Source organism: Actinoallomurus sp. NBC_01490, assembly GCF_036227085.1.
GTDB lineage: Bacteria > Actinomycetota > Actinomycetes > Streptosporangiales > Streptosporangiaceae > Actinoallomurus > Actinoallomurus oryzae.
Window position 1 is genome coordinate 6,921,414 of sequence record NZ_CP109433.1, and the last position, 57,323, is coordinate 6,978,736.

General features: G+C 71.5%; 52 protein-coding genes (2 of these 52 cut by a window edge). 29 read left to right on the forward strand and 23 right to left on the reverse strand.

Annotated features, from left to right (window positions below; all coding sequences use genetic code 11):
• The 14 genes from OG417_RS32280 to OG417_RS32345 form a co-directional block, all read left to right on the forward strand.
• Positions 1-889, forward strand: partial view of an FAD-dependent monooxygenase gene (locus OG417_RS32280; protein ID WP_329236544.1) — the 3' portion only. Its footprint begins 641 nt before the window's first position; the window shows 889 of its 1,530 coding nt (coding positions 642-1,530); the start codon falls outside the window, past its left edge; its stop codon occupies positions 887-889.
• A gap of 35 nt (positions 890-924) precedes the next feature.
• Entirely contained in the window at positions 925-1,797 is an 873-nt protein-coding gene (locus OG417_RS32285; RefSeq protein WP_329236546.1) for a phytanoyl-CoA dioxygenase family protein, read from the forward strand.
• 77 nt (positions 1,798-1,874) lie between these two features.
• Positions 1,875-2,924, forward strand: a complete 1,050-nt coding sequence (locus OG417_RS32290; protein ID WP_329236548.1) for a ketoacyl-ACP synthase III family protein — start codon at positions 1,875-1,877, stop codon at positions 2,922-2,924.
• Between the two features lie 87 nt (positions 2,925-3,011).
• Positions 3,012-4,073 (forward strand): ketoacyl-ACP synthase III family protein, encoded by a 1,062-nt coding sequence (locus tag OG417_RS32295; RefSeq protein ID WP_329236550.1) that lies wholly within the window; start codon positions 3,012-3,014, stop codon positions 4,071-4,073.
• Complete coding sequence (locus tag OG417_RS32300; protein WP_329236552.1) at positions 4,073-7,828, forward strand: type I polyketide synthase; 3,756 nt, start codon at positions 4,073-4,075, stop codon at positions 7,826-7,828. Before OG417_RS32295 ends, OG417_RS32300 begins: the two co-directional genes overlap by 1 nt.
• Positions 7,818-8,675, forward strand: coding sequence for a transketolase (locus OG417_RS32305; RefSeq protein ID WP_329236554.1), 858 nt, complete (start codon positions 7,818-7,820; stop codon positions 8,673-8,675). Before OG417_RS32300 ends, OG417_RS32305 begins: the two co-directional genes overlap by 11 nt.
• Positions 8,668-9,615 carry a transketolase family protein gene (locus OG417_RS32310; RefSeq protein ID WP_329236557.1) on the forward strand — a complete coding sequence of 316 codons (948 nt, stop codon included), beginning with the start codon at positions 8,668-8,670 and terminating at the stop codon, positions 9,613-9,615. Before OG417_RS32305 ends, OG417_RS32310 begins: the two co-directional genes overlap by 8 nt.
• Positions 9,616-9,643: 28 nt before the next feature.
• Complete coding sequence (locus OG417_RS32315) at positions 9,644-11,047, forward strand: trehalose-6-phosphate synthase (protein WP_329236559.1); 1,404 nt, start codon at positions 9,644-9,646, stop codon at positions 11,045-11,047.
• A complete protein-coding gene (locus OG417_RS32320; RefSeq protein WP_329236560.1) occupies positions 11,044-11,835 on the forward strand; it encodes a cupin domain-containing protein in 792 nt (263 codons plus the stop codon). Before OG417_RS32315 ends, OG417_RS32320 begins: the two co-directional genes overlap by 4 nt.
• Entirely contained in the window at positions 11,832-12,473 is a 642-nt protein-coding gene (locus OG417_RS32325) for a D-sedoheptulose-7-phosphate isomerase (protein ID WP_329236562.1), read from the forward strand. The genes OG417_RS32320 and OG417_RS32325 overlap by 4 nt, the downstream gene beginning before the upstream one ends.
• Positions 12,474-13,064: 591 nt before the next feature.
• Positions 13,065-13,871, forward strand: coding sequence for a hypothetical protein (locus OG417_RS32330; protein ID WP_329236564.1), 807 nt, complete (start codon positions 13,065-13,067; stop codon positions 13,869-13,871).
• Between the two features lie 50 nt (positions 13,872-13,921).
• Positions 13,922-14,725 carry a hypothetical protein gene (locus OG417_RS32335; RefSeq protein WP_329236566.1) on the forward strand — a complete coding sequence of 268 codons (804 nt, stop codon included), beginning with the start codon at positions 13,922-13,924 and terminating at the stop codon, positions 14,723-14,725.
• 99 nt (positions 14,726-14,824) lie between these two features.
• Complete coding sequence (locus OG417_RS32340) at positions 14,825-15,871, forward strand: hypothetical protein (RefSeq protein WP_329236568.1); 1,047 nt, start codon at positions 14,825-14,827, stop codon at positions 15,869-15,871.
• Positions 15,810-16,484 carry a TetR/AcrR family transcriptional regulator gene (locus OG417_RS32345; protein ID WP_329236571.1) on the forward strand — a complete coding sequence of 225 codons (675 nt, stop codon included), beginning with the start codon at positions 15,810-15,812 and terminating at the stop codon, positions 16,482-16,484. The genes OG417_RS32340 and OG417_RS32345 overlap by 62 nt, the downstream gene beginning before the upstream one ends.
• Here OG417_RS32345 and paaE read toward each other — a convergent pair.
• The 6 genes from paaE to OG417_RS32375 form a co-directional block, all read right to left on the reverse strand.
• The gene (paaE, locus tag OG417_RS32350) at positions 16,472-17,563 is read right to left on the reverse strand and encodes a 1,2-phenylacetyl-CoA epoxidase subunit PaaE (RefSeq protein ID WP_329236573.1); all 1,092 of its coding nucleotides are present in this window, start codon (positions 17,561-17,563) and stop codon (positions 16,472-16,474) included. The genes OG417_RS32345 and paaE overlap by 13 nt on opposite strands.
• Before the next feature lie 69 nt (positions 17,564-17,632).
• Positions 17,633-18,130 (reverse strand): 1,2-phenylacetyl-CoA epoxidase subunit PaaD, encoded by a 498-nt coding sequence (gene paaD / locus OG417_RS32355; protein WP_329236576.1) that lies wholly within the window; start codon positions 18,128-18,130, stop codon positions 17,633-17,635.
• A complete protein-coding gene (gene paaC / locus OG417_RS32360) occupies positions 18,127-19,044 on the reverse strand; it encodes a 1,2-phenylacetyl-CoA epoxidase subunit PaaC (RefSeq protein WP_329236578.1) in 918 nt (305 codons plus the stop codon). Before paaC ends, paaD begins: the two co-directional genes overlap by 4 nt.
• Positions 19,045-19,054: 10 nt before the next feature.
• Positions 19,055-19,348: a 1,2-phenylacetyl-CoA epoxidase subunit PaaB gene (gene paaB / locus OG417_RS32365; protein ID WP_329236580.1), complete on the reverse strand. Its 294-nt coding sequence runs from the start codon at positions 19,346-19,348 to the stop codon at positions 19,055-19,057.
• Positions 19,345-20,304: a 1,2-phenylacetyl-CoA epoxidase subunit PaaA gene (paaA, locus tag OG417_RS32370; protein WP_329236583.1), complete on the reverse strand. Its 960-nt coding sequence runs from the start codon at positions 20,302-20,304 to the stop codon at positions 19,345-19,347. The genes paaB and paaA overlap by 4 nt, the downstream gene beginning before the upstream one ends.
• Before the next feature lie 127 nt (positions 20,305-20,431).
• Positions 20,432-21,988 (reverse strand): GMC family oxidoreductase, encoded by a 1,557-nt coding sequence (locus OG417_RS32375; RefSeq protein ID WP_329236585.1) that lies wholly within the window; start codon positions 21,986-21,988, stop codon positions 20,432-20,434.
• A gap of 137 nt (positions 21,989-22,125) precedes the next feature.
• Here OG417_RS32375 and OG417_RS32380 point away from each other — a divergent pair, with 137 nt between their 5' ends.
• A complete protein-coding gene (locus OG417_RS32380) occupies positions 22,126-22,593 on the forward strand; it encodes a GbsR/MarR family transcriptional regulator (protein ID WP_329236587.1) in 468 nt (155 codons plus the stop codon).
• Between the two features lie 7 nt (positions 22,594-22,600).
• Here the strand turns inward: OG417_RS32380 and OG417_RS32385 are convergent, their stop codons facing one another.
• Positions 22,601-23,110, reverse strand: coding sequence for an Lrp/AsnC family transcriptional regulator (locus OG417_RS32385; protein WP_329236589.1), 510 nt, complete (start codon positions 23,108-23,110; stop codon positions 22,601-22,603).
• A gap of 120 nt (positions 23,111-23,230) precedes the next feature.
• On the opposite strand from OG417_RS32385, the gene OG417_RS32390 reads away from it, so the two are divergent.
• The 3 genes from OG417_RS32390 to OG417_RS32400 are packed head-to-tail and all read left to right on the forward strand — an operon-like array spanning position 23,231 to position 26,776.
• Positions 23,231-24,361, forward strand: a complete 1,131-nt coding sequence (locus OG417_RS32390) for a thiamine pyrophosphate-dependent dehydrogenase E1 component subunit alpha (RefSeq protein WP_329236591.1) — start codon at positions 23,231-23,233, stop codon at positions 24,359-24,361.
• Between the two features lies 1 nt (position 24,362).
• Complete coding sequence (locus OG417_RS32395) at positions 24,363-25,379, forward strand: alpha-ketoacid dehydrogenase subunit beta (RefSeq protein WP_329236593.1); 1,017 nt, start codon at positions 24,363-24,365, stop codon at positions 25,377-25,379.
• Positions 25,376-26,776, forward strand: a complete 1,401-nt coding sequence (locus OG417_RS32400) for a dihydrolipoamide acetyltransferase family protein (protein WP_329236595.1) — start codon at positions 25,376-25,378, stop codon at positions 26,774-26,776. The genes OG417_RS32395 and OG417_RS32400 overlap by 4 nt, the downstream gene beginning before the upstream one ends.
• 6 nt (positions 26,777-26,782) lie before the next feature.
• On the opposite strand, the gene OG417_RS32405 is transcribed toward OG417_RS32400, so the two are convergent.
• Together OG417_RS32405 and OG417_RS32410 are read right to left on the reverse strand one after the other, a co-directional pair.
• Complete coding sequence (locus OG417_RS32405) at positions 26,783-27,934, reverse strand: sensor histidine kinase (RefSeq protein ID WP_329236597.1); 1,152 nt, start codon at positions 27,932-27,934, stop codon at positions 26,783-26,785.
• Positions 27,935-27,957: 23 nt separating this feature from the next.
• On the reverse strand, positions 27,958-28,614 hold the full coding sequence (locus OG417_RS32410; RefSeq protein WP_329236599.1) for a response regulator transcription factor: 657 nt from the start codon (positions 28,612-28,614) through the stop codon (positions 27,958-27,960).
• Between the two features lie 123 nt (positions 28,615-28,737).
• Here OG417_RS32410 and OG417_RS32415 point away from each other — a divergent pair, with 123 nt between their 5' ends.
• From OG417_RS32415 to OG417_RS32430, 4 genes are read left to right on the forward strand one after another with little or no spacing between them, the layout of a single operon-like run.
• Positions 28,738-29,283: a hypothetical protein gene (locus OG417_RS32415; RefSeq protein WP_329236601.1), complete on the forward strand. Its 546-nt coding sequence runs from the start codon at positions 28,738-28,740 to the stop codon at positions 29,281-29,283.
• On the forward strand, positions 29,280-30,413 hold the full coding sequence (locus tag OG417_RS32420; RefSeq protein WP_329236603.1) for an efflux RND transporter periplasmic adaptor subunit: 1,134 nt from the start codon (positions 29,280-29,282) through the stop codon (positions 30,411-30,413). The genes OG417_RS32415 and OG417_RS32420 overlap by 4 nt, the downstream gene beginning before the upstream one ends.
• Positions 30,410-31,075, forward strand: coding sequence for an ABC transporter ATP-binding protein (locus OG417_RS32425; RefSeq protein WP_329236605.1), 666 nt, complete (start codon positions 30,410-30,412; stop codon positions 31,073-31,075). The genes OG417_RS32420 and OG417_RS32425 overlap by 4 nt, the downstream gene beginning before the upstream one ends.
• Positions 31,072-32,283 carry an ABC transporter permease gene (locus OG417_RS32430; RefSeq protein WP_329236607.1) on the forward strand — a complete coding sequence of 404 codons (1,212 nt, stop codon included), beginning with the start codon at positions 31,072-31,074 and terminating at the stop codon, positions 32,281-32,283. Before OG417_RS32425 ends, OG417_RS32430 begins: the two co-directional genes overlap by 4 nt.
• A 27-nt stretch (positions 32,284-32,310) precedes the next feature.
• On the opposite strand, the gene OG417_RS32435 is transcribed toward OG417_RS32430, so the two are convergent.
• The 10 genes from OG417_RS32435 to OG417_RS32480 form a co-directional block, all read right to left on the reverse strand.
• The gene (locus OG417_RS32435; protein ID WP_329236609.1) at positions 32,311-33,117 is read right to left on the reverse strand and encodes a hypothetical protein; all 807 of its coding nucleotides are present in this window, start codon (positions 33,115-33,117) and stop codon (positions 32,311-32,313) included.
• Between the two features lie 147 nt (positions 33,118-33,264).
• A complete protein-coding gene (locus OG417_RS32440) occupies positions 33,265-34,284 on the reverse strand; it encodes an ABC transporter ATP-binding protein (RefSeq protein WP_329236611.1) in 1,020 nt (339 codons plus the stop codon).
• Entirely contained in the window at positions 34,281-35,315 is a 1,035-nt protein-coding gene (locus tag OG417_RS32445) for an ABC transporter ATP-binding protein (protein ID WP_329236613.1), read from the reverse strand. Before OG417_RS32445 ends, OG417_RS32440 begins: the two co-directional genes overlap by 4 nt.
• 16 nt (positions 35,316-35,331) lie before the next feature.
• Positions 35,332-36,213 carry an ABC transporter permease gene (locus tag OG417_RS32450; protein WP_329236615.1) on the reverse strand — a complete coding sequence of 294 codons (882 nt, stop codon included), beginning with the start codon at positions 36,211-36,213 and terminating at the stop codon, positions 35,332-35,334.
• Positions 36,214-36,277: 64 nt separating this feature from the next.
• Positions 36,278-37,204 carry an ABC transporter permease gene (locus OG417_RS32455; protein WP_329236617.1) on the reverse strand — a complete coding sequence of 309 codons (927 nt, stop codon included), beginning with the start codon at positions 37,202-37,204 and terminating at the stop codon, positions 36,278-36,280.
• Positions 37,204-38,280 (reverse strand): LacI family DNA-binding transcriptional regulator, encoded by a 1,077-nt coding sequence (locus OG417_RS32460; protein ID WP_329236619.1) that lies wholly within the window; start codon positions 38,278-38,280, stop codon positions 37,204-37,206. The genes OG417_RS32455 and OG417_RS32460 overlap by 1 nt, the downstream gene beginning before the upstream one ends.
• A gap of 19 nt (positions 38,281-38,299) precedes the next feature.
• A complete protein-coding gene (locus tag OG417_RS32465) occupies positions 38,300-39,844 on the reverse strand; it encodes an ABC transporter substrate-binding protein (protein WP_329236621.1) in 1,545 nt (514 codons plus the stop codon).
• Between the two features lie 13 nt (positions 39,845-39,857).
• On the reverse strand, positions 39,858-40,217 hold the full coding sequence (locus OG417_RS32470; RefSeq protein ID WP_329236623.1) for a hypothetical protein: 360 nt from the start codon (positions 40,215-40,217) through the stop codon (positions 39,858-39,860).
• Positions 40,218-40,228: 11 nt separating this feature from the next.
• A complete protein-coding gene (locus tag OG417_RS32475; protein ID WP_329236625.1) occupies positions 40,229-41,164 on the reverse strand; it encodes a DUF6772 family protein in 936 nt (311 codons plus the stop codon).
• Positions 41,161-42,276, reverse strand: coding sequence for a hypothetical protein (locus tag OG417_RS32480; protein WP_329236627.1), 1,116 nt, complete (start codon positions 42,274-42,276; stop codon positions 41,161-41,163). The genes OG417_RS32475 and OG417_RS32480 overlap by 4 nt, the downstream gene beginning before the upstream one ends.
• A 254-nt stretch (positions 42,277-42,530) precedes the next feature.
• On the opposite strand from OG417_RS32480, the gene OG417_RS32485 reads away from it, so the two are divergent.
• Together OG417_RS32485 and OG417_RS32490 are read left to right on the forward strand one after the other, a co-directional pair.
• Entirely contained in the window at positions 42,531-43,412 is an 882-nt protein-coding gene (locus tag OG417_RS32485) for a helix-turn-helix domain-containing protein (protein WP_329236629.1), read from the forward strand.
• On the forward strand, positions 43,409-43,543 hold the full coding sequence (locus OG417_RS32490) for a DUF397 domain-containing protein (RefSeq protein WP_329236631.1): 135 nt from the start codon (positions 43,409-43,411) through the stop codon (positions 43,541-43,543). Before OG417_RS32485 ends, OG417_RS32490 begins: the two co-directional genes overlap by 4 nt.
• Before the next feature lie 83 nt (positions 43,544-43,626).
• On the opposite strand, the gene OG417_RS32495 is transcribed toward OG417_RS32490, so the two are convergent.
• From OG417_RS32495 to OG417_RS32505, 3 genes are all read right to left on the reverse strand, one after another.
• Complete coding sequence (locus OG417_RS32495; protein WP_329236633.1) at positions 43,627-44,556, reverse strand: sugar phosphate isomerase/epimerase family protein; 930 nt, start codon at positions 44,554-44,556, stop codon at positions 43,627-43,629.
• Positions 44,557-44,581: 25 nt separating this feature from the next.
• Positions 44,582-46,198: an OmpL47-type beta-barrel domain-containing protein gene (locus OG417_RS32500; RefSeq protein WP_329236635.1), complete on the reverse strand. Its 1,617-nt coding sequence runs from the start codon at positions 46,196-46,198 to the stop codon at positions 44,582-44,584.
• A gap of 91 nt (positions 46,199-46,289) precedes the next feature.
• The gene (locus OG417_RS32505; RefSeq protein ID WP_329236637.1) at positions 46,290-50,267 is read right to left on the reverse strand and encodes a ThuA domain-containing protein; all 3,978 of its coding nucleotides are present in this window, start codon (positions 50,265-50,267) and stop codon (positions 46,290-46,292) included.
• A 585-nt stretch (positions 50,268-50,852) separates the two neighbouring features.
• On the opposite strand from OG417_RS32505, the gene OG417_RS32510 reads away from it, so the two are divergent.
• The 3 genes from OG417_RS32510 to OG417_RS32520 all read left to right on the forward strand — a co-directional run bounded on the left by OG417_RS32510 (position 50,853) and on the right by OG417_RS32520 (position 54,702).
• Entirely contained in the window at positions 50,853-51,818 is a 966-nt protein-coding gene (locus OG417_RS32510) for a multicopper oxidase domain-containing protein (protein ID WP_329236639.1), read from the forward strand.
• Positions 51,819-51,967: 149 nt separating this feature from the next.
• Positions 51,968-53,155, forward strand: coding sequence for an ROK family transcriptional regulator (locus tag OG417_RS32515; RefSeq protein WP_329236640.1), 1,188 nt, complete (start codon positions 51,968-51,970; stop codon positions 53,153-53,155).
• Positions 53,156-53,184: 29 nt separating this feature from the next.
• Positions 53,185-54,702, forward strand: a complete 1,518-nt coding sequence (locus OG417_RS32520) for a sugar ABC transporter ATP-binding protein (protein WP_329236642.1) — start codon at positions 53,185-53,187, stop codon at positions 54,700-54,702.
• A 45-nt stretch (positions 54,703-54,747) separates the two neighbouring features.
• On the opposite strand, the gene OG417_RS32525 is transcribed toward OG417_RS32520, so the two are convergent.
• Positions 54,748-55,974: an RNA-guided endonuclease InsQ/TnpB family protein gene (locus tag OG417_RS32525; protein ID WP_329236645.1), complete on the reverse strand. Its 1,227-nt coding sequence runs from the start codon at positions 55,972-55,974 to the stop codon at positions 54,748-54,750.
• A 191-nt stretch (positions 55,975-56,165) separates the two neighbouring features.
• Between OG417_RS32525 and OG417_RS32530 the strand changes: the two genes are divergently transcribed.
• Together OG417_RS32530 and OG417_RS32535 are read left to right on the forward strand one after the other, a co-directional pair.
• A complete protein-coding gene (locus OG417_RS32530; RefSeq protein ID WP_329236647.1) occupies positions 56,166-57,278 on the forward strand; it encodes an ABC transporter permease in 1,113 nt (370 codons plus the stop codon).
• Positions 57,279-57,318: 40 nt separating this feature from the next.
• A protein-coding gene (locus tag OG417_RS32535) for a substrate-binding domain-containing protein (protein ID WP_329236649.1) crosses the window boundary here: on the forward strand, positions 57,319-57,323 show its 5' end (the start). It continues 1,045 nt past the right edge of the window; 5 of the gene's 1,050 nt are visible here — the first part of the coding sequence; it begins with the start codon at positions 57,319-57,321; its stop codon lies beyond the right edge, outside the window.

Consider the following 57,323-nt stretch of genomic DNA (forward strand, 5'->3'; position numbering starts at 1 on the left):
CGGATGGTTCCGCAAGGAACGCGGGCTCCTGGTGTACGAGGAGGGGCCGCCCCGGTTCATCACCCTGGAATTCGACGGACCACCGGAGAATCGGGACGCGCCCATCACGGCCGAGGAGTTCCAGGAGTCGCTGCGCCGCCTCAGCGGCACCAAGGTGACGGTCACCGAGGTCAAGAAGATCACCCGGTTCACCGACAACGCGCGGCAGGCCGAGACGTACCGCAGCGGGCGGGTGCTGCTCGTCGGCGACGCGGCGCACGTGCACTCGCATTGGAGCGGTCCGGGGCTGCGGCTCGGCCTGGGCGACGCCGTCAACGTCGGCTGGAAGCTCGCCGCGGTCGCGCGCGGCTGGTGCGGCGAGGATCTGCTCGACACGTACACCTCCGAACGGCATCCGATCGGCGTGCAGACGCTGGAGATCCAGCGCGCCTCCATCGCGTTGATGCGGCCCGGACCGCACGTCGACGCGCTGCGCCGGCTGCTCAAGGAGCTGCTGCTCCGCGACGAGGCGAACCGGCAGCTCACCGCCCTGGTCGACGACCTGCACATCAGCTACGACATGGGCGACCCGTCGCCCGCCGGCCCGCTGGTCGGGCGCTACAGCCCGGACCTGCGGCTGCGGCGCCCCGGCGGCACCGTACGGGTCGCGGAACTGCAACGCGCCGGGCGGGCCCTGCTGCTCGACCTCGCCGCCGACCCCGCGCTGCGGGCGCTCGCCGAGCCCTGGTCCGACCGGGTCGACGTGATCACCGCCGAATGCGACGACGCCCCCGCGGACGCCCTGCTGATCCGGCCGGACGGCTTCGTCGCCTGGAGCACGCCCGCCGATCCGGCGTCGCTCACCGGCGCCCTCACCCGCTGGTTCGGCCCGCCGGCCGGCACCGCCTGAGAGACCACGAAACCCACACGCTCCTGGAGGCCGGAGTGAGTGACTCCACGCTGACGACCCTGCCCGCGACAAGCTCGGTGGACGAGGCGATCGAGGTGGTCGACCGCGACGGAGCGGTGATCATCGAGGACTTCGCCGACGCCGGCACGCTCCGCGGCCTGTGGGAGGACCTGGGTCCGGACCTCGAACGCCAGGCGGACGGCGACGGACGCCTGGTCGGCGAGAAGACCCGCATCCTGCCGGGGCTGGTACGCCGGAGTGCGCGGTCGGTCACGATCATGCGGCAGCCGCACTTCCTCGGCACGGCGCGGCACTTCCTGCAGCGGCCGGTGAAGGCCTGGCTGGGCGAGCAGCGTGTCGAGCTCGTCCCGACGATCCAGCTGGGCATATCGCGGGTGATCCAGACCTGGCCCGGGGTGGCCCTCCAGGGGTTGCACCGGGACGACACGGCCCACCTCCGTACCCACCCGGGCCCGGAGAGCCGGGTGCAGGTCATGGTCGCCGCGAGCGAGTTCACCGCGCGCAACGGCGCCACCCGCGTGATCCCCGGCAGCCACCGGTGGGACGACGAGCGGGCGCCCCGCGACGACGAGGCGGTCCCCGCCGAGATGCGGACCGGCTCCGCCCTGCTGTGGCTCGGCAGCACGTACCACGGCGCCGGCGTCAACGCCTCCGACGGCCCTCGCACCGGCCTTTCGTACGCCTACGACCTCGGCAACCTCCGGCAGGAGGAGAACCAGTACCTGTCCATACCGCTGGAGGTGGTCCGCGGCCTCCCCGAGGACATCCAGCGGCTCCTCGGCTACGAGGCCTGCCCGCCGATGTGCGGGCTGTATGAGCTGAACGATCCGATGCTGCTGCTCCGCGACGGGTCCGCGGACCCGGCCGCGGTGTCCGGCACCCGATGAGAACCCGGTGAGACCCGGGCCTTCGGCCCCATCGTGCCCCGCGCCGCGGCGTTCCGCGCCGGAGGAGGGACAGACAGATGCGCACACCCGACATGTACCTGCGCAGTATCGGCGTCCATCTGCCGCCGGTGGTCGGCATCGAGACGGCCGTCGCCGAGGGCCGCTACCCGGCCGACGAGGTGGAGTACTTCCGGCTGGGCGGCGCGGCCGTGGCCGGTGACGTGCCGGCTCCGGAGCTGGCGCTGCGCGCCGCCCGGCAGGCGTTCGAGCGTTCCGGCGGCCTGTCCCCGCGCGAGCTGGACCTCATGCTGTACTCCGACGTCTGGCACCAGGGGCCGGAGGGCTGGGAGCCGCAGTACTACCTGCAGCAGCACCTGGTCGGCGGCGACGTCCTGGCCGTCGAGCTGCGGCAGGGATGCTGCGGGCTGTTCAGCGCGCTGCAGCTCACCGCCGGGTACCTGCGGCCGGGCGGCACCGCGCTGCTGGTCGGCGCGGACAACCACGGCACCCCGCTGGTCGACCGGTGGCGGATGATCGAGGGCGCCGTGATGGGCGACGCCGGGTGCGCGCTGCTGGTCACCACCGACACCGGGTTCGCCGAGCTGCGGTCGATCAACGTCACCGTGCTGCCGGAGGCCGAGGCGGTCAACGACGGCGGCGTGCCGATGTTCCCGCCGGACGCGACCGTGGGGCGCCCGCTGGACTTCGCCGCGCGCAACCGGGAGTTCCGCAAGCGGTTGATCGCCGGGGACGGCGCCCAGGTCATGCTGGCGATCCAGAAGACGCTGCTGGAGCTGGTCGACCGCACACTCCTGGAGGCGGAGATCACGCTCGACGAGGTCGCGCGGGTGGCCTTCCCCCACGGCCGCTGGGACGACCTGGAGCACCGCGGGGTCAACTGGCTCGGCCTGACCATGGCCGACACCACCTGGGACTACGGCGCCCGGATCGGCCACCTCGGGGTCAGCGACCAGTTCGTCGCCCTCGACCACCTGCTGGCCTCCGGGGCGCTGGCCGCCGGCGACCACGTGCTGCTCGTCGGGCTCGGCGCCGGCACCACCATGGCCTGCGCCGTACTGCGGATCCGCGACGTCCCGCGGGAGTACGCCACCGGCGGGTCCGGCTGAGCGCGCGGAGCGGGTGCACCGGCGAACACGCGCCTCCGGTCAGAACCGGGCGCGCGCACATCGACTTCGAACGGTCCGGGAGGCGGCATGGAGACGGCGGACATGTACATCAGCGGCGTCGGGTCGTACGTGCCCGCGACGGTGGGCGTGGACCACGCCGTGGCGGCGGGCTGGTACCCGGCCGAGGAGGTCGAGCTGCACGGGCTCGCCTCGGTCGCGGTGGCCGGTGACGTCCCGGCGCCGGAGATGGCGTTGCGCGCGGCACGGAGCGCGGTGGCCCGCAGCGGGCGCTCCCCCACCGAGCTGGACCTGCTGCTGTACACCTCGACCTGGCACCAGGGCCCGGAGGGCTGGCCGCCACAGGCGTACGTGCAACGCCATCTGGTCGGCGACGGGGTCCTGTCCACGCAGCTCAAGCAGGGCTGCAACGGCATGTTCACCGCGCTGGAGCTGGCCGCGAGCTACCTGCGGGCCGGGCTCGGGCGCCGGGCCGCGCTGCTGGTCGCCGCCGACAACTACGGCACTCCGCTGGTGGACCGGTGGCGGATGCTGCCCGGGGCGGTCGCCGGTGACGCCGCCAGCGCCGTCGTGCTCGACACCGAGCCGGGGTTCGCCCGGCTGGCGTCGGTGTGCTCGGTGTCGGTCTCGCAGGCCGAGGAGATGCACCGCTGCGCCGAGCCGCTGTTCCCGCCCGGCGTCACCGAGGGCCGCACGGTCGACTTCGCCGCGCACAACGACGAGTTCCGGCGGCGCGCGGTCGTCGAGGGCGACGGGACCGGGGTGCTGGTGACGCTGGACGAACGGATGGCCGAGGTGATCGACCAGGCGCTGTCCGAAGCCGGGATCAAGGCGGGCGACGTGACCCGGGTGGCGTGCATGAACACCTCACAGGAGATCGCCGACCAGATCTGCGAGCACCGGCTGGGCATCCCGGGATCCCGGTCGACCTGGGAGTTCGGCCGGACCCTCGGCCACTGCGGGGCCAGCGACCAGATCATCGCGCTGGAACACCTGGTCCGCGGTGGCGGACTGGGACCCGGCGACCACCTGCTGATGTTCGCCTACGGACCCGGCGTGACCATCTCGGCCGCCGTCGTGGAGATTCTCGAGGCGCCCGTGTGGGCGCGGACCCGGGGAGGTGACCTGTGATGGACCGGCCGGCGATCGCGGTGATCGGGATCGGCTGCCGCCTGCCCGGCGGCGCCGACTCGGCGGACACGTACTGGAAACTGCTGCGCGAGGGGCGGGACGCCAGCGGACCGGCGCCCGCCGACCGCTGGCGGGACTACGCCGACCGCGGCCCGTCGTACGCGGCGGCGGTCCGCCGTACCGTGCCGCGCGGAAGCTTCCTGGACGGGGTGGCCGACTTCGACGCGGAGTTCTTCGGGCTCTCGCCGCGCGAGGCCGAGCTGATGGACCCGCAGCAGCGCCTCGTGATGGAGACCGCCTGGGAGGCGCTGGAGCACGCCGGGGTGTCGCCGGACGCGCTGGCCGGCACGGACGCGGGCGTGTACGTGGGCGTGTGCACCGGCGACTACGGGCACCGGCTGCTGGAGGACCTGCCCGACATCGAGGCCTGGACCGGCATCGGCTCCGCCACCTGCGCCGTGGCCAACCGCGTGTCGTACGCCCTGGACCTGCGCGGCCCGAGCATGGCGGTGGACACCGCGTGCTCGGCGTCGCTGGTCGCGGTCCACCTGGCCGTGCAGGCGCTGCGGTCCGGGGAGACCGACGTGGCGCTGGCCGGCGGGGTCAACCTCATCCTGTCCCCCGGCGAGACGCTGACCCTGGACGCCGCGGGGACGCTGGCGCCGGACGGGCGGAGCAAGTCCTTCGACGCCGCCGCCGACGGGTACGGGCGGGGCGAGGGCGCCGCGGTCGTGGTGCTCAAGCGGCTCACCGACGCCGTGCGCGACGGGGACCGGGTCCTCGCGACCGTCCTCGGCGGCGCGGTCAACCAGGACGGCCGCACCGTGGGCATCATGGCGCCGTGCGGCCAGGCGCAGGAGCACGTGATGCGCCGCGCGCTGCGGCAGGCGGGCGTCGAGCCGGGCACGGTCGGCTACGTCGAGGCGCACGGCACCGGCACCGCGGTCGGCGACCCTCTCGAGGCCGCCGCGCTGGGCGCCGTGTACGGGGCGGGCCGGCCGGCGGAGCGGCCGTGCCTGATCGGCTCGGCCAAGTCGAACATCGGCCATCTCGAGGGTGCCGCCGGCATCGCCGGCCTGGTCAAGGCCGTCCTGGCGCTCGACCGCGGCGAGCTGCCGCCGAGCCGGATCGACACGCCCGCTCCGGCCGTCGACTGGGCGGGCGCGGGGCTGCGGGTGGTCGACGCGCCGACGCCGTGGCCCGGCTCGGAGCACCCGCGCCGTGCCGCGGTCTCCGCCTTCGGCTACGGCGGCACCGTCGCCCACATCGTCCTCGAACAGGCGCCGGAGCAGGCGCCGCCGGCCGAAGGGACCGCCGGCCGCCTGTACCCGGTGTCCGCCGCGTCGCGGGCGGCGCTGCGGCAGGCCGCCGGCCACCTTGCCGGCGTCGTCGGCGACCTGCCGGCGGCGAGTGTCGGGCACACGCTCGCGCTGCGCCGGGCGCACCTGTCGCACCGGGCGGTGGTGGCGGCCGAGGATCCCGCCGCGCTGGCCGGTGGGCTGCGCGCGCTGGCGGCCGGCACGCCGAACGACGCGGTGACCACCGGGCGGGTGCTCGGCGACCGTGGTCCCGGCCCGGTGTTCGTGTTCTCCGGGCACGGCTCGCAGTGGGCCGGGATGGGCCGGGAGCTGCTGGCCGCCGAGCCGGCGTTCGCCGCCGTGATCGACGAGCTGGAGCCGGTGTTCGCCGCCGAGATCGGCTTCTCGCCGCGGGAGGCGCTCACCGAGGGCGCGCTGACCGACGTGGACCGGATCCAGACCATGATCTTCGCGATGCAGCTCGGGCTGGTCGAGCTGTGGCGCGAGTACGGGGTGCGTCCGCACGCGGTGATCGGCCATTCGGTCGGCGAGATCGCCGCCGCCGTGACGGCCGGGGCGCTGAGCCGCCTGGACGGCGCCCGGCTGATCTGCCGGCGGTCCCGGCTGCTGCGACGGGTCGCCGGGCGCGGCGCGATGGCCATGGTGCAGCTGCCGTTCACCGAGGCGGCGCGGCTGCTGGCGGACCGTACCGACGTGGTCGCCGCGATCGCGTCCTCGCCCGGCTCGACGGTCGTCTCCGGCGACCCGGACGCGGTGGCCGAGGTGCTGCTCGGCTGGCTCGACGAGGGCATCCCGGCCCGCCGGGTCGCCTCCGACGTGGCGTTCCACGGGCCGCAGATGGACCCGCTGCTGGCCGAGCTGACCGCCGCCGCGGCCGACCTGGCCCCGGCCGCCCCCGGCGTCCGCGTCTACTCGACGGCGCTGGAGGATCCGCGGGCGGCGCCCGGCTTCGACGGCAGCTACTGGGCGGCCAACCTGCGCCGGCCGGTGCGCCTGGCCGGCGCGGTCGCGGCGGCGGCGGCCGACGGGTACCGCGCGTTCGTCGAGATCTCCCCGCACCCGGTCGTCACGCACTCGGTGCTGGAGACGCTGAGCGCGCACGGGCACGAGGACGTGTTCGTCGGCTCCTCGCTGCGCCGGAACCGGCCCACGCGGGCCGCCCTGCTCACCGGTGTGGCGGCGGCGCACTGCGCCGGCCTCGGCGTCGACTGGCGGCGGTTGCAGCCGGCCGGCGGGCCGGTCGTGCTCCCCGCCTACCCCTGGCAGCGCCGCCGGCACTGGCGCGCGCCGTCGGCGCCGGACGCCGGCGGCCGCGGCCACGACCCGGACGCGCACACGCTGCTCGGTGACGGCGTCGACCTCGCGGGCACCGACGTCCGGCTCTGGCGGACCGCCCTGGACGACCAGACCCGGCCCTATCCCGGCAGCCACGCGATCGAGGGGGTGGAGATCGTGCCGGCCGCGGTGCTGGCGGCGACGTTCTTCGCCGCCTCCGGCGGGCAGGTGCTCGGCGAGGTGACGATGTCGGCGCCGCTGCTGACCGCCGACCGCCGCGAGGTCCAGGTCGTCCGGCAGGGGGCGGCGCTGCGGCTGGCCGCCCGTCTCGCCGGCGAGCCCGGCGCCGCCTGGCAGATGATCGCCACGGCCACGGTCCCCGCCGCCCCGGGAGAGGCACCGGCGCCGCCGGCGCGGCCGCTCACGCCCGCCGAGCCCGGCACGGTCACGCGGCGGCTGGCCGCCGTCGGGGTGCCCGGCACCGGGTTCGACTGGACGGTCGAGGAGTTGCTGCTCGGTCACGGCGCGCTGCGGGCCCGCGTCCGGTGCGGGCCGGGCGGCGGCGCCTGGGCGTCCGTGCTGGACGCGGCGATGTCGGTGGCGCCGAGCGCGTTCCCCGGCGACCCGCTGCTGCGCATGGTGACGCACGTCGATCGGCTCGTCACCGTCGGGGAGCCGCCGGGCGCGGCGGACATCGAGGTGTGGCTCGACCCCGAACGCGCCGACACGGTGCAGGTCCGGGTCACCGACCACGGCGGCGCCGTCGTCGCGTGGCTGTCCGGGCTGCGGTACCCGGTGATCGACGCGCCGGCCGCCGGGGAGAACGGCGCCGAGGGCGAGCGGCCCGCCGAGTCGTTCGCCGACCTGCCGCCGGAGGAGCTGCGCGCGTTCCTGATCGAGGAGGTCGGCGCGCAGGTCGCCCGGGAGATGCGGCTGGCACCCGCCGACCTGTCGCCGAACCGCCCGCTGGTCGAGCAGGGGCTGGACTCGGTGCTCACCGTCGTGGTCCGGCGCAGGCTGGAGAAACGGTTCCGGTGCTCGCTGCCGACGACGCTGCTGTGGCGGCAGCCGACCATCGTCGCCGTCTCCGACTACATCGCGGGGCTGGTGGCCGGCCCGGTGCCCGCCGTGAACGGCAACGGGAGCACCGATGCGGGGTGAGGGGGTGGTCGCCGGCCGGGCCGAGCGCGCCGCCCCGGACCGGATCGCGGGGCTCGCGACGCGATGCCGGCTCGTGCTGCTGGAGATGATCCACCGCGCGGGTTCCGGGCACGCCGGCTCGTCGCTGTCGTGCACCGACATCATCAGCGTGCTGCGGTTCGGCGAGATGGACTGGAGCGCGGACCGGTCGACCGGCGACGTGTTCGTGCTGTCGAAGGGCCACGCCGCTCCGGCCTGGTACGCCGCCCTCATCGTCGGCGGCGACCTGCCCGCCGAGGAGATCGGCACGCTGCGGGCGCTGGACAGCCGGTTGCAGGGGCACCCGGACCGCACGCGGCTCGGGCTGGTGGACGTCAGCACCGGCGCGCTCGGCCAGGGCCTGTCGGTGGCCGTCGGCCGGGCCGTGGCCCGCCGGCTCCACGGCCGCGACTCCACGGTGTACTGCCTGCTCGGCGACGGCGAATGCCAGGAGGGACAGGTGTGGGAGGCGTTCCTGTACGCCGGTGCGAACCGGGTCTCCGGCCTGGTGGCGATCATCGACCACAACGACAGCCAGAGCGACGGGGCGGTCGGCGACATCCTGCCGCTGTGCCCGCTGCCGGACAAACTGCGCGCGTTCGGCTGGCACGTCGCCCAGGTGGACGGCCACGACCACGGGGAGCTGCGCGACGCCCTGCGGCGGCGCGAACCCGGCCGGCCGGCGGCGATCATCGCCCGCACGCGCAAGGGCCGGCTCGGCCCCGGACGGGTCCTGCTGGACGGCAGCCACAGCGACCTCCCGTCGGCGGCGGAGTACGCGGCCGCGGTCGACTACCTGGAGACCCTTCTGGATACGCCCCATGACTGAACGCCAGGGCCTCGCCGCGAAGGCGACCTCGACGCGGGACTGGTTCGGCGCGGCGCTGGTCGAGATCGCCCGGGAGTACGACCACGTGGTCGTGGTGAACTGCGACCTGGCCAAGGCGACGCGGACGCTGCCGTTCAAGGAGGAGTTCCCGGACCGGTTCTTCGAGTGCGGCATCGCGGAGGCCAACGCCATCGGCGTCGCCGCCGGGCTGGCGCAGGAGGGGTTCCGGCCGTTCGTCGCGAGCTTCGGCCACTTCCTCACCGGGAAGTTCCTGGAGATCTTCCAGACGGTGGGGCTCAACGACGCGGGCGTGGTCCTGGTCGGCACGCACGCCGGGCTGGCGATCGGACGGGACGGGCCGACCCAGATGGGGCTGCGGGACGTGGCGCTGATGCGCACGCTGCCGAACGTCGGCGTGTTCCAGCCCGCCGACGGGGCCGAGGTCTGGCAGATGATGGCGCACCTGGCCACCGACCGGCGCCCGGCCTACCTGCGGCTGTGCCGGCAGCCACAGCCGGAGGTGCACGCGGAGGGATACCGGTTCCGGTTCGGGATGCCGCAGGTGGTCCGCGAGGGCGCCGGCGTGGTCGTCTTCGCGATGGGCGGCACGGTGCCGGTCGCGGTGGAGGCGGCCGGCCGGCTCGCCGCGGACGGGATCACCCCCACCGTGGTCAACGTGTCGTCGCTGCCGGTGGACCGGACGGCGGTCGCGCGGCTGGCCGGGACGCATCGCCGGGCGGTCGTCGTCGAGGACCACTACGTCGTCGGCGGCCTCGCCGACGAGCTGGGCCGCATCGTGCTGAGCCTGCCGGACCGGCCCCGCTTCGACGTGCTGGCCGTGCCGGACTACGGACAGGCGGGCCCGCCCGAGGACCTCTACCGCCGGTACGGGCTGGACGCGGCGGGGATCGCCGCCTTCATACGGGAAACCGCGAAGTGAGCATGCCGACCCGAGGATGGCGACCGGTTTGAAACTGATCGTTTGCAGCAACAGCGCACCGCGGTGGGAGGAGGGCGCCGGTCTGCTCCCCCGCTCGCCGGGCGGGCTGGTGCCACTGCTGGCCACGCTGCTCGGCCGGCACGGGGGCGACTGGGTGTGCACGATGCCGCCGGACGACTCCGCCGCGTCCGGCGACGGCTCCGCCGAGGTGACCGCGCTGCCCGGCGGCGTGACCCTGCACCGGCTGCGCCTGCCCCGGGAGACGGCCGACCGGCACTACGAGACGGTCGGCGTACGGCTGCTGCTGTGGCTGTTCCACTATCTGCTCGACACCGCACGGCAGCCCGAGGGGCGGCTCGCGGAGGCGTGGTCGGCCTACGAGGCGGTCAACCGGGCGTACGCCGACCGGCTCGCGACCCTCATGACGGGGTCGCCGGAGGAGTTCGTGCTGGTCAACGACCATCACCTGTTCCTGGTGCCGGAGATGCTCGGGCCGCGGGCGGAAGGCCGCGGCCGGGTCGCGTTCTTCCAGGGGCTGCCCTGGTGCGAACCCGACTACTTCGGCGTCCTCCCCGCGCACATCCGCGATCGGATCCTCACCGGCCTGCTGTGCGCCGACGTGATCGGCTTCCACTGCACCCGGTGGGCGCGCGCGTTCCTGGGCTGCTGCGCGCGGTTCCTGCCCGGCTGCGCGGTCGACGACCGGGGCGTGACGTACGACGGACGCCGGACCCGGGTCATCGTCGCACCGTTCCCGCTGGACGTCGCGATGGTGGAGCGGCTGCGCGACGAGCCGGCCACCGCGCGGTGGCGGGAGCGGCTGGACCGCGACGCCCGCGGACGGCGGGTGATCGCCCGCGCCGACCGCATCGACCTGTGGAAGAACCTGCCGCGGGGCTTCGCCGCGTACCGGAGCCTGCTGGAGCGCGAACCCGGGCTGGGCGGCGAGTGGTGGTTCTGCGCGGTGGCCACGCCGCCGGGCCGCCCGACCGAGCGCACCCGGGCGCTCCAGCGCGAGTGCGAGGACCTGGTGGCCGGCATCAACGAACGGTTCGGCGCCCCCGGCCGGCCGGCCGTCTCACTGATCTATCCGGACCTGCCCACCACGCGGAACTGCGTGGTGGCCGCCCTGTCCGGAGCCGACCTGGCGCTGGTGAATCCGACGTTCGACGGGATGAACCTGGTCGCCAAGGAGGCCCTCTACCTCGGCGAGCACGCCCGGCTGCTGCTCTCGGTCAACGCGGGCGCGTACGAGCAGCTGGCCGGCCACGTGACGCCGGTGGACCCGTTCGACGTCGAGGGCACCGCCTCGGTCATGCGCGAGGCGATGGCCTCCGGCGTGGCCCCGGAGGAGAGGGCGGCGGCACGACGGCTGCTGCGCGAGCAGGACGCGAACCACTGGCTGGACCGGATGATGGGAGCGCAACGATGAGAACGACCGAGGTCACCACCGATTACGGGTGCACGAGCCGGCTCGCCGATCCGGCCGCCGCCGGCGCCTATCTGTTCGCCGAGCACACGATCGAGGCCGGACGGGCGACCCCGTTCGTCACCCATCCCCGCGACCACCGCAGCTTCGTGGTCATCGCGGGCCGGGTGCGGCTGGAGACCCCGCACGGCGACGGACCGCCGAGGACGTTCGGTCACCTGGACGGCTGGCACGCCCTGCCGGGATGCGCCCACCGGATCGTCAACGACGGCGCCGAACCGGCGATCGTCATCGAGGCCGGCTCCGTCCTGGGAGAGACGGTGACCGGCGCCGGCCTCCGGGCGGCGACCTGCCGCTGCCCGGACGTGTCGGACTACACGGTGGACAAGCCCTGGGGCGGCGAGGTCTGGTACACCCGCAACCTGCCCGACGTGCCGTACGCCCTGAAGCGCATCCGGATGACCGAAGGGCACCAGTCGTCGCTGCAGTCCCACCGGCAGAAGCTGGAGACGAACTACGTCATCGAGGGTGAGGCCACGGTGCTGAGCGGAGCGACCGCGCCGGACGACCTCGACGCGGTGATCGACATGGAGCGGCTGACGACCACCGTCCACCGCCCTCGCTCGGGCTGGACCAACCCGCCGAACGACCTCCACCGGGTGATCGCGCGGACCGACTACACCTCCATCGAGGTCTCCACCCCCGAGCTGGACGACGTCATCCGGTGGCAGGACGACGCGGGGCGCGGGCACGGCCGGATCGAGTCCGAGCACGCGGGAGGCCGGTCGTGACCCTCGCCGAGACCATCGGGCTCTACCTCGCCGAGAAGCGCCGCATCGTGGAGGACTTCCCGGTGGAGGTCCTGGAGCGGGCCGCCGAAATGCTGTTCGCGACCTACGACGAGGGCGGCACCGTCTACGCCATGGCCAACGGCGGCAACGCCGGCACCCTCGACCACTTCTACTGCGACTTCAAGCACCATCCGTTCGTGACCGAGGACAAGACCCGGCCGCTTCCGCCGGACGTGAAACGCCTGTCGTTCGTCAACCTGTGCTCGTCGGCCGCCGAGCTGACCGGACTCGTCAACGACATCGGCGCCGAGGACATGTTCGCGGCGTCCCTGGCGCCCGTCGTCGGCCCCGGGGACCTGGTGATGGCCTACTCCGGCAGCGGCAACTCGCCGAACGTCGTGAAGGCGCTGCGGGTCGCGGTCGACGCGGGCGCGAGGACGTTCGCGATGACCAAGGGAGACGGCGGCCGGTGCAGGGAGCTGGCCGAGGTCTGCCTGGTGGTGCCCGGAACCTCCCAATTCCCCGGCCAGGTCGGCAAGAACGACAACAACTTCCACTTCGAGGACCTCATGCTGTCGGTCAACCACATGCTCGTCGGCCTCCTGAAACAGCGCGTCGCCGAGCGTCACCTGGCCTGACCGCCCTTTCCGCCCGACCCGAACCCGCCAGTCCTCGCCGAGATACAAAAAGGAATTCGGTCCTAGGGGCATTGAACAAAAGAGCCCTGACCGAGGAACGCGAACGGCTTCTCGCCGCCTCGGCCGAGGAGGTCTCGGTCAAGGCGCGACCCGCGACAGGACCACCGCGCGCGGAGCCGGCGGCGCGCCCGAAGGGAAAGCAGCCGGAGACCCACACCTCCGCGTCCGTCAACGACAAACTGGCGAAGTTCGCGCGATCACTCGACCAGCTCGCCCAGCACCGCATCTTCCAGTGGTCGACCGATTATCGCCAGCAGCTCTCCAGCTATTTCGACTGGTTCTTCGGCGTGACGGACCGAGCCACGCCTCGGCGGGGACCTCCAACAGCGGATCGGCCACCATTCCCGGGAGATCTTCCAGAAGGGGTTCGACTACCTTCAGGAGCAGAGCGAGACCGTTGAGTACGCCGTCACGAAGTCAATCAAAGGACTCCAGGCGTTCCTGGACCTGCCCATCGAATTCTATTCCGCGAAACTCCCACTCGCGGCGGACGTCCGGACCGCACGCCGGCTTCGTGCCCTGACCTCCGCCATGCTCACCGGCATCTTGGACGGCTACACCGATGTGGAATTCGGAGAGGCCGCCGGAGGGCAGATTCTGCCTCGGTACGGCCGCAGCTCGGGACACTCGCTGGCTTTCCTGACGGCGGCCGACCTTGAGTATCTGGTGTCGAAGCCGGAGACCGGCGACTTCCGCGACGGCGTCAGCAACAACGTGGTTCCCCTGGTCGAGGCGCTCGACAAGATCGGAACGGGACGAAGTCACGCGCCTCTCCCGGCACTGTCACAGTTCCTGTGGAGCCACGCGGAACGACGACTGGAGATATCGCTACGGCCGTCCTCACTCGCGTCGAACCAGCAGCTGATCCAGATCCAGTGCCACTTCCAGTTCATCGACCGCGCCGCTCTCGACGAGGCCAGCACCCGCAACGTCACACTGCTCATCGGTCCGGCCCGCGGAGACCTGCGCACCTTCATCAACACGAGCCGGCACCTGCGGGACATCACCGTCACCACCGACGGCGACCCCGCCACCACGGAGACCGCGCGTGAGGCGATCCTCAGCATCCTGAATTTCAGGTCCTACCGTCAGGGGACGCGTTCCGCGCTGAGCCAGCCGCTGTCCCACAACCACGCGCGCGACTTCCCAATGGATCGCCCTCGGCTCCTGCGCTTCGCGCATGTCTATCGCCAGAGTGTTCAGGATCTGCTGCGGACGTTCGATCGAAGAAACGGCGTGCGGCTCTGGTGCAGTATCCAGAGGAGCGGGAAGACCACCGCCGGTCTCGACCTGGGCTCCACAACCGCCCGCTCTACGGTCAATTCCTGTCCGATCTGATCGCCAGGTGCGGAGTACTCCGCCAAGGCGACGGCGATCGCATCGTTCTCGTGCTCGACGAGTACGAGACCCTCTTCGGCGAGTTCCGCAAGGCGCTGCGCATCGAGCCGGACATCAGATACCCGGTCATCCAGCCTCTGCTGGACCAGATGGTCGGGTTCAGCCATGACAACCTCCTGGTCTTCCTCGGACAGCAGCCCGACGCGCACCACATCCTGATGGATCAGAACCAGCTCAGCCCCTACGTCAGGCAGGATCCCTTCCCGCTGTTCTTCCACGAGCACGGGGATGCCGGCGAGGAGTTCACCCAGTTCGTGGCCAAGGTCCTGGCCAACCGGATGGACTTCGAGCCGTCGTTCACCGACGGTCTGTTCCAGGAGACCTCAGGCCACCCGTTCCTCACCGTCAAGCTGCTGATCGACCTCGTGGACCGGTTGATCGATATCGGCCGTCCCGCGGCCGGCCTGCGACTCACCGGCGAGGACATGGCGGAGTTCGCCAAGGTCCGACTGCGCAAAGAGCGGTTCAACATGATCCGGGAGTACGTCTTCTTCCGGAAGGCGGCCGCAGAGGCGATGAGCGCGCTCGGGCGGGAGCAGACCCCTTGGCTCCACGCGGTATACGTGTGCCTCAGTGAGATCGGACGGTCCTCACCGCAGACCCTGACCTGCACGCGGGACGACTTCAGAAGGATCGCCGAGGACGTGACGCAACGGATGAGCGAGGATCCCGATCTCCTGCTTTCCAGCGGGGCGCAGAGCAATTTCTTCGTCTTCGACGAGGACACGGTCCGCCCCAGGATTCCGCTGTTGTGCAGGATCGCGGCCATCTCTCGCGGGAAGACCGGCGCATGAGCCCGCGCCACAACGCGGTCGAGCCCGCCCGGCTGGCAGACGAGATCCGGGCGGAGGGACGGCCGCTCCACCGATGAGCTGAACGTCTACTGGTACCAGGTGATGGGAGGGCGGGAAGACTACGCCGGCAAGCTGCGGGAGGAGTTCGCCGGCCAGAGGGTCATCGTGCTGATCGTCCGCAATGCCGCATTCACCATCGCCAACAGCCTGCTCCAGGATTTGATCGCCTTGCTGAACGACAACAGGGCTGTCTGCGAGCGGAAGCTCGGCGAACTCGGGCCCGAACGCCGGGCCACCGTCGTGCTGATCGCCCGCAGCGAACTGGCGGTGCCACAGATCTTCTCGCCCGTGATGATGCCCGACTGGTGGCCGGGGGACGGCCGCGAGCTGATGGTCGGCATCGAGGATCTCACGTGGCTTGTCGAGGCCCCGCTGGACAGCAACGAGAACGCGATCCAAGGGATATGCGAACTCCTGTTCCACGTGGAGACGAACCTTGTCGCGCGGCTGGACAAGGTGCATTCCGGTGGCCGGCCGGAGCTGGAGCGGCTGGTCTCCCGCCTTGGCGGAAAGCAACGCGCCGCGGACTTCCTGGCGGGGGCCCATGACGCACACCGCGAGGTGAGCAGTGCTTGGTCGTTCCGGCCCAGCATGACAGAGGCCCGCTACCTCGTCGCACAGCTGTGGCGAACCGTCAGGCGGACGCCGCCGGACGAACTGCACCTCGCCGCGAAGGATCTGTGCGCGGCTCTGGCGCTCCCCAAGGAGATGCCCGGCGAATGGCGGGAGAGCATCGTGACCCTGCTGATGCGGCCGTCCAGCAGGCGACAGTCCGAGGAGCAGCGATTCGCAACGAACGTCTTCTACACCGTCAGTGCGGCTTGCCAGTTCGTCACCGTCTCCAAGCACGCCGACGCCAACCCGGCCTATCCGATCCCCCCTGACCCGGTCCCTCTCCTACGACCTGCGGCGTTCGCTCGACTCGATCGCCGACGTCCTGTTGGCCCTGCGATAGCGCCCGCCCGTTGCCGAGTAAGCCACTGCCTCCGGCTCGCGTCGGTGAGAGCGGACCTATGCTGCGTACGTGACGACAACCGGGCCCGCCGCACCGACGCCGCGTCGCCGCCGGGGCCGTCCGGGGTATGACCAGCCGGCGATCCTGCGCGCCGCGGTCGAGCTGTTCAACCGCAAGGGGTACGACGCGACGAGCGTGGGAGACCTGGCCAGGGAGCTGGGCCTGACGAAACCGGCGATCTACCACCACGTCACGAGCAAGGAGCAGCTGCTCGGCCAGGCGCTCGACGACGCTCTCGACGAGCTGACCGCCGCCGTGACCGAGGCCTCCCACGAGCGGGCCGGGACGACCGCCTACGAGCGCCTGCGCGCGATGGTGCGGCGCAGCGTCGAGGTCCTCGTGGCGCACCAGTCCTCCGTCACGCTCCTGCTGCGTGTGCGGGGCAACAGCGAGGTCGAGCTGGCCGCCCTCGAACGGCGCCGCTGGCTCGACGACCGCCTCGCCGCGCTCGTCGCGGACGCGGTCGCCGAGGGCGCCCTGCGCGACGACGTGCCGCCGATGCTGGTCAGCCGGCTGCTGTTCGGCATGGTGAACTCGCTGGTCGAGTGGTACCGCCCGGACGGGGCCTACGATCCCGCGACGGTCGCCGACGCGATCATCGCCATCGCCTTCGACGGCCTGGCCCGCTACGAGCGCCGGCCGCCCCGTCGGAGCGGCGGCGGCGGCGGGCCTCAGGCGTCGTAGTCGACGGTCACGTTCTCCCCGACCGGGAACGTCTGGCAGGTGAGAACGAAGCCGGCGTTCACCTCGGATGGTTCGAGGGCGTAGTTGCGGCGCATGTCGACCTCTCCCTCGCGGACGACGGCACGGCACGTACCGCAGACGCCGCCCTTGCAGGCGAACGGCAGGTCGGCGCGCGTGGCCTGGGCGCCGTCGAGGATCGTCGTCTCGCGCGAGACGGTGGAGGTGGTGCGCAGGCCGTCCAGCACCGTGGTGAGCTCGGTCGTCGCGCCAGGAGGGATGCCGTGCTCCTCCCGCCGCGGGCGCGGTGGGGGCGCGTCCACGTAGAAGAGCTCGACGTGCACGCGGTCCGCGGGGACGCCGAGGCCGGTGAGCACCGGCCGCGCGTCCTGGATCATCTCCAGCGGGCCGCACAGCCAGACGTGGTCGAACACCTCGACCGGGATGAGGCCGGTGAGAATGCGGCGGAGCCGGTCGGCGTCGAGCCGGCCGGAGAAGAGCTCGACGTCGCGCGGCTCGCGGGAGAGCACGTGGGCGATCTGGAGGCGCGGGCCGTAGCGGTTCTTCAGGTCGCCGAGCTCCTCGGCGAACATGACGGTGCGGCTCGTCCGGTTGCCGTAGAGGAGCGAGACCTGGGCCGCGGGGTGGGTAAGCACCGTCGAGGCGACCGACAGCATCGGGGTGATGCCCGATCCGGCGGCGACGCACAGGTGCCGTTCGCCCAGAGCCGGGTCGGCGTGCCACGAACCGGTCGGGGGCAGCACCTCGATGCGGGTTCCGGGCACCACCTCGCGCACGAGCCAGGAGGAGAAGAGCCCGCCGGGGATCTCGCGGACGCCGATCCGCGGCGCGGCGCCGGCGGGCGCGCAGATGGAGTACGACCGGCGGTGCTCCCGCCCGTCGATGACGCGGCGCAGGGTGAGCGACTGCCCCGCCCGGAACGCGTACGCCTCGCGCAGCTCGGCGGGCACGGCGAAGGTGATCGCCACGGCGTCCTCGCACAGGTGGTCCACGGCCGCCACGGTCAGCGGATGGAAGACCGCGTGCCGGGCCGGCGCCGAAACGGGCGCGAGCGTGGTCATGAGTCCTCCTTCGTCGGGGAGGGTGACCACGAGGACGCGCCTTCGATTCCCTCGCTTCGCTCGGTCATGTCAGATCTCCTTGACGTGCTCGAACGGCTCGAGGCAGTCGGTGCAGCGGTAGAGGGCCTTGCAGGCGGTGGCGCCGAACTCCGACGTCAGCCGGGTGGCCGCCGAGCCGCAGCGCGGGCAGGGCGGGGCGAGCCGGGGCGGCCCGAGCGTGAGCATCACCGGCCCGGCCGGCCGGGCGGCGGGTCCCGGCGGCGACAGCCCGGCCTCCCGCAGCGCGGCGCGCCCGCGCTCGGAGATCCAGTCGCTCGTCCAGGGCGGGTCGAGGACCACCCGCACCTCGACGTGGGGGAACCCGGCGTCCTTCAGCCGGTGAACGAGGTCGTCGCGCATGGTCGCCATGGCCGGGCAGCCGGTGTACGTCGGCGTGATCGAGACGACGACGGCGTTCGGTTCCACCTCCACGCCGCGGAGCACGCCGAGGTCGGCGAGGGTGAGCATCGGCATCTCGGGGTCGCGCACCTGCCCGGCGACCTCGGCGGCGCGTTCGCGGACGCTCACCAGCGCCCGCTCGGGTGTGCGCGGGCGACCACCTGCATCTCGGCGAGCAGCCGGCTGAGGGCCTCGGTGTGCGTGCCGTGACGGCCGGTCCGGCCGCCGACACCGGCGAGCGGCGCGCGGTCCGGGCGGTCGACGCCGCTCACGGCGAGCACCTGGTCGAGGACGGCGTCCACCTCGTCGCGGGTGGACGCCGGATCCACGCCGACGCCCGCATCGGCGAGGGAGCGTTCGAGGGGGTGCGTGGAGACCAGCTCGTCTCGGAGGGGCCACAGGGCGTCGAGGGCCGCGACGAGCCTGCGGTGCGACTCGTCGGTGCCCTGCGCGAGCGTGAGGAACCATCGCCCCGCCCAGTCACGGTGGTAGGTGACCTCTTTGACGCCCTTGGCCGCGACCGCGGCCAGCACCTTGTCATCGCTCGCGCGCAGCCGTTCCAGCAGCGCGAGCCGGGCCACCGAGAACAGCAGCAGTCGGACGACGACGTGCGCGAAGTCACCGTTCGCCACTTCGGCGAGCCGCACGTTGCGGAACTGTCCGGCCTCGCGGAAGAAGGCGAGCGCGTCCTCCGCGGGCACCGGCGAGCCCTCGGGGAGGAGCGGTACGACGCCCGGGTCCGCGGCGCCCGCCCGCGCCAGCAGCAGGCGCGCCTGGCCGAGGAGGTCGAGGGCCATGTTCGCCAGCGCGATGTCCTCTTCGAGGTCGGGCGCGCGGCTGCACCACTCCGACAGGCGCTGCGACATGATCAGGGCGTCGTCGCCGAGCATGAGGCAGTAAAGGGCGAGGTCGGCGCGGTCGACGCCGTCCGGCACCGTCGTGTCCACCCCGGCCAGCGGATCCTCGAAGTCGGTGCCGAAGGCCCACTGGGAGGAGTCACCCCCGAGCAGGCCGTCGAAGATGCTGCCCTGTTCGTCGGTCATGAGTTCGCTCTCACATGTGCGGGACGTCGCCGGGGATCTCGTAGAAGGTCGGGTGGCGGTAGACCTTGTCGCCGTTCGGCGCGAACAGGGGGTCCTTCTCGTCCGGGCTGGAGGCGGTGATGGCGTCGGCCCGTACGACCCAGATGCTCACGCCCTCGTTGCGCCGGGTGTAGACGTCGCGCGCGTGCCGCAGGGCCATCACGTCGTCCGGGGCGTGCAGCGATCCGACGTGCACGTGGTTCAGCCCGCGCTTGCCGCGGACGAACACCTCATAGAGCGGCCACTCCCGCCGGTCGCCGCTCACCGGGCACCCGTCTCGGACCGCTCCGCGAACGCCGACGCGGCCTCGCGCACCCAGGCGCCGTCCTCGTGCGCCGCCCGCCGGTGGGCCAGCCGCTGGGCGTTGCACGGTCCGTTCCCGGCGATGACCGCGGCCAGCTCCTCCCAGTCCGGCTCGCCGAAGTCGTAGTGACCCCGCTCCTCGTTCCAGCGCAGGGCCGGGTCGGGCAGGGTCACCCCGAGCGCCTCCGCCTGCGGAACCGTCATGTCGACGAACTTCTGCCGCAGCTCGTCGTTGGAGTTGCGCTTGACGCCCCAGGCCATCGACCGCGCGCTGTTGGGCGACTGCGCGTCCGGCGGGCCGAACATCATCAGACTCGGCCACCAGAACCGGTCGACCGACTCCTGGACCATGGCGCGCTGCGCGTCGGTGCCGCGCATCATCGTCATGAGCAGCTCATACCCCTGCCGCTGGTGGAAGGACTCCTCCTTGCAGATGCGGATCATGGCGCGGCCGTACGGTCCGTAGGAGGTGCGGCAGAGCGGCACCTGGTTGCAGATCGCCGCTCCGTCGACGAGCCAGCCGATCGTGCCGACGTCGGCGTAGGACAGCGTCGGATAGTTGAAGATCGAGGAGTACTTCTGCCGGCCGGTGAGCAGCAGCTCGGTCAGCTCCGCGCGGGAGACGCCGAGGGTCTCGCACGCCGAGTAGAGGTAGAGGCCGTGGCCGGCCTCGTCCTGCACCTTGGCCAGGAGGATCGCCTTGCGGCGCAGCGACGGGGCGCGGCCGATCCAGTTGCCCTCGGGCTGCATGCCGATGATCTCCGAGTGGGCGTGCTGGGCGATCTGGCGCACGAGCGTCCTGCGGTAGGCCTCCGGCATCCAGTCGCGGGGCTCGATGCGGTCGTGGCGCGCGATGGTCGCGTCGAACGCGGCCTGCAGCCGCTCGTCTGGATCGCGCTCCGTGGAGGTCGTCGTCATCTGCCCTCCCGAGGCAATTACTTATCGCTCGGTCAGTAATAAGGTCGCACGGACCGGGCCGTCCGCGCAACCGTCACGGCGCAGGCGTTCGCGCGGCCGTCACGGCGCACGCGTTCCGCGGGACGGCTCAGGCGAGACGGTCGGCCATGAGCTCGCCGACCATGATCGAGGCCAGGTTGGTGTTGGCCCGCGGGACGGACGGGAAGATCGACGCGTCGACCACGCGCAGACCGTCGACTCCGAGGACGCGGCACGACGGGTCGACCACCGTGGCGGCGTCGCCGGGCGCGCCCATCCGGCACGTGCTCGTGCCGTGCTGGGCGTCCACCACGGTGGCGAGCAGATGGTCGTCGAGCCCGGCGTCGTCGTCCAGCACCGCGAACAGTTCGCCGTTCCGCGCCTCGATCGAGCCCTCGACGATCGGGGCGACCTCGGCTCCGCGGGCCAGCTCGACCAGCGCGCGGACTCCTTCTCGCAGCCGCTCGCGGTCACGGGCGTCCGACAGCATCCGCTCCCGCACCTCCGGCTGTGCCTCGGGGTCGGCGGACGTCAGCGTCAGCACGCCGCGCGAGTGGTTGTGGTTCAGCCACACGCCCAGGCCGCCCGCGGGCCACCGCGTGTCGGCGGCCTGCATGGACAGCACGTTCTGGTTCATCGAGACGAACATCAGGTCATACGGCACGGCACCGCCGGCGTGGCGGACGCAGACGTTGGTGTGCCGGTCGTCCGCCGTCCGGATGGCCGCCTCCTCGGTCAGCGGCAGGTCGACGACGACCATCGGGTGGTCCTGCATGCCGAGGCCGACCGGGAGGTCCTGCCGCACCGTGATGCCGAGCCGCCGCAGGGCGTCCGCCGGGCCCACGCCCGATCGCATCAGGATCGCCGGAGAGTGGATCACTCCCGCGCTGAGCACCACCTCGTCCGCGTACTCGGTCACCGCCGTGCCGGCCACGACGGCCCGGACGCCGACCGCGCGGTCACCGGCGAACACGACCCGGTCGACCAGGGCGTCGCCGCGGATGGTGAGGCCGGGCAGGGACCGGGCCGGTTCGAGATAGGCGTCGTTGACCGAGACCCTGCGCCCGGAGCGCGAGTTGATCGGGTACGGCGAGACCCCGCTCGCGCCGGGCGCGTTCACGTCCGGCGCCCAGGGATGGCCCGCCGCCAGCGCGGCGGCGCACAGGGCGGCGTCCACCGTCCCCCATCGCTCCCGCGGCGTACGGAAGATCGGGGTCGGCCCGCCACGCCCGTGGTACGCCTCGTCGCCGAACTCCTCGTCGTCCTCCAGCTTCGCGAAGTAGGGCAGCACGTCCTCGGCCGACCAGCCGGCGCATCCCGCCGCGGCCCAGTCGTCGAAGTCCTCCATCGGCGGGCGGATCGCGATCTGCCCGTTGATCGACGAGCTGCCGCCCACCCCCCGGCCGCGCCAGTACGGGGCCGGCGCCTGCCCGTCGGTGCGCGAGGAGTCGACGCCCACCCACACGAGGTGCTCCCCGGCGCCGGGGTCGAGCAGCGCGCGGGCCGGGTTCGGCGACCGCCACACCTCCGGCATCTCCGCCGACCGGTAGTCGGGCCCGGCCTCCAGGAGCAGGACGCGCCTTCCCCGCTCGGCGGAGCGGACGGCGAGCGCCGCTCCGGCGGAGCCCGCACCGACGACGATGAGGTCCCAGCCCGGGTCCGTCATGGCGAGCCTCCTGTGTCCGGCCGGGGAACGCGGCTGCGGAGACGCCCGAACCGCCCGTTGGCGGTAGACTCTGCCCTCGCGGGAAAGTTCAGTCAAGAGTGAAAGTTCATTTTTCTCTGAGCGATTGGAGCCCGACCGTGGCCAGCCCGGCCGGCGACGTGAACGGACTGATCGACGACTTCGGCCTGCACATCGGCCGCGCGATGGGGTGGCCCCCGATGGCCGGACGGGCCGCGGGCGTCCTGATGCTCAGCGAGACGCCGATGACGATGGCGGAGCTGCAGGCGGCTCTCGACGCGAGCAAGGGCTCGATGTCGGAGACGACACGCCTGCTGATGGTGAGCGGGACCGTACGGCGGTTCAAGGAGCCGGGTTCGCGGCAGTACGTGTACGAGTGGCGCGACGACGCGTGGACCGGCTGCCTCCAGCACCAGCTGGAGCAGACGACCGAGCTGCTGGTCTTGGCCGAGCACGCACGGGCGCGCGGGGCGGACCTGCCCGAACGCCAGCGCGGCCGTCTCCGGGAGATGCACGAGTACTACACCTTCATGACGCGAAGCCTCGAAGCGCTCCTCGGCGAGTACGCGGCCTCGCGGGACGGATGACCCGCCCTCATCTCGTCTCCTTCCCCCAGTCCGCGCCCCGGCCCCGGGCCTCGTCGAACACCAGCCACGTACGGGTCGCGCGGACGCCGGGGACGTCCTGGATGCGTTCGAGCACGACGTGCCGGAGCGCCGCGTTGTCCGGCGCCCGGACCAGGACCAGCACGTCGTAGTCACCGCCGACCATCGCGAAGTGCTCGACGTAGGGGATGTCCTGGAGCCCGGCCGACACCGCGCGCCAGGCGTTCTGCTCGATGGTGACGGAGACGTACGCGCTGGTGCCCAGGCCCGCCTTGTGCGGCGCGAGCTCGATCGTGAAACCGGTGATCACGCCCTCGTCCGTCAGCCGGGAGAGCCGCGCGTAGGCGTTGGCTCGGGAGATGTGGACGTGCTCGGCGAGCGCCCGCACCGAGATCCGGCCGTCGCGCAGCAGCGCGGCGATGATCGCGCGATCCACCTCGTCCAGCGGCCCGGCAGAACGTCCCGCCAAGCCCCCGCCGATGCCCTCTTCGGACGACATTCGGTCCACTCCAAGCCTGCTTGAGACCTATTTGTCGCTAATTGTGCCTGATGTCTTGAACGGATGATGCGTGAAGCGGACGCTGCTCCTGTCAAACGTCCAGCGAAAGGGAGCGTCGCCATGTCCGTGACACATCGCCAAGTGGTCGACGGCCTTCTTCCTTCACCCGTTCCGGTGCGGTTCGTCGCCGAGAACGGCACGGCCGTCGAGCCGCCCACCGGCTACTCGGCGCCCGGGGACGAGCAGTTGCTGGAGGCGTACCGCCGCATGGTGCTGGGCCGCCGCTTCGACCGCCAGGCGACCGCACTGACCAAGCAGGGCCGGCTCGCGGTCTATCCGTCGAGCCGCGGCCAGGAGGCGTGCCAGATCGCCGGCGTGCTCGCGCTCCGCGCGGACGACTGGCTGTTCCCGACCTACCGCGACTCGGTCGCTCTGATCGCCCGGGGCATCGATCCGGTCGAGGCGCTCACCCTGCTGCGGGGCGACTGGCACTGCGGATACGACCCGGTGGCCACGCGCGTCGCGCCCCAGTGCACGCCGCTGGCCACCCAGACCCTCCATGCGGTCGGCATGGCCGAGGCCCTCCGCCGCAGGGGCGAGGACGGCGTCGCGATGGTCTTCGTCGGTGACGGCGGCACCAGCGAGGGCGACTTCCACGAGGCGCTCAACTACGCCTCGGTCCTGCGCTCCCCCGTCGTGTTCTTCGTGCAGAACAACCAGTACGCGATCTCCGTACCGCTGGCCCGGCAGACCGCCGCCCCCGCGCTCGCGTACAAGGGGATCGGGTACGGCATGCGGTCCGAGCAGGTGGACGGCAACGACCTCGTCGCGACGCTGTCCGTCCTGACCACGGCGGTGCGCCACGCGCGGGCGGGAGACGGCCCGTTCCTGGTGGAGGCGCACACGTACCGGATGGACCCGCACACCAACGCCGACGACGCCGGGCGCTACCGCGATCCGGAGGAGGTCGACCGCTGGGAGTCGGCCGATCCGATCGCCCGTCTGGAGACCTACCTGCGCGACCGGGGGCTGCTCGACGCCGACGGCGTCGCCTCGGCGCAGGAGGCCGCCGAGGAGTTCGCCGCCCGTGTCCGGGACCGGATGAACGCCGACACGGAGCCGGGAGGTAGGTCGGGGTCGGCTGGTCGGGGAAAGCCCGACCCGTACGAACTGTTCGACCAGGTCTTCGCCGATCCCACGCCCCAGTTGCGCGAGCAGCGGGCGTCGCTCGCGGCCGAACTGGAGGGCTGACATGGCCACGATGACGATGGCGCAGGCGCTGAACACCGCGCTGCGGGACGCGCTGGGTGAGGACGAGCGCGTCCTGGTCTTCGGCGAGGACGTGGGCCCGCTGGGCGGGGTCTTCCGGATCACCGACGGGCTGACCAAGGAGTTCGGCGAGGACCGGTGCTTCGACACCCCGCTGGCCGAGGCGGGCATCGTCGGCCTCGCCGTGGGCATGGCCATGGGCGGTCTCCGGCCCGTGGTGGAGATGCAGTTCGACGCCTTCGCCTACCCGGCCTTCGAGCAGATCGCCTCGCACGTGGCCAAGATGCGCAACCGCACCCGCGGCAAACTGTCGCTCCCGATGGTGATCCGCATCCCGTACGCGGGCGGCATCGGCGGCGTCGAGCACCACTGCGACTCCAGCGAGGCCTACTACGCCCACACGCCGGGCCTGAAGGTGGTCACGCCCGCGACCACGGACGACGCGTACTGGCTGCTGCGCGACGCCATCGCCGACCCCGACCCGGTCGTCTTCATGGAGCCCAAGCGGCTGTACTGGGCCAAGGGCGAGACCGAGCCCGGCGATCGCCGCGCCGCGGGGTTCGGCCGGGCGGCCGTACGGCGCGCGGGGCGCGACGCGACGCTCGTCGCCTACGGCCCCGCCGTCCCGGTGGCGCTCCAGGCGGCCGAGGCCGCGGCCCGGGACGGCGTCGACCTGGAGGTGGTGGACCTGCGCACGATCGTCCCGTTCGACGACGAGACCGTCGTGTCCTCGGTGCGCAGGACGGGCCGCTGCGTGGTGGTCCAGGAGGCCCAGGGGTTCGCCGGGGTCGGCGCGGAGATCGCGGCACGCGTGCAGGAACGCTGCTTCCACTCGCTGGCGGCCCCCGTACTGCGGGTCACGGGCTTCGACATCCCCTACCCGCCGCCGAAACTCGAGCACGCGCATCTGCCGGACGCCGACCGGATCCTCGACGCGGTGGACCGGCTGCAGTTCGACGACGAGCCCGACGTCCTCCACCTGGACCGGGAGGCGTCATGACGACCGTTCTCACGCGGCAGGTGTTCCGCCTGCCCGACCTCGGCGAGGGCCTGACCGAGGCCGAGATCGTCGAGTGGAAGGTCGCCGTCGGCGACACGGTCGAGGTCGACCAGATCGTGGTGGAGGTCGAGACCGCCAAGGCGGCCGTGGAGGTGCCGGTCCCCTACGCCGGAGTCGTACGGCGGCTGTGCGCGGAGACGGGCGCCGTCCTGGCGGTGGGCGAACCTCTCATCGAGGTCGGCCCGGCGGACGCCACGGACGAGACGCCACCTCCCTCCGACGCCACGGGCCAGACGGCGTCTCCCTCCGGCGCCACGGGCGAGGGCGCATCCTCCACGGACGCGGGTCCGGGCGCGCACCCCGACGCCGTCCGCTACCGGGAGGAGGAACAGGCCGGCTCCGGCAACGTGCTGATCGGCTACGGCACCGGCCATGCCTCCGGGACACGCGGGCGGCGCCGCGGCTCCCGGCTCGCCGGCCGGAAGGCCGCCGGAACCCCGCCGCCCGCCCCCGAACGGCGGCGCGCGCTCCGGGTGATCTCCCCGCTCGTCCGCAGGATGGCCCGCGAACACGGACTGGACCTCGCGGCCGTCGCCCCCACCGGCCCGCACGGAGTGATCCTCCGCCGCGACGTCGAGCAGGCCATCGCGGGCGCCCGAGCGGAAGCCGGCGCCCGGCCGGCGTCCGCACCGGCGAGGGGGCTCACGGCCGAGCGCATCCCGCTACGCGGGCTGCGCCGGGCCGTGGCCGACAAGCTGAGCCGCAGCCGCCGCGAGATCCCCGACGCCACGACCTGGGTGGACGTGGACGCCACCGGCCTGCTCGAGGCGAAGAACGCGCTCGCGCGGGTCCGCCCCGAGCTCGGCATCGGGCTGCTCGCGCTGCTGGCCCGCATCTGCGTGGACGGCCTGACGCGGTTCCCCGAGCTGAACTCCTCGGTCGACACCGACCGCGCCGAGATCGTCCGGCACGGGCACGTCAACCTCGGCTTCGCCGCGCAGACCGACCGCGGTCTCGTCGTGCCGGTGGTCCGGGACGCGCACCTGATGACGACCGCGCGGCTCGCCGCGGAACTGACCCGGCTCACCGGCCTGGCCCGCTCAGGAGAGCTGCCGCCCCGGGCGCTGACCGGAGGGACGTTCACGCTCAACAACTACGGGGTCTTCGGCGTCGACGGGTCCACCCCGATCATCAACCATCCGGAGGCCGCGATCCTCGGCGTCGGCCGCATCATCGACCGGTCCTGGGTGGTCGACGGCGCGGTCACGGCGCGCAAGGTCGCCCAGCTGTCCCTCACCTTCGACCACCGGGTCTGCGACGGGGGCGCCGCCGGCGGTTTCCTGCGCTACGTGGCCGACTGCGTGGAGAACCCGGCGATCCTGCTCGCTCACGCCTAGCGTCGTTCATTCCGGACCGGGCAGGACCACGGTGACGTCGAGGCCGCCCTTCTCCCGTGGTTCGGCCCGTACGTCACCGCCGTGCGCGCGGGCGACCGACCGGACGATCGACAGGCCGAGCCCCGCGCCGGGCGCGGTCGCGGAGAGCCGCTCGGCGCGAAGGCGGCGGAACGGCTCGAACAGGGCCGGCACCTCGTACGGCCGGACGACCGGCCCGGTGTTGCTCACCACGACCTGGGCCGAGCCGTCCGCCAGGGTGCCGCTGGTGACGCGCACCCAGCCGCCGTCGGGGACGTTGTGGCGTACGCCGTTCTCCACGAGGTTCTGCACGAGGCGTTCGAGCAGGACCGGGTCGCCGGCGGTCGGCGCCTCGCCGGGGTCGGCGTACACGGCGACCGCTCCGGATTCGAGCCGGGAGATCGCGTGCTCGACGACGTCCGCCAGGTCGACGTAGGAGCGCTCGGTCACCTCGGGCTCCGCACGCGCCAGCATGAGCAGGCCGTCGATGAGGCGCTCGTGACGGGCATTGATCTCCAGCAGCGTCTCGCCGAGCTGGCGTACCTCCGGGGGCGCGGCCCGGCGGTGGACCGCGACCTCCACCAGCGCCCGGTTGAGCGTGAGCGGGGTGCGCAGCTCGTGCGAGGCGTTCGCGATGAACCGGCGCTGCCCGTCGAAGGACCGGTCGAGTCGTTCCAGCATGAGGTCGAACGTGTCGGCGAGCCGTTTGAGCTCGTCGTGCGGCCCGGACAGCCCGATGCGTTCGTGCAGTCCGCGGTCGGCCGCCGGGGCGTCGGCGATCCGGCGGGCCGTCTCGGTCATCCGGTCCAGGGGCTGGAGCAGCCGGCCGGCGATCAGCCAGCCGAGGGCGATGGCTGCGGCGCCGACCACGGCCAGCGCGATCGCGCCCTGGGCGAGCAGCGAGCCGAGGACGTCCTGCCGGGCCACGCGCGTGACATGGTCGACCAGTTGCCGGCCTACGAGGGGCGGCGGCGTCACGGACGGCGTCTGCCCGTTCACCGCGCCTGCGGAACCGAAGATGGCATCGGTCCCGCCGGGCAGCCGGCCGGCGGTGAGAGCGTATGTCACGCCGAGCAGCACCGTGCCGGCGAGCAGGAACAGCCCGCCGTACACGAACGTGAGCCGGGCCCGGATGGTCATCCTCGACGACCGGACGCCGCCGGTCACGGGATCCGGTACCCCACTCCCGGCTCGGTCACGACGACGGGCGGGTCGCCGAGCTTGCGGCGCAGCTTGAGAATCGCGATCCGTACCGCGCCCGTGAACGGATCGGCGTATTCGTCCCATGCCTTCTCCAGGAGATGCTCCGCGGACACCGCCGCGCCGTCCGCGCGCAGCAACTCGGCCAGCACCGCGAACTCCTTGCGTGACAGCGGAACGTACCGGCCGTCGCGGTGGACCTCGCGGCGGTGCGGGTCCAGGCGGATGCCGGCGCGTTCCAGAACGGGCGGCAGGGCGGGCCGCGAGCGGCGCCCCAGCGCCACCACCCTGGCGGCGAGCTCGGGGAACGCGAACGGCTTGGGCAGGTAGTCGTCCGCGCCGAGGCTGAGCCCCGCGACCCGGTCGTCGATCTCCGCCGCGGCCGTCAGCATCAGCACCCGGGCGGCGGAGCCGCACTCGGTGACGGCCCGGCAGACGTCGTCGCCGTGCACGACCGGCAGGTCGCGGTCCAGTACCACCACGTCGTACCCGTGCACGCCGATCCGCTCGAGCGCGGCACCACCGTCGTTCACCACGTCCACCGCGTGCGCGTCACCGCGCAGCCACTCCGCCACCGCGTCGGCGAGCAGCGGCTCGTCCTCCACCACCAGGATGCGCATCCGCCCAGGGTGACGGTGAGGGCGTTTCCCCGGCGTTAAGAGCCCGCGGAAACGGCCGGGAAACACGCTTGCGGCTGAGCTTCTCCCGTGCCCGGGGACCGCCCGGCACGGGAGGAGAAGAACATGCGCGTCAGGATGGGCATCGTCCTCGGCCTGCTGATGACGGTGACGGTCGCCGGATGCGGCGGGTCGGGGAAGGACCACGGGGTGGCCACGGCCGGCGGTACCAGGACGGCCACCGCCAAGGCGGGGTCCGGCAGCGGTACCGAGCAGGACCAGATGCTGAAGTTCGCCCAGTGCATGCGGCAGCACGGCATCGACGTGCCGGACCCGAAGAGCGGCGGCGGGGTCGACGTCACGCTGCCGAAGGGGACGGATCCGCATAAGGCCAACGCGGTGACGCAGCAGTGCAAGCAGTACTTGCCCAACGGGGGCCGGCCGCAGAAGGCGAGTCCCGAGATGGTGGAACGGCAGCGGAGGCTCGCGGCGTGCATGCGGGCGAACGGCGTGCCGAAGTTCCCGGACCCGGACGCGAACGGCAACATCTCGATCAAGGGCGGACCCGGGCTCGACCCGATGAGCGCGGGGTTCAAGGCGGCCGAGAAGAAGTGCTCGAAGTACCGGCTGGGGGGCGGCGCGACGACGACCGACTCCGGAGGAACCGAGTGATCCGGACCGGCCGGCGGCCGGCGGCCACCCGGCCGGTCGGCACGCCGGCCGCGCCCGTGGCGCGGCGCCGCAGGGTCGGTCGGGTCGTGGCCGCGGCCGCCGCGCTGCTCGTCGCCGGGACGGCGGCCGTCACCGCCACCGGCCTCGGCCTCGGAGGCGATGACCGGCCCGCCGCCCGCGGCGGCGGCCTGCCGCCCGCGACCGCGAAGGTGACGCGGCAGAACCTCATCGACACCCAGACCGAGTCCGGCCGGCTGGCCTACGGCGGCGAGCGTACGGTGACCGCCCGGCTCGCCGGCACGCTGACCGCGCTGCCGGTGACCGGGGCCACGGTAGGACGCGGAAAGACGCTCTACCGGGTGGACGACAGGCCGGTCGTGCTCCTGTACGGCTCACTTCCCGCCTACCGCACGCTGGCACCGGGGACGAAGGGCAAGGACGTCCGGCAGTTCGAGAAGAACCTGTGGGCGCTGGGGTACCGGGGCTTCACCGTGGACCGCGAGTTCACCGCGGACACGGCCGCGGCGGTGAAGGACTGGCAGGGCGACCTCGGCCTGACGAAGACCGGCACGGTCGAGCCCGGCCGCGTCGTCTACGCCCCGAACGCCGTGCGGGTGTCCGCCCGCAAGGCCGCCGCGGGCGACGCCCTCCGGCCGGGCGCCGCGGTGCTCACCTGCACGGGCCGGACGCGGGTGATCACGGTGGAACTCGGCCTGGACGACGAGCGGCTGGCGCGTCAGGGCACCCCGGTGACCGTCCGGCTGCCGAGCGGAACGACCGTGTCCGGGAAGGTCTCCGGCGCCCGGACGGTGATCGACACCGGAGGCGACGAGAACAGCGATCCCACCACGAAGATCAAGGTCACCATCGCGGTCGGGCGTGTGACGGCCCTGGCCGGTCTCGACCAGGCGTCCGTGGACGTCGACTTCGCGGCCTCCGAGCGCTCGAACGTGCTGACGGTGCCGGTGGGTGCGCTGCTCGCCCTGTCCGAGGGCGGCTACGGCGTGCAGGTCGTGACCGGCGCGACCACCCGGATCGTGGCCGTGGAGACCGGCCTGTTCGCCGCGGGCCGGGTCGAGGTCTCCGGCGGCGGCCTCACCGAGGGGATGACCGTGGGGGTGCCGTCATGACGGCCGTGGTCGAGCTCGACGCGGTCACCAAGGAGTACCCCGGCGGGGTCGCCGCCCTGCGCGGCGTCACGCTCTCCATCGACGCGGGCGAGATGCTCGCCATCGTCGGGCCGTCCGGCTCGGGAAAGTCCACCATGTTGCATCTCATCGGCACGCTCGACCGGCCGTCGGCGGGCATGGTCCGCGTCGACGGGCACGACGTGGCGGCGCTGTCCGACCGCCGGCTCTCGGCGCTGCGGGCGTACCGCATCGGGTTCGTGTTCCAGCGGTTCCACCTCGCTCCGGGCCGGCCCGCGGTGGACAACGTCGCGGACGGGCTGCTCTACGCCGGCGTGCCGATGCGAGAACGCCGGGCCAGGGCGGCGGACGCCCTCGTCCGCGTCGGCCTCGGCGACCGGCTCGGCCATCCGCCCCATGAGCTGTCCGGCGGCGAACGGCAACGGGTGGCCATCGCCCGCGCCGTCGTCGGCGAGCCGGCCCTGCTGCTGGCCGACGAACCGACCGGCAGCCTCGACACGGCGTCGGGCGCCGGAGTGCTGGAGATCCTGCGTGACCTGCACGCCGCGGGGACGACCGTCGTCGTGATCACCCATGACCGGGACATCGCGGCGAGTCTGCCCCGGCAGGTGGCCATGCGCGACGGCGAGGTGGTGGGACCATGACCGAGGCGACCACCGGGCCACCGGCCGCGCGGCTGCGGGCCGGCGACGTGCTGCGCGTCGGCGGAGCCGGCCTGCGAACCCGGCGTGTGCGGGTGGTCCTGTCGGCGCTGGGCATCGCGATCGGCATCGCCGCGATGGTCTCCGTGGTCGGCATCTCCTCGTCGAGCCGCGCCGACCTGAACCACCGGCTCGCGGCGCTCGGCACGAACCTGCTGACCGTCGCCCCCGGCGACACCCTGACCGGCGGAACGGCCACGCTGCCCACCGAGTCCGTCGCGATGATCCGCCGGATCGGGCCGGTTCGGCAGGCCTGCGCCACCGGCACGGTCCCGGACGCCAAGGTGTACCGCAGCGACCGGATCCCCGCCGAGGAGAGCGGCGGACTGTCGGTCCAGGCGACCTCGCTGGACCTCCCGCAGGCCCTCCGCGCGAACCTGGCGTACGGCGCCTGGCTCAACGCCGCCACGGCGCGGTACCCGGCCGTGGTCCTCGGCGCCACGGCGGCCAAGCGGCTGGGCATCGGCGCGGTGGGTCCGGACGTGCAGGTGTACGTCGGCGGCCGGTGGTTCACCGTCGTCGGCATCCTCGCCCCGGTACCGCTCGCCCCCGAGCTGGACACCGCGGCGCTCGTCGGCTGGTCCGCCGCCACGACGTACCTGGGGTTCGACGGGCATCCGACGACCGTCTACACCCGTACGGACGACTCCGCCGTGGAGGCGGTTCAGGCGGTCCTCGCGGCGACGGCGAACCCCGCGGCGCCGAACGAGGTGAAGGTGTCCCGGCCGTCGGACGCGCTGACCGCACGGCAGGCGACCGACCGCGCCTTCACCGGCCTGCTGCTGGGTCTAGGGGCGGTGGCCCTGCTGGTCGGCGGGGTCGGCGTGGCCAACACGATGGTCATCTCGGTGCTGGAGCGCCGGGCGGAGATCGGGCTGCGCCGCTCCCTGGGCGCCACCCGCCGCCACATCCTGCTGCAGTTCCTCGCCGAGTCCCTGCTGCTGTCGGCGCTCGGCGGCGTGGGCGGCGTCCTCATCGGCATCGCCGTGACGACCGGGTACGCCACCGCGCAGTCCTGGGAGACCGTGGTGCCCGCCTGGTCGACCGGCGGCGGGATGGCCTCGACGCTGCTCATCGGCGCGGCGGCGGGCCTGTACCCGGCGATCCGCGCCGCCCGCCTGTCCCCCACCACCGCCCTCGCCACCGCCTGAGACGACCGGCTCTGCCCGCGCGGACACTCATTCATCTGGCCGGACGACCGTGGCGCGGGCAGAGAGGGCGGTGAGTGGCGACAGATCCCCATCGAGGATCTCGGTGTCCCTCAGCCGTACGTCGCGAAGTGCCGGTAGATCCAGTAGCGGCCGCAGCGAACGAATCGCGCCGGCTCGAACCAGGTGCAGCTCTTCAAGCCCCTGCAACCCGGTGAGATGAGACAGATCGAGGCAGGCTTCTCCCTTTGTCGGGCCCGGAAGAACACGCACGCTTCGGAGGGCGGTCAGGCCGCTCAACGGCTCAAGGCTCTCGATCCGTGCTTCCCGCACTTGGACCTCCACCAGCTTGCGGCAACCGGCGATCCCGTCGAGTGCCGCGACCTGCTTCCTTCCCTCAAGTCGAAGAGTCGTCAGCGGCAGTTCTGCATCGTCGAGGAAAGCCAGGTTCTGCCCCTTCCAGAGCCAGATCGCCAGCTCCTGAATGCCTTCCAGCGCCGCGATGTGGTCCTTGCCGTCCCGATCGTCTATTCCCAAGAACGTCAGCGACGAGCTTGCGAACCCAGGGACAGGACGAGGTGATCGGGTGGCCAAAGACAATTCCCTGAGTTCAGGAAGTTGGAATGCCGCGACATCGTTCCTGATGCGACCGGTCACCTCCAGGTACTGGAGCCCTTCCAGGCCCAGGAGGAAATCGAGGCTTTTGAACGCCGCAGGGTGGATGAACCTGATGTTCAGGCCGTTGAATCCACCTTCGGCGAATCTCTGCTGTAGTCGAGGCAGGTCCCACGGCCCGTCCCCCGGGCCGCGGGAAAGGACCCTGAAGTCATCGCGCACCAAATCTCCCACCAACAGCGAGCTCGCGGGCCGCGCCGGACCGCGGACCACGATCACACTGTGACCCATCCGCGTGGGCTCTGCGCGGCCGACGGCCCGGCTCCCTGTACCACTCGGCGGCAGGGGCCGGGCCGTCGGTCGTGCGGTTCAGGCTCCGGCCGGGCGGTTCTCCCCGGCGAAGTGGCACGCCGCGGCGTGGTCGCCGCCGTCGTGGACCCGCAGCTCGGGTACCTCGGTGGCGCAGGCGTCGGCCGCTATCGGGCAGCGGGTCCGGAACCGGCATCCCGACGGCGGTGCCGCCGGGGACGGGACCTCGCCGGTCAGTGCGGACTCGGTCGTGCCGCCCGGACGGTCGTGGATCGACGGGGCCGCCGACAGCAGCGCCCGGGTGTAGGGGTGCCGCGGGTTTCCGAAGACCTGTTCGGCGGTGCCGTGCTCGACGATCGTGCCGAGGTACATCACGGCCACCTCGTCCGCGATGTGGCGCACGACGTCGAGGTCGTGGGAGATGAACAGGTAGGCGACCCCCAGCTCCTTCCGTAGGTCCATCAGGAGGTTGAGAACCTGCGCGCGGACCGACACGTCGAGGGCGGAGACGGCCTCGTCGCACACGATCAGCTTCGGCCTCAAGGCCAGCGCCCGCGCGATGCTCACCCGCTGGCACTGTCCTCCCGACAGCTCGTGCAACCGGCGTCCGGCGTAGGAGGAGTCCAGTTCGACCAGGGAGAGCAGGCGGTCGACCTCGGCCGCGTGCTCGCGTGCGGGGAGCACGCCCCGGTGCACGTGCCAGCCCTCGGCGATGACGTCGGCGACGCGCATCCGCGGATTCAGGGAGGTGTACGGGTCCTGGAAGACCATCTGCAGGTCGCGGGAGACCCGGTGCCGCTCGCGCCGTCCCGCTGAGGACAGGTCGACGTCCCCGAAGGAGATCGACCCGGCGAACGGATCCAGCAGCCCCACGACCGATCGGGCCAGAGTCGACTTGCCGCAGCCGGACTCACCCACGACGCAGAGGGTCTGGCCGGCGTGGACCGTCAGGTCGACACCGGCGACCGCGTCGACGCGGCGCCGGCCGAACCCGGAGCGGCCACGGGTGGCATATCCGGCACGCAGACCCTGGATCCGCAGGAGAGCGGTACCGGGAGCGGCGGCCTGTGCGGTGTTCACGAACGCGCCTCCAGAACGCGGGCACTGTGATGACATGCGGCGACGTGGCCGGTGGAGACGCCGTGGCCGGGCACGGGAAGCGCCTCGGGATCGTCGGTCCGGCACACCTCGGTGGCGAAGCGGCAGCGTGGCGCGAAGGCGCACCCCGCCGGCAGCCGGCCGGGGGCCGGGGGCTGACCGTCGATGGGCACGAGCCGGCCGGGGCGGCCGGGGTCGGGCATCGCGTCGAGCAGCCCGCGCGTGTAGGGGTGCGCCGGGCTGGTGTAGACCTCGTCCAGGGTCCCGGCCTCGACGATCCGCCCGGCGTACATCACCGCCACGTGCTGCGCGACGCGGGCAACGACCCCCAGGTCGTGCGAGACGAGCAGCATCGCCATGCGCGCCTCGGCCTGCCGGGCCGTGAGGAGGCGCAGGATCTGGGCCTGCACCGTCACGTCGAGGGCCGTGGTGGGCTCGTCCGCCAGCAGCACCTCCGGTTCGAGGGCCAGCGCCATGGCGATCACCGCGCGCTGGCGCATCCCTCCGGAGAACTCGTGCGGGTAGGCGTGGTACTTGCGTTCGGCGTCGGGGATGCCGACGGTGCGCATGAGCTCGATCGCCCGCGTCCGCGCGGTGCGGTGCGAGGCGCCCTGGTGGCGGCGGAACGTCTCGGCCACCTGCCACCCGACCGTGAAGGACGGGTTCAGGGCGGCCATCGGGTCCTGGAAGACCATCGCGATCTTCGGGCCCCGGAGCCGCCTCCACTGCGCGTCGGTGAACCCGGCCGTGTCCTGCCCGTCGATCTCGATCGACCCGGCGCTGACGCGCGCGCCGCTGGGCAGCAGGCCCATGAGGGCGAGTGTCGTCAGCGACTTGCCGCTGCCGGACTCCCCGACCAGGGCGGTGACCCGGCCCGGCACGAGGTCGAGTTCGACGCCCCGGACGACGGGGCGTTCGCTGCCCGGGGCGCCGAAGCCGATGTGGACTCCGCGCAGCCGCGCGACCGGGGTGGCCTCGGTGGCCCCGGCGACCTCCTCGATGGTGGAAGGCATCGGTCGCTCCTCTCGTTCAGATCTGGGACCGGGGATCGGACAGGTCACGGAATCCGTCGCCGACCACGCCGACCGCGGTGACGACGAGCGCGAGCGCGGCGGCCGGCACCGTGGAGATCCACCACGCCGACCCCAGGTAGTCGCGCCCGATCGAGACCGTGGCGCCCCAGGAGGCCGTGTCGACCGGTACGCCGAGGCCGAGGAAGCTCAGCGACGCCTCGGCCACCATCACCAGGCCGACCTGGACCGTCGCCGCGACGAGCAGCGGCTGCCAGCAGGACGGCAGCACGTGCCGGAGCAGGATGCGCAGATGCCCGCAGCCCAGGACGCGGGCGGAGTCGACGAACTCCAGCCGTCGCGTGGACATGGCCGACGCGCGGACGACGCGGGCGAAGATGACCCAGCGGGTGATCGCCAGCGTGATGACGATGTTGGTGATGCTCGGGCCGAGGACCCCGGCCAGCAGGATCGCCAGCAGGATCGAGGGGAACGCGAGCTGTACGTCGCCGACGCGTGACAGGACGGTGTCCAGCGGGCCGCCGAAGTAGCCGGAGACCAGACCGACGACGAGACCGACGACGCCCCCGACGACGACCGTCGCGCCGGCGACGAGGAGCGTGATCCGGGCCCCGGCGAGCAGGTTGGCGAGCAGGTCACGGCCCACCTGGTCGGTGCCGAGCCAGGCGATCGACCCGGTGCCGGTACGGCTGCCGGGCGCGAGGAGCCGGTCGGGCAGATGCGTCGCCACCGGATCGTACGGCCGCAGCAGCGGACCCAGGAGCGCGGCGAGGACGAACAACGCCAGCACCCCGGCGCCGACCCACACGCGTACGGGGACACGCCGCCGGCCGGTCTCGGTGCGTGCCGCGACTCCTTCGGGCACGGTAATGGCAGTCATGAGCCCTCCTTCGTCGGGAGAGAGACCGGGCAGGCCGTGTTCTCGATTCGCTCGCTTCGCTCACTCATGCGTTCTCCGGGGTGAGGCGCGGGTCGAGGGCGAAGTAGACGACGTCCACGAGCAGGTTCAGGGCGATGTAGGAGACGGTCATCGTGAGGACCGCGGCCTCGACGACGGCGTAGTCGCGGTTCGTGATCGCGTCCACCATCAGCGACCCGATGCCGGGCCAGGAGAAGACGACCTCGATGATGACCGCGTTGGCGATGAAGTTGCCCATCAGGAGGCCGAGCACGGTGACGACCGGCACCGCGATGTTCCGGCCCACGTGGACGTACTGGACCAGGCCCTCCGGCACGCCCTTGGCGCGGGCCGTGCGCACGTAGTCCTTCGCCCCCTCCTCCAGCGCGCCGCCCCGCACCAGGCGGGCGAGCCAGCCGATGAACGGCAGCGCGAGGGTGAAGGCCGGCAGCAGGACCCCGGCGAACGACCCGTCCGCGGTGGCGGGCAGCCAGCCGAGCTCGCGGGCGAACAGCAGGATCAAGACGATGCCGAGCCAGAACGACGGAACGGCCTGCCCGACCAGCGACCCGGTGGACACCAGCAGGTCGAGCACCTTCCCGGGCCGGCGCGCGCACAGCATGCCGAGCGGGAAGCCGAGCAGGATGGTCAGCACGAGCGCGACCACCGACAGGGTGAGGGTGGCGGGGAAGCGTTCGAGCGTGTCGCCGAGCGCGGAGCCGCCGAGCCGCCACGAGTCACCGAGGTCGCCGTGCAGGACGCCGCCGAGGTGCTCCAGGTACTGCCGCCACAGCGGATGATCGAGGCCGAAGTCCGACCGTACGTGCTTGAGCTGGTCGGCCGAGGCGTCCGGGCCGAGGATGAGCTTCGCGGGGTCCCCGGGCACGACGCGGACGATGATGAACACCAGGGTCAGCGCTCCCCAGGCGACCACCACGGCCTGCCCGAGCCGCTTCGCGACGAACGCTCCCATCAGCCCTCACCTCCGGCGGTCTCGGGCACGGACGCGCGCACGATGAGTTCGGGCGGCAAGAGCGTGTGCGCCGGGCCGGCCGCCTCGCCGCCGGATCCTCCGGCGGTCTCCACGTGTTCGAGCAGCCGGTCGATGCCGGCCCGCCCCACCTCGGGGGCGGGCAGCCGCACCGTGGTCAGCGGAGGGTCGAGGTAGGCCGAGAAGGGGTGGTCGCCGTGGCCGATGACGCCGATGTCCACGCCGACCCGCAGGCCCTGCTCGGCGAAGGCACGGCACAGGCCCAGCGCGTGGTAGTCGTTGCCGGCGAGCACGACCGCGCCGGGTCCGGCTCGGCGGGCGAGACCGGCGCCGAGCTCGTACGCGGGGCCGGGGTCGAACGGGACCGACACGGAGACGCCCTCCGGCGAGGCCACGCGGACGACCGCGTCGTCGGGGGCGGCGAGCCCATGGGTCGCGAGCGTGTCGCGGAACCCGCGAATGCGCTCGGCGACCGGTGAGATGTCCAGGTCCTCCTCGACCAGGTACAGCTCGGTGGCGCCGGTGCTCAGCGCGTGCTCGGTCGCCGCCCGGGAACCGGCGTAGTAGTCGACGCCGACGAGGTCGACGTCGAGGCCGGGCAGGTCGCGGTTGAGCAGGACCAGGGGGACGCCGGACTTGCGCAGGCGCTCCCAGTGCTCGGCGCCGTGCTGGACCGGGATCGCCAGCACGCCGTCGACGCCCCAGCGCATCAGCTCCTCGGCGGCGCGGCGTTCGTTGTCGACCGAGTCCTCGGTGACCATCAGCATGAGCGAGTAGCCGCGGGTGCGTCCGCGTTCCTCGATCGCGGAGATGAGGCGGGCGTAGAACGGGTTGGACGGGTTCGTGATGACCAGCCCCAGGGTCATCGCGTTCTGCAGGACGAGAGAGCGGGCCATCGTGTTGGGCACGTAGCCCAGGCGCTCGGCCTCGGCCTTGACGCGCCTCCGCGTCTCCACGCCGACCGCGTCCTTGTCGGCGAGCGCCCGTGAGACGGTGTTGACCGACAGGTCGAGCGACTCGGCGATGTCACGCAGCGTCGTACGGCGTCGTGGGCTCATCGGATCCTCCGGCACGGTGTCATCGGCGCCTCACCGCCGCGAGGTCGGGCTGGTTGTTCGGAGCGGGCGTGAAGCCGGTGAGCCGGCGCGAACGTCCGTACCCGGTGACGAGGGTGAGCGGGAACAGTCCGACGGCGTCGGACCAGATGATCTTGCACGCCTCACCGTAGAGGGCGTCGCGGTCCGATCCGTAGGGTGCCGCCGCGGCGCTCGCGAGGATCTTGTCGAGGGCCGGGTTCTTGTAGCCCATCCGGTGGGCCTTGGAGGTGTACAGGCGGCCGACGGTGAACGCCGCGTCGCCCGTGGTCACGGTGTTCGTCTGGAGGTTCATGTCCCAGTCGAGGCTGTTCAGGCGTTCGAGCCACTGGGCCTTCTCGATGCTCTGCGGGCGGACCGTGACCCCGATGTCGGCCCATGAGGAGATCATCGCCTCGGCGAGCTCACGCGCGAGCGGGCCGGTGGCGTCGAACCACATCATCGAGGTGGTGAAGCCCCGGCCGAGCCCGGCGGCGGCGAGCAGGCGCTTCGCCGCGGCCGGGTCGTAGCTCCAGGGCTCCTGCGCGGCGTACCCGGCGACCGTCGAGGGGATCGGCGCGCGCATCTGCTGTCCCCCACGGCCGAAGAGCCGGTCCACGATCTGCGGCAGGTTGACGGCCTGGCACATGGCGCGGCGGACGTTCGGATCCGTGAACGGCCTCCGCGAGCAGTTGAACCAGTTGAGGTAGTACGTCCATGAGGGGATGCGCTCGACGCCGACGCCTTTCACTCCGGTGACCTCCGGCAGCTGGTCCGGTGGGATCGGCCACAGCAGGTCGATGTCCCCGTTGCGGAGCGCGGTGATCGCCGATGAGGTCTCGGCGATGTACGGCATCGAGATCCCGGGCAGGTCGGCCCGGCCGCCCCAGTAGTCGTCGAAGCGCGCCAGCTCGACCGAGGTCGACGGCGTGAACCCGGTGACCCGGAACGGCCCGGACCCGATCGGACGGCGCTTCTGCTCCGGATCGGCGACCCGGGCGGCCGGGACGACGAAGAGCAGCGTGAGGTTGACCGGGAGCGAACCGAGCGGGCCGTCGGTGGTGAAGACCACCGTGTGGTCGTCCCGGGCCTCCGCCTTGGTGACCGAGGCCCACAGCGGCGTCTGTGCGGAGGCGACCGCCCGCGTGCGCTTCAGGCAGGCCGCGACGTCGGCCGCGGTGACGGGAGTGCCGTCGTGGAACCGGGCGCCGCGGCGCAGCGTGAACACCCAGGTGGTGTCGTTCGTACGTTCCCAGCCGGTCGCCAGCCCCGGGACCAGCCGGTCGCCCTGGCGCCGTACGAGGGTGTCGAACACCAGGCGCTTGACGATCAGGGACGCCTCGTCGACCGCCGTCGCGGCGTTGTACGGGTCCAGGTCGGTGACCGGCTGGCCGAACGCGGCGCGCAGCGCGCCCTTGGGAGCGCCGCCCCCGCCGCCGAAGCCGCAGCCGGCCAGGAGCACGCTCGCGGATCCGAGCCCGGCCATGGCGAGGAAGTCCCGCCGCCCGACGTGCGCGCCGCCGGTGTCCGGCCTGCCTGTCGTCCTCATGCCGCCGCCCCGGTCATGCCTTCAGCGCCAGGTAGATGAGGACCTTGATCCCCGCGGCGTCGTCCGGCGCCTCGTCGACGACGGTGCCGCGCAGCCTGAGCCAGCCACCGAAACCGGTCGCCGGCCAGCTGTGCACGGGGCCGTCGCCGGGCGTGACGGTCTGGTCGACCCCGTCCAGGTCGCACCAGTGCAGGCCGTCCGGCGAGATCTGCGTGCGCGCGACGAGGCGGGGTGCGCGCCCGGTGGCGTCGAGGACGCGGACGAACCAGCGGGCCTCGCCGGCCCAGGCGGCCTCGTACGGCTCGGTGGTGAACTCGCCGGTCAGCGTCGTGTTGCGCTCGATGACGGCGGTGAGCGACTGTCGCATGTTCATCGGGGCCTTTCTCACCAGTCCACCGAGATCAGCACCGAGTCGAGGTACAGGAAGTTCCGTACATCGGTGTGCGTGCGGACGGAGACGTAGAAGTTGAGCAGGTTCTGCAGCGACCCGTAGTGCTCGTCGTACGGCGGGACCGGGACGTCGGACATGTCGTGGACGACGTCGTTGAGCTGGAGCTCGACGTTCTTCCGGGTGCTGGTGTCGATCACCCAGCGCAGGTAGTGCCAGTTGACCTTGGTGGGGACCTCGTTGAAGCACATCTCCTGCGGTTCGCCGAACGGCTTCCAGTCCTCGGGGTTCGGCGCGGTGAAGTCCGCCGTCCGCGGCAGCTTGACCTTGCCCTCGAAGTGCTCGCGCGGCGTCGGCTCCGGGACGGTGGGATACACCCACTGGTGCCGTACCTGGTGGTCCAGGTCGGTGTTCAGGTACCGCGCCACGGTGTGGTAGCGGACGCCGTCGCAGATGTCGGTCGCGACGGTGAACGCGCCGAACTGCTGTTCCGACGGGTGGTTGTTCGCGTCCCACCGCCCGCCGCCGGCCGCCGTCGCGGCGCCGTTCTCGGCCGAGGCCGCCTCCGCCTTGTACGCCAGGTACGTCTCGAACTGCACCCGGCCGCGGCCCGACATGGTGAGCCGGCGGATCGCGACGCCGGTGTGCCCGGCGACCGGCCGCGTGGCGACCTTCAGCGCGTACGTGCCCGACATGGCGCCGTGGGTGCCGACGTCGAAGAAGCTGCAGGAGCTGAGCTGCGGGGGCCGGAAGTCGGACATGTGCTCATCGACGGTGTCGAGGTCGCCGTGCTCATCGTGGTTGCCGATCAGTTCGACCCACCCGTGGGTGCCGTCGTTGAAGTCGTCGTGCACGAGGATCCGGCGCAGCGGGTTGAACTTGGCCAGCTTCGGATCGAGCAGGCGCGGATCGACGTACGGCGTGGTCGTCAACGGGACGTTCCTTTCAGGCGGACGTTCGCGTAGGAGAGGTTGTGGTCGGAACGGAGCAGCTCCGCCGGCGCTCCGGACGTCTCGGTCGTCTGCGGAACCAGCACCCAGTCGCGGACCGGCGTGCCCTTCCGGACGAAGATGTGGTCGATCTTCTCCCCGGACGGGAGAGGGATCTTCCCGCCGTTGAAGGAGGCGTACTCGTCGCCGACTCGACGGGCGGCGACGGCGTGCGCGTCGACGAAGCCCACGTCGGAGAAGGCGTCGACCGCGCTCGCGCCGTCCGCGGTCGAACCGGAGTTCATGTCCCCGGCGAACACGATCGGCAGGTCCCTGGTCCGCGGGTCGTGCAGGGTGAGCTCCTCGGCGGTCCGCCGCGCGTCGCCGTACCGGACCTGGTCCCAGTTCTTGGTCCAGCCGTTGGGGTCGGTCGCGCCGTTCTTGCGGTACTCCAGGTGCATGTCGACGACGACGAAGCGGACACCGGTCGCCCGCTGGCGCAGGACGTTCCAGGTCATGGTCTTGCCGTAGATCTCGGTGGAGTCGGGCAGCCAGAACAGGTCGTGGGGCAGCTCGCGCCCGCGCTCGTCGAGGTGGGAGTAGCGGGAGGCGTCGTAGTAGGTGAACCGGCCGGCGCCGGACTTGAGCGGGTAGCCGTACCAGGGGTGACGGGCGCCCGCGTAGTCCGCGGGTGCCTCCGCGTACCCGTGCTCGGCGAGCGCCGCGGTCAGCGGGGCGCGGAAGGACTCGACGTCGACGCCGGTCTGCGTCGGGGTCGGGTTGTTGCCGATCTCCTGGGTCGCGACGACCCCCAGCCCGGCGGCGTCGATGTCCTCGGCCACCGCCGCGGCCCGCCCGTCGGCCCAGGGCTTGAGCTTGGTCGCGCAGTCACGGCCGATGACCCGCTCGCACTCCTCCTTGGTCGGCAGACAGCCCTGGCCGCAGACGTTGTAGCTGCCGATGCGGACGTCGATGGATCGCGCCCGGCCGCCCGGCCCGTTCCCGTTCCCGTTCCCGGCGGCCACGGCGGCGGATGCGTTCGTGAGCGTCAGGAGGGCCGCGGCGGCGGACACCGCGACCTTCGTCCACCTGCGGGAGAGCCGTCTCTGGGGCATCGCGCATCCTCACATTAACGTTCACGTGATCGTTGAGGCGGTACGCTACACCCGACCTCAGGGATGTCAATGGCGTGTTACGCGAAGATTGCCGGCGAACGTTCACGAGCCGGATGTCCGCCGTCCGAACGCGCGATCTCCGGGACGCGACGCCCGATCAGGGGACATGCGGAGCAGTGACCGCATAACGTCACGATTACCGACTCTGTGTAATGGGTCGGCCGTCCGTCAGCCCAGCCACACGAGGTCTCCCTATGACCAGCCCTTATCTCCGGCGCCGCCGCCTCGGGGACGAGCTCCGCAAACTGCGCGAGGAGCACGGCCTGACCACCGACGAACTGGCGCGGCTCATCTACCAGTCACGCTCGAAGATCTCCAAAATGGAGAACGCGCAGATCCGCCCCGATCTCGCCGAGATCGTCTCCATTCTCAACGTCTTGGAGGTAACCGGTCGGCGGTATGACAAGATCCACGAACTGGCCCACGCGGCCGCGCGTAAGGGCTGGTGGGACAGGTACGGCAATGCCATGGGCCCTCGCCAGCGTTTGTACGCCGACCTGGAATCAGGGGCCGCGTCCATTCACAGCTACAACCAGACGGCCTTCCCGGCCGTACTACAGATCCCTGAGTTCATCGACGCGATGGTCACGCTGGACCGTTGCCAGGGGTCGCTCGACTATCGACCGGAACGCATGGCCGACGCCCGGACCCGCCGCCAGCAGCACCTTCTCGGCCCGGACGGACCGACGTACGAGGCCGTGCTCGACGAGTGCATGATTCACCGGTTGGCCGTGCCACCTGCGGTGAAGGCCGCCCAGCTCCGACACCTGATAAAGATTGTCTCCACCGATGAACGCATCACCATGCGGGTGTTGCCATCGGACGTCCCGATCCCGGGCGGTTTCCTGCCGAAGGCATCGTTCTTCCTCTACACGTTCCCCGACCCGAGCGATCCCCCCATGGGTGTCGTCGACACCGTCACCGCCGATGTCGTACTCGCACAAGAAGACGAACTGTCCCGCTATACGGGGTTGTACGACCGCCTGCGGCAGGCCGCACTTTCCGTCGACGACACCTTGGCCTTCCTCGAAGGGCTGGCTAACCGGCCGGCTTACCAGACAGAATCGGACGCATGACCGACCATTACATCGACTGGCGCAAGTCAGGACACAGCGAGCCGAACGGCGAGTGCGTCGAGGTAGCCCGCACCACCGACCTCGCCATCGGCATTCTCGGTTCCGAGGCCGAGACGCCCGACGCGGTTTAAGACCTTATCGGCGGAGCGATCCCGCGCGGTCCCGCCTGTGGCCGGACCGGCGGGAGACGCTCCGCTGGGTGGATGGCTCGGCCTCAGAGCTTGAGCGTGGCCAGGTAGTCGTGCATGTTCGCTGCCCGGGAGTCGGTCAGCGGGTTGCTCTGGTCGTCGTTCTCGATGATGAACTCCCGCATGCCGAGCCGGGTCGCCCCGCTCAGGATCGTCTTGTAATCGACGATGCCGGTGCCGAGGTCGGCGAGGCTGCCGTCCGGGTGCAGGTCCTTGACGTGGGCCAGGAGCATCCGTCCCTTGTTCGCGGCCATGAGGTTGAGGTTGTCCTGGGCGCTGAGCCCGGCGGCGCTCGACCAGCCCATGTCGAGCTCCATGTGCAGCAGATGGGGGTCGGAGCTGTCGAGCAGGATCTGGTAGAACGTCCGGCCGTCCGGGCCGTGGCCCTGGAACTCGCCGGTGTGGTTGTGGTAGCCGAGCTTCATCCCGGCTGCGCGGATCTTCTCCCCCGCCCGGTTGAAGGCCGGGCCGGCCTGGGCGAAGCCGTCGGCGGTGTTGGGCACGCCGCCCGGGCACACGATGTACTTCTGGCCCAGGATCTTCGCCATCTCGATGAGCTGCTTCAGCCGGTTCTCGTCGGTGAACTCGCTGTAGTTGTGGTGGCTGGAGATCGCCACCAGGTGGTACTTGTCGAGCATCGCGCGGATCGCCGGGGCGTGGGCCGGGTCGGTGCCGCCCGGCAGCCCCGCGAACTCCACCTTGCGGTAGCCGGCTCTGGACAGGGCGCGCAGGACGGCCTCCGGCTGGGCCATGAACGCGTCGCGTACGGAGTAGAGCTGAAGACCGATCTTGCCGTTCGGGATGTGCCTGCCGTGGCCACGGGAACCGGTCGTGTCGGCGAAGGCGCTCGACGCCAGCCCGCCCGTCGCGCCGACCGCGGTGACACCCGCCGCGGTGGCGGCCAGCCCCCTGAGGAATTTCCGCCGGTCGAACGTCACGCGCTCGTTACCACACATGGGTGATCGCTCCTTCTGTTCGGTACTACGACCCGCTCTTGACGACCCGGAACTTCGCCGTGCCGACGTCGGAGGTGTTTCCGGCCTTGTCCGTGGCGCGGAACCGCACCGTGTGCCCGCCGGGCTGGGCGACCGCGAACGGCTTGGTGTACGCCGTGAACGGCCCGCCGTCGAGCGCGTACTCCACCGTGGCCACCCCGGAGTCGTCGTCGCTCGCCGAGATCGTCACGGTGGCCGAGCCCACGTAGTTCCAGGCCCAGTCCTGGTCACCGGTGGCCTGCACCGAGACCTGGGGCGGGGTGGTGTCGCCGCTCGGCGGCGCGGCCACCGTGAACGACACCGAACCCTCCGGCGAGGTGTTGCCCGCCTTGTCCGTCGCCCGGTACTTCACCGTATGATCACCGGCGTCATTGACCGAGACCGGAGCCGAGTACGCCGTGTACGGCCCGCCGTCCAGCGCGTACTCCACCGTGGCCACCCCGGACTCGGTGTCACTCGCCGACACCGTCACCGTGGCCGAACCCACGTAGTTCCCGTCCGCGTCCTTGTCCCCCGACACCGACGCCGACACCTCCGGGGGCGTCGTGTCCTTCCCCGGCGGCGCGGCCACCGTGAACGACACCGAGCCCGCGGGCGAGGTGTTCCCCGCCTTGTCCGTCGCTCGGAACTGGACCATGTGGGCACCCGGCTGGTCGACCACGACGGGGTTCGCGTACGCCGTGAACGGCTGGTCGTCCAGCGCGTACTCCACCGTGGCCACCCCGGACTCGGTGTCACTCGCCACGACGGTGACGGTGGCCGGGCCCGCGTAGGTGCCGTCCGGGTTCTTGTCTCCCGACACGGTCGCCGACACCTGCGGCGGGGTGGTGTCGCCGCTCGGCGGCGGAGCCACCGTGAACGACACCGAACCCTCCGGCGAGGTGTTGCCCGCCTTGTCCGTCGCCCGGTACTTCACCGTATGATCACCGGCGTCATTGACCGAGACCGGAGCCGAGTACGCCGTGTACGGCGCACCGTCCAGCGCGTACTCCACCGTGGCCACCCCGGACTCGGTGTCACTCGCCGACACCGTCACCGTGGCCGAACCCACGTAGTTCCCGTCCGCGTCCTTGTCCCCCGACACCGACGCCGACACCTGCGGCGGCGTCGTGTCCGTGCCACCGCCGGCGGTGACCACGAGCTCGCCGCTCATCTGGTGGCCCGGCATGGCGCAGTAGTAGCGGTACTTGCCGGGAGTGAGGTTGGCCTGGACCTCGTGATGGCCGCCGTTGGCGTCGAACGGGCTGGAGATGATGTTGACGTTGACGTCGTGGTTGTAGCCGGCAGTGGACGTGTCGAAGGTCAGGGTGTGCGTCATCCCGGTGGTGTTGCCGCTGGCCGTGCTGTTGTCGAAGACGATCGTCACGGGGCCGGCGGTCGCCGTGGACGGCGCGGACTTGTAGGCGGTCATGCTGTCGTCGGCGGTCCAGGTGAGCACCTGGTCCGCCGCCGCATGGAGCTTGTGGTCGTACGCGCCCGCCGCCGCACTCGGCGTCAGCCACAGCGCCGAGATCACCGCGCTCAGTATCGCCACGGCCACCGCGGCCCGGGCACGGGGCGTTCTGCGCCGGGCCGGCAGGGTGGGAAGGGGTCTGGGTCTCATCTGTCGCTCTGCCTCTCACGCTCAGCGAGGTGGGCCGCCGGAGGGGTGCCGGGACGCGGGGCGATGCCCGCCTCCCGGCACCGGCCGGCCACTAGAGCTGCCGCACCCGGATGTTGCGGAACTCGGCCAGGTCGTTGTCGCTGTGGTTCTGCAGCCCGACGAACCCGCTGATGAACTGGCGCAGGTCCGTGGGCGGGTCACCGTCGCGCGTCGACTGCTTGCCCGGGGTGTTGTCGAACTCGTTGATCACCACACCGTTGCGAATGATCGTGTAGTGCTGGCCGACCACGCGGACCTCGTAGTCGTTCCACTTGCCCTTCGGAGTCACCCGCGCCTGGCTCAGGTCGTTGGCCTTGAAGTTGTAGACCGAGCCGGTCTTCTGCGGCTCTCCGGTGTCCCCGTCGTAGATCTGGATCTCCTGGCCGCAGTAGACCGCGACCCACGTGGTGGACGTACGGGCCGAGCCGACGGTCCCGCAGCTTCCGGGCGGCCGCTGTTCGAGCGGGGTCCGGAGGTCGGGGAACCGTACGAACACCCCGGTGTTGGCGCGGTACCCGTCGGGTGCGACGTCACGGAACTGCAGTCGCACGGAGAAGTCGGCGTAGGCCTTCTTGGAGTACCACAGCAGACCCATGCCGCCGGAGCTGCGGATCGTACCGTCGCTTTGCAGGTTGAACCGGCCGGACGGAGATTGGGACCAGCCGCCGAGGGACTGCGCCGTCCCGTCGAAGATGGGCTCGTACCCGTTCGTCTTGCCGATCGGCGACTGCGCACCCGCCTTCTTCAGCGTCTGCGCCTCGGCGAGGGTGAGGACTCCGTCCCGCTGGAACTGGTTCACCAGGTTGTTCAGGTAGCTGACGAACTGGGCGTGGTTCGGCCAGGTCCGCTCGTCGTCGATCATGTCGTTGATCGTGCAGCCGCCCCCGACGGCGCGGTTGGCCACGCCCGTGTCGGTGTCCAGCAGCCGGACCGTCTTCCGCGCGTCGGGCGCGGAGCAGCCGACCTTCACGTTGATCTTTCCGGTGGTCACCTCGCCGTCCGCGTACTTGACCTTCAGCGTGGCGTGATAGGTGCCGAAGCTGAGGTACGTGTGCGTGGGGTCGGCCGCGTGTGACGGCTTGCTGCCGTCACCGAAGTCCCAGGTCCACGACACACCGCCGGCCTTCCGGCTGGAGAACGCGACCGTGTTCGGCGTGCTCTGCTGGACCGCACGCGTCGTGGCCTCGCTCGGGTTCGGCGTCGCCGCCCCACCGTGGTAGGTGATGCGGATCAGCTTCTGGTTCGGGTCGAGGCTGAAGAAGCCGTTCGCGTAGTCGAGCATGTAGAGCGCGCCGTCCGGGCCGAACTTGGCGTCCATCCAGGACTGGAGCTGGTTGTCACCGCCACCGGGCTGGATGATGCTGCGCAGGTCCTCGGCGAAGGCCGGCGCGCCGTGCTTGGCGACGGTCTTCGGGTCGACGGTGACCGCGACGCGGTTCTGGGCGTTGGACTCATCCCCGATGAACCACTTGTTCTCCCAGTACGCCGGCCAGGCCACACCGCTGTTGGTGTTCACCTCGGAGCGGTGGTAGGTCGGGCCGTCCATGATGGCCTGGCCGCCGCCCTTGAGGTACGGCTCGGTGAAGGTCTCGTCGCCCAGCTTGTACGTCGGCAGGCCGCTGCCGTCGGTGCGCTGGGGATAGACCGGGCCACCCCCCTGCGGGGAGTACCAGATCATGTTGTCGCGCGCCGCCGGGATGTCGGTCCGGCCGGTGTTGCGGGGCGACTGGTTCTTCAGGTGGGCGCAGTCGTACCAGCCCGCGGGCTGACTGGCGTCGGTGTTGCTGCGGTCGCGGTAGGGCTGCCGGTTGCCCATGCAGTACGGCCAGCCCTGGTTGCCCGCGTCCTGGATGATGGTCGCGGTCTCGTACTTGGCCGGGCCCCAGGTCGGGTCCGGGACTCCGGCGTCCGGTCCGACCCATCCGGCGGTGAGCCAGTTGTTCTGCTTGTCCCAGGCGATCCGCGCGATGTTGCGGACGCCCATGACGTAGATCTCCGGGCGGGTCTTCGGGGTGCCCGGCTTGAACAGGTTGCCCTTGGGGATCGTGTACGTGCCGTCCGCCTCCGGGTGGATCCGGATGATCTTGCCGTTCAGGTCGTTGGTGTTGCCGGCGGTGCGGCGGGCGTCCTGGAACGAGACCCCCTTGTAGTCCTGGGTCCAGTTGTTGCCGGAGTACCCCGGCCCGGCGCCGCCGGAGGAGTTGTTGTCACCGGAGCCGACGTACAGGTTGCCCTGCTTGTCGAAGGCCATGCCGCCACCGGCGTGGCAGCAGCTGTGGATCTGCGCGGTCCAGTGCAGCAGGTCCTTGCGCGTCGCCTGGTCGATCGTCTGGGTGGTGCCGTCGTAGGTGAAACGGGAGACGGTCCGCTGGCCGAGCTGCTTGTCGCGGTCGATCGACTCGTGCGGCATCCAGTAGACGTAGATCCAGCCGTTCTTCTCGAACTTCGGGTCGAGCGTGATGCCGACGAGGCCCTCTTCGTTCTTGACCAGTTCGTCGCCGCTGCCGCGGTTGCCCATCACGTCGAGAGTGGTGAGCAGCTTGACCTGCTTCGTCTTCGGATCCCACTGGTGGATCGTGCCGCAGCCGAGGCCGACCTTGGGGTCGTTCCAGTCGACGATCGGACCGCTCGGGCAGGCGGCCTTGCCGATGTAGAAGACCTTCCCGTCCGGGGCGATCGTCAGGCCGTGCGGCTCGCCGATCTGGTCGAGCTGGCCCGTCTTGTTCTTCCCGGTCAGCCGCTCGGTCGTGTAGTTCGACGCGATGGTCGCCTTGCAGTCGCCGCGGACCATTCCGGTCGTCCACTCGATCGCGCCGAGCAGGTGCTTCTGGAACTTCTTGTCCGTCGTGTAGCTGTCCGCCGTACGGCCCATGCCCGTGTAGAAGGACCGGCCGCCGTCGTAGTCCCGGCACCAGGAGATCGGATGGAACGCTCCGTTGCCGTTCGGACCGGCGTCGTAGGTCCGCTCCTCGACCTGTGCGATCGTCTGCACCTTGCCCTGCGGGCTCGGGCTCCAGTTCATCCACTGGTCCGACCGCTTCCAGGTGAGCGGCAGCCCCTTGTTCGCCGGGTGCTGGCGGTCGGTGACGTCCACGGTCGCCTGCTGGACCTTGTCCTCGGGAGGAGGCCCGGTGGTGGGGCCGAACAGCCGCAGCTCCGCCAGCTGGGTCAGCGGCTCGCCGCTGTTCGCGGTGACGTCCAGCCGGTAGTAGGCGTACTCCGTGGTGTTCTTGAAGGTGTACTCCTTGGTCTGGAACCGCTGGTCGAAGCTCTCTCCGCTCCGCTTGTCCAGGTCGGTCCAGCTCTTGCCGTCCTGCGAGCCCTGCAGCGTCCAGTCCTTCGGGTCACGTCCGGGGTAGTCGTTCGCCGAGGTCAACGCGTAGTGCGCCACCGCGACCGGCTTCTCGGTCTTCCCCTGCACCCAGCCGGTCTTCGCGTGGGCCAGCCACTTGGTGTCGTTCTTGCCGTCGAAGAGCTTGTCCTTGGTCTCGTTCGGCGGGTTCTCGTCGCTGGCCGAGACGTCGGTGAGCTTCTCGGCGTTCGGCAGGCCGTCCGCGGGGCGGGTGCCGATCAGCCCGGTGAACCAGGAGGAATCGGCCTGCGCGCGGGCGGCGTCGTGGACGCCGACGAAGCCGTTGCCCTGCTCGATGTAGGTCTGGAACGCCGCCTGCTGGTCGGCGGTCAGCGTCACGCCGTTGGCCGACAGGAACACCACGGCGCGGTAGTGCGCCAGCGTCGCGGCGTTGAAGACCCGTGGGTCATCGAACTCGTCGACGGAGAAGTGGTTCTTCTTCCCGAGCTTCTCCATCGCTCCGGCCGCATTCGCGACCGGGTCGTCCTGCTTGTCGGCCGGCCCGTGGAAGACCAGTACGCGGACCGCGCCGGCCGACGCCGCGTCGTCGGCCTTGGCCTGCGCCTGCGCGGCGGGCAGAGCGGCCAGTCCCAGCATCAGCGCGACGCTCGACACGACGGTCAGCACGCGGCGCCAGGCGGGTGGGCGGGGCGGGGGGAAAAGGTCTCTTCGACCCATCGTTGCTCCTTAGTCGGAGAGCTTCAACGGCACCTTGCGGAAGAGCCATGGGGTCATTCGCGGCGGTCACCGCGCTTGCCGATGTCGGCACCTGCGTGCGGAGTCATGGATGGTCGGCCGCCGCCGCCCGGGGGCTCGGCCGGGCGGGCAGTGGACGTGGATGCCGACCGGGTACTGGTGAGGGCATGCGGCACTCCAGAACGGTCGGCGATGTTCACCACGCACGGTTGGCGCGGAGGAGCTTTGTCCGGATGCATCCGAACTCTGGGCGGAGCTTCCGGCTCTTTCGCCCTCGCGTCAAGAAGTAGCGCCGCAAATGGCCGGACTTTGTCATCTGACTAGAAAAAGTCCGGCCGCGCAGTTACGGTGAGGCCGGTTTTGAGTGGTATGAGCCGTTTTTCGCAGGTCCGATGCCCCGACTCACCCGGACTCCACGTCCTTCTGGCCGACTCGTCGGCAGCACGGACAGCCGCAGGTCGCCTCACGCCGGTGGGGCGCCGCCACCGATTGGGGAACCATGACCGAGCGCAGCGAGGGAATCGAGAACGCGCCCTTGTGGTCACGCCGTCCGACGAAGGAGGGCTCATGACCGAGGCCGGCAGAGGTGTTTCGCGAGGCGCGCTTTCCCGCCGTGCCTTCGCCACGGCCGCCGCGCTGACTCCGCTGGCCGTCCCGGGCCAGGCGTCCGCCGCGACGGCGGCCAAGGCCGGCGACAAGCCGCGTCCCATCCGCCGGATGACGCTGTACGCGGAGAAGCTGCCGAACGGCCAGATGGGCTATGGCCTCAAACCCGGCAAGGCCACGATCCCGGGCCCGCTCATCGAGATGATCGAGGGCGAGACCCTCGAGATCACGATGGTCAACAACCTAGACGTGACCGCGAGCCTGCATGTGCACGGCGTGGACTACGACACGGCCAGCGACGGCACGAAGATGAACGACAGCGTGGTCGAGCCGGGCGGCAGCCGCACCTACGTCTGGCGCACTCACGCCCCCGGCCGCCGTACCAGCGGCGTCTACGAGCACGGGAGCGCCGGCTACTGGCACTACCACGACCACACCGTGGGCACCGCCCACGGCACGGGCGGCATCCGGGCGGGGCTGTACGGGCCACTGGTCGTCCGGCGGAAGGGCGACGTACGGCCGCACCAGCAGTTCACCGTCGTCTTCAACGACATGACGATCAACAACCGCTCGGGTGACGACACGCCGCAGTTCGTCGCGAAGCTCGGCGAGCGGGTGGAGTTCATCGTGATCACCCACGGGGACTTCTTCCACACGTTCCACGTCCACGGGCACCGGTGGGCCGACAACCGCACCGGCCTGCTGGAGAGCCCCACCGACCCGACCCGGATCATCGACACCCGGACCGTCGGGCCCGGCGACTCGTTCGGCTTCCAGGTCGTCGCCGGCGACCGCGTCGGGACGGGGATGTGGATGTACCACTGCCACGTGCAGAGCCATGCCGACATGGGGATGGCCGGGATGTTCGTGGTGACCGACAAGGACGGGACCATGCCGGGCGCCCCTCCGGGAGGCATGCGGCACTGACGCGTGCGCCTCCTTCCGGTTGCCCGTTATTCGCTGTTGTGAGCCTTTGTCTTCTCCGAGGGGAAAGTTTGGCCGTATCAGGACATAGCACTCGCCGGTCCCAACAAAGTCGGATACTTTCGCGCCGTACCCCCTGGGAGGACGGCGTGATGCGGATGACGGCGCGGCCGGAGAACGTGCACCAGGCACGGCTGTTGCGGCTGCTGCGCGACGAGGGGGCGCGGTCGCGGGCCGAGCTCGGTGACGTCGTCCACCTCTCCCGCTCCAAGCTCGCCGTGGAGCTCGACCGGCTGGTCGAGCTCGGCCTCGTCGAGCCGGCCGGCCTCGCGGCGTCCCGCGGCGGGCGGCGGTCGAACATCGTGCGGCTCTCGCGCCGCCTCAGGCTGATCGGCGTGGACATCGGCGCCACCTCGATCGACGTCGCGGTCACCGACGGCGCGCTGGAGATCCTCGGCCACGTCTCCATGCCGTGCAACGTGCGCGAGGGACCCGACGTCGTCCTGGACCACGTCCTCGACCTGCTGGGCAAGCTGCGCGGCCAGGGACTGGTCGAGGAGATCCACGGCGCCGGGATCGGCGTCCCCGGCCCGGTGAGCTTCCGCGAGGGCGTGCCGGTGGTGCCCCCGATCATGCCCGGGTGGGACCGCTTCCCGGTGCGTGAGGTGATCAGCCAGAAGCTCGGCTGCCCCGTGCTCGTCGACAACGACGTGAACCTCATGGCGCTGGGCGAGGTGCACGCCGGCCTGGCCCGGTCGGCGGAGGACTTCCTGCTGGTCAAGATCGGCACGGGTGTCGGCTGCGGGATCGTGGTCGACGGCCGGATCTACCGCGGGATGTCCGGCAGCGCCGGCGACATCGGGCACATCCGCGTCGACGACAACGGGCCGACGTGCGTGTGCGGCAACACCGGCTGCCTGGAGGCGTACTTCAGCGGTGCCGCGCTCGCGCGCGACGCCCTCGCGGCGGCGCGGTCGGGGCGCTCGGCGTTCTTCGCGCAGCGCCTGGAACAGGCGGGCACGCTGACCGCGCTCGACGTCGCGGACGCCGTGGCGGCCGGCGACCCGGTCGGCGTGCGCATGGTCCGCGAGGGCGGCCGGCGCGTCGGGCAGGTGCTCGCCGGGCTCATCAGCTTCTTCAACCCCGGCCTGGTCGTCATCGGCGGTGGCGTCGCGGGCCTCGGCCACGTCCTGCTCGCGGAGATCCGCGGCGTCGTCTACCGCCGCTCGCCGCCCCTGGCGACGGGCAACCTTCCGATCGTGCTTTCCGAACTCGGGGACACCGCCGGGGTTCTCGGGGCGACCCGGCTCATCAGCGACCACATCTTCTCGGCCACATAGGCGGTTCCCCCGCCGGTACAGGAGAGCCGATGCCCGAACCGCGGCTGCTCGTCATGCGCGGCATCGTGAAGGAGTTCCCCGGCGTCCGGGCGCTCGACGGAGTCGACCTGGAGGTCCGCGAGGGCGAGGTCCACTGCCTGCTGGGCCAGAACGGCGCCGGCAAGTCGACGCTCGTGAAGGTGCTGTCGGGCGCCCACCGGCCCGACGCCGGCGAGATCCTCTGGCGCGGCGCCGAAGCGGCCGAGCTCACCGGGCCCACCGCGGCCCTGCGGCTCGGCATCGCGACGATCTACCAGGAGCTCGACCTCGTCGACGGCCTCTCGGTCGCGATGAACATCTTCCTCGGCCACGAGCAGGCGACGCTCGGCTTCACCCGCCGCGGTGAGATGAACCGCGCCGCGCGCGCCCTGCTCGCCCGGCTCGGGCACGGCGAGATCTCCCCGTCCGCCGAGGTCGGCCGGCTGTCCGCGGCGGCCCGCCAGATCGTCAGCATGGCGCGCGCCCTGTCCTACGACGCCCGGCTCATCGTCATGGACGAGCCGTCGGCGGCACTCGCGCACGACGAGGTCAAGAACCTCTTCCGCGTCATCCGCCAGCTCACCGCGGCCGGCGTCGCGGTCATCTACATCTCGCACCGGCTGGATGAGATCCGCGAGATCGGCGACCGCGTCACCGTCCTGAAGGACGGCCGGACGGTGGCGGTCGGCCTGCCCGCCCGTACGACGCCGACGGACACGCTGGTGGCGCACATGACCGGGCGCCGGTACGAGTACGTGTTCCCGCCGCGGCCGGAGCCCGGCGCGCGCGAGAACGCGCCGGAGGTGCTGCGCGTCGAGGACCTTGCCCTGCCCGGGGTGTTCTCCGGCCTGTCGTTCTCGGTGCGCGCCGGGGAGATCCTCGGCCTCGCCGGGCTGGTGGGCGCGGGCCGGTCGGAGATCCTGGAGACGGTGTACGGCGCGCGCCGTCCCTCGGCGGGCCGGGTGATCCTCGACGGCCGGCCCGTGCGCACGGGCAGCGTCGTCTCCGCGGTCCGCGCCGGCATGGGACTCGCCCCCGAGGAGCGCAAGTCGCAGGGGCTGCTGATGCTCGACACCGTCGCGGGCAACGTCAGCATCGCGTCCCTGCGCCGCTACTCGCGCCTGGGCTGGCTGGACCGGCGGCGCGAGATCGCGGACGCCGAACGCGAGGTGGGCGGGCTCGACATCCGCCCCCGCGACCCGCGCCGCCCGGTCCGGACGCTGTCCGGCGGCAACCAGCAGAAGGCCCTCCTCGCCCGGTGGCTGCTCAAGGACTGCCGGCTGCTGCTGCTCGACGAGCCGACGCGCGGCGTCGACGTGGGAGCCCGCGCCGAGCTGTACGCCCTGATCCGGCGGCTCGCCGACTCGGGCGTGGGGATCCTCCTGGTCTCCAGCGAGATCCCCGAGGTGCTCGGCCTGGCCGACCGCGTACTGGTGATCCGGAAGGGACAGGCTTTGCGCGACTGCGACGCGACGGAACTCGACGAACACCAGGTCCTCGACCTCGTCATGGAAGGAAGCGACCTTTGACGTCCTCTCCCGCCTTAAGGCGGGAGATTCCAACCCCACTCTTCTCTAGGCGGAGGTGAGCACAGGTTGAGGTTCGCGGTTCACAGCCCCGCCCAACGGCTGGAGGGCTCCCCGCTCGGGAGGTCGGCCGGGGCCGGTTGGTCGGGGCAGGAACGTCACGGCACGCCCTGCCGCGATGTTCTTGGCTGCGTTTACATCCGCGTGGTCGCCTTGCCCACAGGCGCGACAGCGAAAAACCGCTTGGCTCTCGCGGTTTCTCGAGTCGCGATGCCCACAGGCATGACAAGTCTGCGAGGTGAAGGCGGGATCGATTCGCTCCACCCGGCCCGCAGCCTTCTCCTCCAGGCGCCTCACGAGCCGGCCCCAACCGGCCGCGTGGATGGACCGGTTCAGCCCAGCCTTGGCCCGCACGTTCGCACCCGGCGTGGCGACGGTGCCCCGCGCGGAACGGACCATGTTCTTAATTTTCAGATCTTCCACCCGGATCAAATCGAAGCGGCGGGCCAGACCAGTGGAGGTCTTCTCGACCCAGTCTTTGCGCCGGTCCGTCTTACGCGCCTTGATACGGCCGATCGCGGCCTTGACCTGCTTACGCCGGTTCGACCCACGCTGCGCCCGAGCCAGTCTGCGCTGCAAGCGTGTCAGTCGATTAGCTTCGGTCTCGCGCAGGCCGGGCACCGACAACAGTTCGCCAACGGACAGCGCAGCCGACACGACCACACCACGATCCACACCGACGATCTCACCCGTACCCGGCCCGTCGATCGGCGGTGGGATGGCCGCGAACGCGACATGCCAACGGCCAGCCCGATCCAGGGCGACCCGAAACGACTTGATCTCACCGGGCAATTGGCGGGACCAGCGGAACCGCACCCAGCCCACCTTTGGAATCCGTACTTCACCGGCCTTGCGGGACAAGCGCCGCACATCCCACTGTCTGCCGCGACGCCCGACAATCCGGAATCCCTCGTGACGGCTCGCTTTACGCCACGCCGGACGACGATGCGTCCCAGCAAAGAAATTCGCCATCGCCTGTGCGAAGTCCCGCAGCGCCTGCTGCTGCACTGTCTGCGAACCCGCCGCCAACCATGCGAACTCTTCTCTGGCCTCGGTCAGCTGGCGGGACTGCTCCCCATAGCTCGGCGCGCTCTCGCGGCCTGGCCGCCAATGCTGGTGTTGCTCGCACGCGAGATTCCACACAAAGCGGGCATGTGCGCAGTGCCCGAGCAGCACCGCCTCTTGGGCGGGCGTGGGCGCAAGCCGGAACCGCATCCGAACACGCTAACCGCCACCACCGACATTCCAAGGAGGAAGCGGCGTTTCCTCCCCGCAGTCGAAGACCGGGATCTCCACGCCGCGCAACCGATGAGCAAGCGAATCAATGGCACAGCGCGCGGTCACGGGGCTCCCAAAGAGACACAGAACCCGCAGAGTGCTTTCGCAGGCACGGCGGAGGAGGGCTCATGACCGGTCCGGAAGGTGTGCGCGCGGAGGAGACCGGCGCGACCGCGAGCCCGCCGGCGGACTCCGCCGCCGCGCCGCCGCCCGCCGACGAGCAGGGGCGGGTGGAGGCGGCCGCCGCCGCGACGGGGGCCCGCGGGCGCTCCCGGCTCCGCCTCGGTGAGCTGCGCAACGTCGGCCTGATCGGCGTGCTGGTGGTGCTGGTCCTGGTGGGCGCGCTGACCCGGCCGGCGGAGTTCCTGACCTACGACAACATCGTCGTCATCCTCACTCTCGCGTCGGTCATCGGGGTGATCACCGTCGGGATGACCTTCGTCATCATCGGCGGCGGGATCGACCTGTCGGTGGGGGCCCTCGTGGCGCTCGCGACCGTGTGGGCGACGACCAAGGCCACCCAGGCCTACGGCACCGGGGGCGTGATCTTCTGTGCGCTCGCGGTGGGCGTCGGATGCGGCCTGGTCAACGGCCTGATCATCGCGTACGGCCGGATCGTCGCGTTCATCGTGACGATCGCGATGCTCGCCTCCGCCCGCGGCCTGGCGATCAACATCTCCGGTGGCCACACGCAGACGCTGAACTCCGACAACCAGGCGCTCGTGAACCTGGGCTACAAGGACCACTTCCTGTTCGGCAGGATCCCGCCCCTCGTGATCATCTTCGCGGTGGTCGTCGTGCTGGGCTGGATCGTGCTGAACCGCACGACGTTCGGCCGCCGCACGTTCGCGATCGGCGGCAACCCGGAGGCCTCCCGGCTCGCCGGCCTCAACGTGCGGCTGCACACGCTGCTGCTGTACGTCGTGTCCGGCCTGTGCTGCGGGATCGCCAGCATCATGTTGATCATCATGACCAGCAGCGGGACCTCCGCCAACGGCAACCTGTACGAGCTCGATGCCATCGCCGCGGTGATCATCGGGGGGACGCTCCTCAGCGGCGGGCGCGGCACGCTGATCGGCTCGGTGCTCGGCGTGCTCGTCTTCACCACGATCAACGACATCTTCACCCTGAACAACCTCACGACCGCGACCCAGCAGATCGCCAAGGGCGTGATCATCGTGATCGCGGTGCTGTTCCAGCGGCTGCTCGCCGAACGACGAGCCGGATCGAGTGCCTCCTGACCGTCTCCTCCCCCCATGCCCCGGTGCCGAAAGGACTGACATGAC

Coding starts and splice junctions, on each gene's coding strand:
- OG417_RS32290 (WP_329236548.1), top strand. CDS start 1,875: ATGCGCACACCCGACATGTACCTGCGCAGTATCGGCGTCCATCTGCCG.
- OG417_RS32295 (WP_329236550.1), top strand. CDS start 3,012: ATGGAGACGGCGGACATGTACATCAGCGGCGTCGGGTCGTACGTGCCC.
- OG417_RS32300 (WP_329236552.1), top strand. CDS start 4,073: ATGGACCGGCCGGCGATCGCGGTGATCGGGATCGGCTGCCGCCTGCCC.
- OG417_RS32305 (WP_329236554.1), top strand. CDS start 7,818: ATGCGGGGTGAGGGGGTGGTCGCCGGCCGGGCCGAGCGCGCCGCCCCG.
- OG417_RS32310 (WP_329236557.1), top strand. CDS start 8,668: ATGACTGAACGCCAGGGCCTCGCCGCGAAGGCGACCTCGACGCGGGAC.
- OG417_RS32320 (WP_329236560.1), top strand. CDS start 11,044: ATGAGAACGACCGAGGTCACCACCGATTACGGGTGCACGAGCCGGCTC.
- OG417_RS32330 (WP_329236564.1), top strand. CDS start 13,065: ATGCTCACCGGCATCTTGGACGGCTACACCGATGTGGAATTCGGAGAG.
- paaE (WP_329236573.1), bottom strand. CDS start 17,563: ATGACCACGCTCGCGCCCGTTTCGGCGCCGGCCCGGCACGCGGTCTTC.
- paaC (WP_329236578.1), bottom strand. CDS start 19,044: ATGACCGACGAACAGGGCAGCATCTTCGACGGCCTGCTCGGGGGTGAC.
- paaA (WP_329236583.1), bottom strand. CDS start 20,304: ATGACGACGACCTCCACGGAGCGCGATCCAGACGAGCGGCTGCAGGCC.
- OG417_RS32375 (WP_329236585.1), bottom strand. CDS start 21,988: ATGACGGACCCGGGCTGGGACCTCATCGTCGTCGGTGCGGGCTCCGCC.
- OG417_RS32385 (WP_329236589.1), bottom strand. CDS start 23,110: ATGTCGTCCGAAGAGGGCATCGGCGGGGGCTTGGCGGGACGTTCTGCC.
- OG417_RS32390 (WP_329236591.1), top strand. CDS start 23,231: ATGTCCGTGACACATCGCCAAGTGGTCGACGGCCTTCTTCCTTCACCC.
- OG417_RS32395 (WP_329236593.1), top strand. CDS start 24,363: ATGGCCACGATGACGATGGCGCAGGCGCTGAACACCGCGCTGCGGGAC.
- OG417_RS32400 (WP_329236595.1), top strand. CDS start 25,376: ATGACGACCGTTCTCACGCGGCAGGTGTTCCGCCTGCCCGACCTCGGC.
- OG417_RS32405 (WP_329236597.1), bottom strand. CDS start 27,934: ATGACCATCCGGGCCCGGCTCACGTTCGTGTACGGCGGGCTGTTCCTG.
- OG417_RS32410 (WP_329236599.1), bottom strand. CDS start 28,614: ATGCGCATCCTGGTGGTGGAGGACGAGCCGCTGCTCGCCGACGCGGTG.
- OG417_RS32415 (WP_329236601.1), top strand. CDS start 28,738: ATGCGCGTCAGGATGGGCATCGTCCTCGGCCTGCTGATGACGGTGACG.
- OG417_RS32425 (WP_329236605.1), top strand. CDS start 30,410: ATGACGGCCGTGGTCGAGCTCGACGCGGTCACCAAGGAGTACCCCGGC.
- OG417_RS32430 (WP_329236607.1), top strand. CDS start 31,072: ATGACCGAGGCGACCACCGGGCCACCGGCCGCGCGGCTGCGGGCCGGC.
- OG417_RS32445 (WP_329236613.1), bottom strand. CDS start 35,315: ATGCCTTCCACCATCGAGGAGGTCGCCGGGGCCACCGAGGCCACCCCG.
- OG417_RS32450 (WP_329236615.1), bottom strand. CDS start 36,213: ATGACTGCCATTACCGTGCCCGAAGGAGTCGCGGCACGCACCGAGACC.
- OG417_RS32455 (WP_329236617.1), bottom strand. CDS start 37,204: ATGGGAGCGTTCGTCGCGAAGCGGCTCGGGCAGGCCGTGGTGGTCGCC.
- OG417_RS32460 (WP_329236619.1), bottom strand. CDS start 38,280: ATGAGCCCACGACGCCGTACGACGCTGCGTGACATCGCCGAGTCGCTC.
- OG417_RS32465 (WP_329236621.1), bottom strand. CDS start 39,844: ATGAGGACGACAGGCAGGCCGGACACCGGCGGCGCGCACGTCGGGCGG.
- OG417_RS32470 (WP_329236623.1), bottom strand. CDS start 40,217: ATGAACATGCGACAGTCGCTCACCGCCGTCATCGAGCGCAACACGACG.
- OG417_RS32480 (WP_329236627.1), bottom strand. CDS start 42,276: ATGCCCCAGAGACGGCTCTCCCGCAGGTGGACGAAGGTCGCGGTGTCC.
- OG417_RS32485 (WP_329236629.1), top strand. CDS start 42,531: ATGACCAGCCCTTATCTCCGGCGCCGCCGCCTCGGGGACGAGCTCCGC.
- OG417_RS32490 (WP_329236631.1), top strand. CDS start 43,409: ATGACCGACCATTACATCGACTGGCGCAAGTCAGGACACAGCGAGCCG.
- OG417_RS32495 (WP_329236633.1), bottom strand. CDS start 44,556: ATGTGTGGTAACGAGCGCGTGACGTTCGACCGGCGGAAATTCCTCAGG.
- OG417_RS32500 (WP_329236635.1), bottom strand. CDS start 46,198: ATGAGACCCAGACCCCTTCCCACCCTGCCGGCCCGGCGCAGAACGCCC.
- OG417_RS32505 (WP_329236637.1), bottom strand. CDS start 50,267: ATGGGTCGAAGAGACCTTTTCCCCCCGCCCCGCCCACCCGCCTGGCGC.
- OG417_RS32510 (WP_329236639.1), top strand. CDS start 50,853: ATGACCGAGGCCGGCAGAGGTGTTTCGCGAGGCGCGCTTTCCCGCCGT.
- OG417_RS32515 (WP_329236640.1), top strand. CDS start 51,968: ATGCGGATGACGGCGCGGCCGGAGAACGTGCACCAGGCACGGCTGTTG.
- OG417_RS32520 (WP_329236642.1), top strand. CDS start 53,185: ATGCCCGAACCGCGGCTGCTCGTCATGCGCGGCATCGTGAAGGAGTTC.
- OG417_RS32525 (WP_329236645.1), bottom strand. CDS start 55,974: ATGCGGTTCCGGCTTGCGCCCACGCCCGCCCAAGAGGCGGTGCTGCTC.
- OG417_RS32530 (WP_329236647.1), top strand. CDS start 56,166: ATGACCGGTCCGGAAGGTGTGCGCGCGGAGGAGACCGGCGCGACCGCG.